This is a genomic window from Actinomyces radicidentis, assembly GCF_001553565.1.
In the GTDB taxonomy this organism is placed as follows: Bacteria; Actinomycetota; Actinomycetes; order Actinomycetales; family Actinomycetaceae; genus Actinomyces; species Actinomyces radicidentis.
Genome location: NZ_CP014228.1, coordinates 2298501 through 2355043 on the forward strand (window position 1 = coordinate 2298501; position 56543 = coordinate 2355043).

Below are 56543 nucleotides of genomic sequence, written 5' to 3' on the forward strand. Positions count from 1 at the left end.
CGCGACGACGCGCCTGAGGTCGAGTCGAGCAACGCCCGCGACGTCGAGACCCTCAACCGGCGCTGGATGCTGCCCACGCTCATCGAGATGCTCGTGTGCGGCGCGATCGGCCTGACCGCCTCCTTCGTCCTGTCGATCGAGGCCTGGGAGGGCACGAGCAACGAGGCGGCCTCCTTCGCCTGTGACATCAACGCGAGCTTCTCCTGCTCGGCGGTGGCGCGCTCCTGGCAGGCGACCCTCCTCGGCTTCCCCAACGCCTTCTTCGGCATCCTCTTCGAGGCGGTCGTCCTCACCGTGACGGTGGCGCTGCTGCTCGGAGCGCGCATGCCGCGCTCCTTCATGCTCCTCATCAACGTCTTCTACACGGTGGCGATCATCTTCGCCCTGTGGCTGTTCAGCCAGTCCTTCTTCGTCATCCACGCGCTGTGCCCCTGGTGCCTCACGATCACCGTGACGACGACGCTCGTCTTCGCCGGGCTGACGCGCATCAACATCCGCACCGGGGCCCTGCCCTCCTCCGACGGCCTGTGGGACTTCGTCTCCACCGGTCGCGACTGGTGGGTCTGGGGCGGGCTGCTCGTCCTCCTCGCGCTCGCGGTCACCTTCAAGTACCTCGTCTGAGCCCGAGCCTGCACCGAGGCGCGATCGCCCGCTCGCGGCCCGTCACCCGGCCCCGCCGGTGGCGGGCCGCATCGCGTCCCGGCACGGCGACGCCCTCCGCCGGGCGGTACTTGGAGCGCGGGCGCTCGCGGCCGGACGCGTGTCAGCGGGCGGCCTCGGCGAGAACCTCGTCCATGGTGACGACGCCGCTGCGCAGCGCCTCGAGGACCAGCTGGACGCGGTCACGGGCGCCGGTCTTGGCGAGCAGGTGCGAGACGTGCGTCTTGACCGTCGGCATCGAGAGCCACAGCCGGTCGCACAGCTCCTGGTTGGTCAGGCCCAGCGCGACGAGGCGGAGAACCTCCAGCTCGCGCTCGGTGAGCTCCGCCGGGGGAGCGGCCGGTCGGGAGGCGGTGTGCGAGCCGGCGGGCCGCGCCCCTGTCCCGGCCCCGGCGCCCGCCCCGGTCCTCACGGCGCTGAGAAGACGGCGCGTCGGCCCGGGCGAGATGACGGAGTCGCCCGCGCTCACGGCCCTGACCGCGGCGAGGAGCTCGGCCGGAGGCGTCGACTTCAGGAGGAAGCCCGCGGCCCCGGCCTCGATCGCTCCGAGGACGTAACCGTCCGTGTCGAAGGTGGTGAGGATGACGACCCGGCACGTCGCGCCCGAGGCCACGAGGCGGCGCGTCACCTCGATCCCGTCCATGCCCGGCATCTGCACGTCGAGGAGGAGGACGTCGACGGGGTCGCTCGCGCAGCGCGCCAGGGCGGTCGGTCCGTCGGGCGCCTCCCAGACGACGTCGACGTCCTCCTGCGCCCCGAGGAGCATCGACAGCCCCGCCGTGAGGAGGGGCTCGTCGTCGGTGAGTGCCACCCTGATCGTCGCGCTCACGCCGGATCCTCCCCAGGCGCTGCAGGAGCGGGGACGCACGCCAGGACGCGCCAGCCGCCGTCAACGGCCGGGCCGGCGTCGAGGGAGCCGCCCAGCGCCCCGACCCGCGCTCGGAGGCCCGCGAGGCCGCTGCCCTCGCGATGGGCTGAGGGCCGACCGTCCACTCCGCCGGCGCTGTTGGAGACCTCGAGGCACGCGCCGTCGCGGTTCACGGTCAGTCGGAGGTGCAGCGCCGCGCCGGCGGCGTGGTGGAGGGCGTTCGTCGTGGCCTCGCGGGCGACCGCCACGAGGCACTCGCCGACCTGCGCGGACGCGTCGGCGTCCTCGGCGAGCTCGAGGGCGAGGGCCACTCGGGCCCCGCCGGAGCGGAGGGCGCCGACGAGGTCGAGGAGCCCGGACACGAGGGCTCCCGGCACAGTTCCCTGGAGCGGCCCGGTGGGCTCGGTGGCGCGGGGCGCCGCGGGCTGCGTGGTGAGGGGCGCCGCGGGCCCGGTGGCGCGGGGCTCGGCCGCCCGGGGAGCCCGGGAGCCGGCGTCGTCGGTGCGCAGGACGTCGACGAGGGCGCGGACCTCGTCGACGGCGGCGCGGCTCGTCCCGCCGATGACGGCCAGCGCCGCGTCCGCCCGCTCGGGGTCGCGGGCGAGGACCGCTCGCGCACCCTCCGCCTGCATCGCGATGACGGCAAGGGAGTGCCCGACGACGTCGTGGACCTCCCGCGCGATCCGGCCGCGCTCCTCGGCCACGGCGAGCCGGGTCTCCATCTCCTGCTGCGCGCGCAGCATCGCGAGCCGCTCGGCCGCCTGCTCGCGGCGCTCGCGCGACCGACGGCGCAGCAGGCCCCCGAGCAGCGCGACCGTCATGAAGAGCCAGCTCAGCACCACCGCCTGCGCGACGACCTCCAGCGGCAGCGGCCCCGTCGCTGCCGCGGCGTCCACCGCGAGCACCGCCAGCGGACCGCCGACGTAGCCGGCGGCGAGGAGCACCCACGCCCAGGGGCGGGCCACGCGGCTGGCCGCCGTCTCGACCGCCACGAGGCAGGCGCCGAGCGCCATGATCGAGAGCGTCGTGAAGACGACTGCGTGGGCCGCGCAGACGAGCCCGAGGAGGACAACGGCGGCACCGGGGCGCGCCCGTCGGGCGAGCACGGCCACGGCGGCCGCCAGGCCCAGGAACGCGAAGACGACGGCGTCGACGACGCCGTCCTGGCGCCCGAGGGCGATGATGCCTCCCATCGTCCCCGGAGCGCTCAGACCGCCCGCGACGAGGAGCAGGGCGGCCGTGATCGACTCGGCGCGACCCGGCAGTCCGGACCCAGCGGTCCTGGCGGGCCCGGCCGGCCTGGCCGGTACCGCGAGCGCGGCGGGCGCGGCAGGCGCGGCTGCCGCCTCCGTTCCCGCCTCCGGGGCGCCCGCGCTCGATCTCATGCCGTCAGGCTATCGACGGTCCGCGAGCGGCTCGTCATACCCCGGTATGAGCCCGCGCGGGCACGGCCCGCACCGAACCCGACCACGGGCTGACGCCCCGGCCGCGAGCGCCCGGCACCGTTGCCCCCATGAACCAGCACGAACACCTCAGCGCACGGTCGGCCGCCCCCGGCGCCGGCCCGGCGGTCCGTACCCACGAGCTGACGCGGACCTTCGGGACCGGGGCACGGGTCCGCACCGTCGTCGACCGCCTCTCCCTCGACGTCCCGCGCGGCTGCGTCTACGGCTTCCTCGGACCCAACGGCGCCGGGAAGTCCACCACCATGAAGATGCTGCTCGGGCTCCTGGCCCCCACGAGCGGCGAGGTGAGCCTCCTCGGCACGCCGCTCACGCCCCGCACCCGCGGTCCCCTCATGGCTCGCACCGGCTCCATGATTGAGCAGCCGCCGGGCTACGGGCACCTCACCGGCGCCGAAAACATGCGGATCATGCAGCGCATGCTCGGACTCTCCGACGCGCAGGTGGACCGGGCCCTCGCCCTCGTCCGCCTCACCGAGCACAAGGACAAGCTCGTCCGCGAGTACTCGCTCGGGATGAAGCAGCGCCTCGGCATCGCGCTCGCCCTGGCCCGCGACCCCGAGCTCCTCGTCCTCGACGAGCCCACCAACGGACTCGATCCCGCCGGCATCGAGGAGGTCCGCCACCTCCTCGTCTCCCTGGCCGGCGAGGGCGTCACCGTCATGGTCTCCAGCCACCTCCTCGACGAGATCGACCGCACGGCCACCGTCCTGGGGATCCTCGCGGCCGGCCGCCTCGTCTTCCAGGGCAGCCGCGCCGAGCTCATGGCACGCTCCCTGCCCGCCGTCGAGCTCGTCACCCCGGCTCCGGAGCGCGTCGACGCCGACCTGCTCGCCGGCCTCGTGCTCCAGCCGGGGCCCGCCCCCGAGCGCATCGGCGACGGACTGCTGCTGCCCGGTCTCACGCCCGACGCCGTCGCCGAGCTGTGCCGGCGGCTCGTCGCCGCCGACGTCCCCGTCCACGAGCTGCGCCGTCGGACGCAGAGCCTCGAGGACGTCTTCATGGACCTCACCGGCGGGGCGGGGGTGCTCTGATGACGACCGCACCCACCGCTCCCGGGCGCGCCGTCACCACGACGACGTCGGTCCGGCTCGAGCTCGCCAAGGCCCGACGCCTGCGCATCCCGCTCATCGCCGCCGCGCTGCTGCTCGTCGCCCTCGGGCTCTCCGCGCCGATCGGGACCTCGGCCCGCGCTGCGCTCACCGGCCCCGCCGACCCGTGGCCGCAGCTCCTCCTGGGGACCTCGATGGCCGCCGCCCTCGTCTCCCCGCTCCTCACCGCCGTCCTCGCCAGCCGACTCACCGACGTCGAGCACACCGGAGGGGGCTGGACCATGGCGGCCGCCTCCGGGCTGACCCCCGGCCGGCTCTGCCGGGCCAAGACCCTCGCCCTGTGCCTCCCCCTGGCGGCCGTCGTAGCCGTCCAGGTCGGAGGCGTCCTCCTCGCCTCCCGCGCGCTCGGCGCCACCGCCCCCATCAGCGCGGGTGACTGGGCCGGCTACGCCATCGCCCTCCTCGCGGTCGACGCCGTCTCCTGCGGCTGGCACGTGCTCCTCGCGGCCCGCGTGGAGAACCAGATCGTCACCGTCGGCGTCGGCTTCCTCGGCTCCTTCGCCTCCCTGTTCTGCCTCCTCATGCCGCCGTGGCTGTGCCGGCTCGTCCCGTGGGGCTACTGGGCGCTCATCGCGCCCGCCGCCCAGGACGGCGGCGCGGGCGGCGCCGCGAGCGTCGCCTACACGACCCCGCCGGTGGTCTGGGTCATGGGCTTCCTCATCATCGCGACCGCGGGCCTGCTCGCGCTCACAGCCCGACTCGACCGGATCGAGAGGTGATCCCCGTGCCCTCCATTCAGCAGCACTCCGCCGCGCAGCCGGCCCGGCACCCCGTTCCGCACCGAGCCGACAGCTCGTCGCCCCGCCCCGCCTCCCTGCGGGCGCTCCTCGCCGCGGAGACGATCAAGCTGCGCCGCTCGATGGTCTGGGTCTTCGCGGTCCTCCTGCCCCTGCTCGCCGTCGTCACCGGCACCGTCAACTACAGCGCGAACCAGGGCGTCCTCTCCAGCGGCTGGGAGGCCTTCATGGGGCAGGTCACCGTGTTCTACGGCCTGTTCTTCTTCTCCGTCGGCGTCGCCCTCGTCTGCGCCGCCGTCTGGCGCCCCGAGCACCGTGGGAGCTCGTGGAACGCGATGCGCACGACGCCGGCCGGCGCCGTCCGCGTCGCCGTCGCCAAGACGCTCGTGAGCGTCCTCCCCGTGGCGGTCATGCAGCTGGTCCTCACGGCCCTGGCCTGGGCGAGCGGCGTCCTCGTCCTCCGTCTCGACGGCGCCCCGCCCGCGTCGGTCCTCATCGACGGAGTCCTCGGCGTCCTCGCCGCGCTGCCGCTCCTCGCGCTCCAGTCCCTCCTCGCGATGCTCCTCGCCTCCTTCGGCGCGCCGGTGGCGCTCGGCCTCCTGGGCACGATGGTCGGCCTCGGCCTGTCCTACGGGGGCGGCCCGCTGGTCACCGTATGGCCCTCCGCCCTCGTCACCCGTGCCCTGACCCTGGGGACCTCGGCACTTTCGAGCGCCGGGGCGCTCGGCTGGGGAGCCATCGGCGAGGTGCTGCGCGGCACCGCTCTGTCCGGCCTCGTGTTCTGGACCCTGCTCGTCCTCGTCGCGAGGCGCAGGGAGCGCCGCTGAGGGAGCGGGGCGCGCGCCCCGCTGGGCTCACCGGTCACCGGTCACCGGGGCGAGGACGCTCCGGTGACCGGCGACGTCGTCGACCGGCCGGACGGCGAGTGGAGGAGCGGGCCGTGGCAGACATCCCGTGGTGGGAGATCATTGGGTGGACGGGCTCGGTGCTCGTCGTGCTCTCGCTCATGGTGCCGAGCGTGCGGCGCTTCCGGCGCCTCAACCTGGCCGGCAGCCTCATCGCCACCGTCTACAACGCCGTCTTCGGCATCTGGCCCTACGCCGCAGGGAACGCCGCGATCACGATCATCGACCTGTACTGGCCCCTGCGCCTGCGGCGGGCGGGGGAGCGGCGCTACAGCGTGTGCCCGGCGCGCCCCGACGACGCCGTCGTCGCCGGCTTCGTCGAGCGGCACCGGTCGGGGATCGAGCAGGCGTACCCGGGCGCGCTCGACCGGCTGGGCCGGAGCAGTGCGCGCACCTGCTTCCTCACCCTGTGCGACGACGAGGTCGTCGGGCTCTTCGCGATGGAGTCCGTCGATGACGGCGCCGCCCAGGGCGCCCCTGCGACGGCCCGCGTGCTCGTCGACTGGGTGACCGACCGGTTCCGCGACCTCAAGCCCGGTCGGGCCCTCTACGCCCACCCCGCGCTCGCGGCCACCGGCGTGAGCGCCCTCGTCGTCGACCCTGCCGCCGTCGCGGACCCGGGCTACTTCGCCAGGATGGGCTTCGTCCCCGGCGACGGCGTGCTCAGCCGGGCGCTCTGAATGCTCGTGGAGCGGGCTGGTCGGGGGACGTCGGAGCGGACGCCGTTGGCTGGCTTCTCAGCGATCCGCCGGGCGCCTCAGGTGGCCGGCAGGCCTGTCCGCAGGACCGCCCACAGCCCGACCGGGTTCTCCTCGGGCGTGAAGTGACCGGCGTCGGGGACGACGGCGGTCCTCACGCTCGTCAGGCCCGCCTCCCGGAACCCGGCCGCGTAGTCCGCGACGTCGCCGCCCTCGTGCTCGCCGCGCGCGTAGAGCACGGGCGTGCCCACGGGCGAGCGGTCGGCCTCGTTGGCCCTCGCGTCCTCCCACAGGGACCGGTAGAGCTCGAAGCCCGCCGTCAGCGCTCCGGGTGCGCGGTAGGCGTCGGCGTGGGCCCGCCTGCTCTCGCGGCCGATCCGCTCGGGGTGGTGGGCGATCGCCTCGTAGAAGTAGTCGAAGTAGGCCTCCTCCCGCCCTGAGACGAGCTCCTCGGGGAGGCCCGGGATGGTGTGGAAGGCGAAGTGCCAGAGCCACGGGTTGGCGAGGACCTCGTGCCAGGGCGCGACGCCGGGGACGACGGTGTCGAGGATCGCGACGGCTCGCAGCCCTGGCACGTGCCGCAGGCAGGAGTACGCGACCATGCCTCCGACGTCGTGGCCCACGACGGCGGGCTGCACGAGCCCCAGTGCGGTGACGAGGTCGCCGACGACGTCCGCGACGTCATCGGTGGTCGAGCACGGCCGCTCGACGCGGGACCCTCCGATCCCGGGCAGGTCGGGCGCGATGAGCTGGACGTCGTCTCCTGCGGCCTCCATGAGCCCCGTCCAGGCCCGTGCGCTCTGCGGCCACCCGTGGAGCAGGACGATGGCGGGAGCGTCGCGGGGCCCGCAGCGCAGGACGTGAAGGCTGCCGTCGGCGCGCTCGATGGTGGTGTCCTCGATCGTGATAGACATGAGGTATGTCTATCACGACGGGGCGCACCCCCGACGACGTCCGGCGCGGGGCCTCCTACCTCCTCGGGGTCCTCGGCACGCGGATCCAGGGCGACTGGACCACGCTCCTGCGGCGCCACGGCCTCACCCAGAACGAGTACCTCCTCCTCATCGCGGCACCGACCGAGGACGGCGCCAGGCAGCGCGAGCTCGCCTCGGCCGCGGGGATCGACCCGCGCAACACCGGAGCCGTCGTCGCCGGGCTCGTGGAGAAGGGGCTGCTCGCGGCGAGCCGCGACCCCGGGGACGGGCGCGTCAAGCGCCTGCGCCGCACGGCCGCGGGCGGCCGGCTCCTCTCGGCCCTGGAGGCCGACCTCGCTCCGGAGCGACTGCGCTACTTCGGTGCGCTGAGCGAGACCGAGTACGTCACCCTGTGCGATCTTCTCGAGCGGGTCGCGGACGCCGGTGGGGTCGGGCACGACGAGCTCAAGGTGTGACCGAGCGTGTGACCGAGGACGTCAGGCCGCGGTGGTCCGCCCGCGGTGGTCGGGCCGCGGCGGTCCGGCCGCGCCCGTCACGCCGCGTCAGGGCCGGGGCGGCTCCACGCCCAGGGCGGACAGGCCGGTGGCGATGACCTCGTGGGACGGCGCCGCGACGGCCTCGGCGGCCGTGAGCCCGGTCGACGCCAGGGAGGCGGCGGCGATCCGCGCGCCGACGGCGTACCCGGCACCCGTCGGGACGCCGACCGGCTCGACGCCGACAGCCCGTGCCGTCGCGTCGCCGAGGACCCACGCGGGGAAGCGCATGGGGTCCGGCTCGGAGAGGCCGCTCACGACCCGCGCGAGCACCGCGTCGTCCTCGAGCAGCGCCGGGTCCACGAAGTGCGTCCGGCCGCGCTCGCCGTAGAGCTCGACGGCGAAGAGGTCGGCGAGCCCCTCGGCCACGACCTGCTCGCCCACCGTCACGCTCCGCGGGTCCCAGACGACGCCGCCGGGGGAGTAGCGCACGTTGTGGTGGAGCTCGTGGGCGACGATCGCCTCGAGACGGTCCCGGACCGTCGGGGTGGGCCAGAGCGTGATCGTGACGTAGCCGCTCATGCCGCCGAAGGCGGAGAGCCCCTGGACCTCGTCCATGAAGTGGGGGTCCCCGGGGTCGCCGAGGAGCAGGAGGATCGTCGGGTCGGGCGCGCTCACTCCGGGCGCCGCCTCCCGCAGGCGTGCCAGTGCCTCGTCGGCGGCGTGTTCCACCCGGTTCCAGGCGTCGGCGTCGGCCAGGGCAGTGATCCCGGCGCGCAGGGCCGCGGGGTCGCCGTCGGGGTCGAAGCCGCTCGAGCGCCGGTGGACCTCAGGCCAGCTGGGTCCGCCCGGGATGAAGGCGTACATGCCGGCGACGGGCGCCCAGAGCTCGTCGAGGAGCCCGGGGCGGTCGGTGGGCGGGGCGGAGAGGATCTGCTCGGTCAGGGTGCGGGTGTCGATGATCGTGCTGCTCATGGCGCCAGCCTCGGGGCTCACGTCGCGTGAGGGTCAAGACGGGGCCAGTAGGCTCCGCCCATGACGACGATCCTGCACCTGGCCCTGCCCGAGGACTGGGAGGCCGCACGGGCCACCGGCACCTACACCGCCTCCACCCGCGGAGCCACCATCGCCCAGCAGGGCTTCATGCACGCCTCCTACGACGCCGACCAGGCGCTGCGCGTGCACGCCTTCGCCTACGCCGGCCGCCCCGACGTCGTCATCACCGAGCTCGACGTCGGCGCGCTCGCCGCCGCCGGACTCACCGTCCGCGCCGAGCCCGGCGACCCGAGCGACCCCGAGTCCGAGCGCTTCCCCCACGTCTACGGCGGTGACGTGCCCATCGCGCTCATGAGCGTGCGCCCCGGGGGCCTGGAGGCGCTGCGCGCCGGGCTCGTCCCCGGCCCGGACGCGGACCCGCTGCCGTGAGTGGGCCCCGGGCCACGACCTGCGCCGTCGACGTCGCGCACGCCTGCGCCTTCGTCATGGTCGTCACGACGCAGGGCGGCCGCCTGCTCCTCAGCCGCCACCGGGACCGGTGCACCTGGGAGACTCAGGGTGGGCACGTTGAACCCGGAGAGGTCCCGGACGCCGCTGCGGCGCGCGAGCTCTACGAGGAGTCCGGCGTCGTTGTCCGCGACCTCGCCCCCGTCTGCGACGTGTGGGTCGACGGCGACCGGCCCGGCGCCTGGGGACGGCTCTACGCGGCCGCGCCCGAGCGCCAGGACGCCCTTCCCGCCTCCGAGATCGCGGAGGCTCGGTGGTTCAGGCAGCTGCCCGCACCCGAGGAGCTCACCTACCCGTGGCGGACTCCGCTGCTCGTCTCACGAGCGTCAGCGCATTCGTCGCACTGAGACGCGGGACGGTGGCGCTGGGGCCGGCTCAGTCGCCCGTGCCTGCAGGTCCGGTGGGCGTCCTCGGTCCGAATCCGAGGCCCGTCCGGGCGAGAGCCTGACGGCTCGAGGCGAGGAGCCCCGCGTCGGCTCCTGCCTCCAGACGGGCCTCGAGCGCGAGCCTCAGCTCGCGGCGGGCAGCGTCGACCTCGCCGGCGGCGAGCAGCGCCTTGCCCAGGTGCTGCCGCAGCACGGGCTCCCAGCGGTCCTCCTCGTGCTCGGCGAGGAGTGACCGCAGCGCCGAGACGGCTGCCCCGGCGTCCCCCGAGCGGCGGTCGCAGTCGGCGAGGAGCGCTCGCGTTCGGACGGAGGGCTGCGCTGCTCCGTGCAGCAGGACGCGAGCCTCGGCGACGCGCCCCGTCCACAGCGCCTCGATCGCGCCCGCGAGCGGGTCCTCCTGGAGGCCCGCGCGGAAGGCCGGGAGATCCGTGATGGCAGGGGCGAGGCTCTCCCCACTCAGCACCCAGCCCGGGACGCCGATGACGTCGGTGACGCGGCGACCCACGGTGCCGCCGGATGGCAGGACCGCCCAGACCTCCCCGTGCTCGCGCGCACCCGGGTCCTGCCGCCGCCGCACCTGCTCGACGATGAGCCCCGCCTCCTCGAGCCGCTCGGTGATCCACTCGGGCGTCCACGTCCACGCCGTCGTCACCGCGTGGTCGAAGGGCGCGACCGCGTCGCCGGCGAAGAAGCCAGCGAGGAGGCGTCCGCCCGGCCGGAGGAGGCGGCGGACCGCGGCGAGCTCCTCGCCGAGGCGCTCCGGAGGGACGTGGATGAGGGAGTACCAGGCCAGGACGCCTGCGGCCCCACCAGGTGGGACGTCGGCGGCGGTGCCGACGGCGAAGCCGACGTTCGGGTGCTCGGCCCGGGCGATCCCGATGAGGGCCTGGCTCGGGTCCACCCCGGAGGCCTTCGCACCGAGTGCGTCCAGATACGCGGTCCAGTGCCCGGGGCCGCAGCCCAGATCGACGACGGGCCCGCCGCAGGCGAGGGCCCAGGCCGCGATCGTGTCCCGGTCGGCCGGTGCCGTCGCCGAGATCCGCCCGAGGGCCTCGGCGTACTCGTGAGCGCGCCGGGAGTACGCGCCGCTCACCGCGTTCTCAGGCATGGACCGAGCGTAGCGAGCCTGAGCTCGTGACGACGGACTAGCCTCGCCACGATCCCGGCAGCGTGAGGAAGGAGCCGGTATGAGACCGACGCTCGCCGCCGCCTCGGTGCTGTGCGCCGTCGCAGGGACCGCGCTCGCGGCCGGCGTCGGGCTTCGCGTCATCGAGCACCGCGCCGCGACCTGGTACCTGCCGCGGGGCGGCGGCCAGGATCCGGCCGGCGCCTCCTCGACGAGCAGCTCCCGCGCCGTCCTCGTCCTCGGCCACGCCGACACCGGCACCACGGCGGGGGAGCAGAACCTCGCGCGGACGCGAGCCGCCCTCGCCGTCGCGCGGCCGGCCGACGTCCTCGTCGTCTCCGGCGGCGGCGTCGCCGGTCCCGTCCCCGAGGCCCGCCTCCTCGCCGACGCCGCCCGCGACCTCGGTTGGAGGGGCGTGGTCCGCGTCGAGGAGGCCTCGCGCTCCACCTGGGAGAACGTCGCCAACTGCGCGCCGCTGCTCGAGGGTGCAGGGCGGATCGTCGTCGTCTCCGAGCCGGTGCACGCCGCCAAGGCCCGCCGCTTCCTCGCCCTCCAACGCCCCGACCTGGCCGACCGGCTCGCCGCGGCGACGACGTCAGATGGTGCGGATCCGCTTCCGGGTGCGGGGACGTGGGGCGTCCTCATGGGGCTCGTCGACCTCTGGCTCTCGGAGCACGTCGACGGCTGGGCGCAGGACTCCGCCCAGGGCCTCGCCGGTGTGCGCCGTCTCCTCGCGTCCCGCGACTGAGCAGCCGCGGCAGGGCACTGACGACGGGGCGCCCGCACCCGGGCCGGGCTGCCCGCCCCCAGCGCCGGCTGCGCCCCGGGGCTCAGCCGCGCAGACCCGCCACGAAGACGCCGAGCCGCTCCAGTCCCTCGGCGAGCTCCTCGCGGCCCGCCGCGTAGGACAGCCGCACGTGCGTCTCACCGGTCGACGGCCCGAAGTCCCGTCCCGGGGTCAGCGCCACGTGAGCCTCCTCCAGCGCCCGCTCGCAGAAGGTCCAGGCGTCCAGGCCCGTGCCCGAGACGTCGAAGTAGGCGTAGAAGGCACCGTCGGGCAGCACCGGTACCGGCAGCCCGATCCGCTCGAGCCCCTCCAGGACGATGCCGCGGCGAACGAGCAGCTCCTCGCGCCGCTCCTCGCACGCGGCCAGGGCCTCGGGCGTGAAGCAGGACAGGGCCGCCACCTGGGTCGGCGTCGAGGCGCACAGGAAGAAGTTCACCGCGAGGTTGTCGGCCGCCTCGAGCAGGGCCTCGGGCAGGATGAGCCAGCCGAGCCGCCAGCCCGTCATCCCGAAGTACTTCGAGAAGGACGACACGATGATCGCCTCCGGGTCGGCCTCGAGGGCCGTGCGCGCCGGCGAGCCATCGGGCGCCGGGTCCGCGAGCGACAGGTAGATCTCGTCGACGATGCGCCACGCCCCGCGCTCCCGGGCGCTCTCGCAGATCGCGGCCAGCTCCTCGAAGGGGATCGTCGTGCCCGTCGGGTTCGACGGCGTCGCGAGCTGGACGGCGACCGTCCGCTCCGTCCACGCCGCCTCCATCGTGGCGCGGTCGAGCTGGTAGTGCGTGGCCGGCGTCGTCGGGGCGAGGACGACGTCGCCGCCGAAGGCGCTCACGAGCTCGCGGTTGCACGGGTAGCAGGGGTCCGCCATGACGACGTCGTCACCGGCCTCGGTGGTGAGCGCCGTCGCGAGGAGCAGGCCCGCCGACGCGCCCGCCGTGATGAGGACGCGGCGCGGGTCCACCTCGACCCCGTGGCGCTCCCGGTACAGGCCCGACACCGCCTCGCGCAGCGCCGGCAGCCCGGCCGCCGGCGTGTAGGGGAGCGGTCGGCCGTCCATGGCCTCGCGCATCGCCTCGTGGACGCCCGGGGGAGCGCCGAAGGAGGGCTCGCCGAGGCTGAGCTTGGCGACGTGCCCGCCCGCCGCCTCGATCTCGCGGGCCCGGGCCCCGATGCTCATGGCGTGGAAGGGCTGGGCGTCGAGCGCCCGCTGCGCGATCTTCATGGCTGGCTCCCCTCGTGGCGGCGCCGCCGCGGGAGCGCGGACCGGCGCGGGGCCAGGCTAGGCGGGCGACGGCGGCGCCGCCGGGGCGTCCGGTGAGCGGCCCGCGCTGAGGTAGTGTCACGGCGTCGGAGCGGCCTCATCGCCGCCTCCGAGCCCCCGTAGCTCAGCGGTTAGAGCAGCGAGCTTATACCTCGTCCGTGCCTGATAAGCACATGGTCCTGGGTTCGAATCCCAGCGGGGGTACCGGGCCCCAGGTCTCCTGGGAGCACCCAGCCCCCAGGTCTCCTGGGAGCACCCAGCCCCCAGGTCTCCTGGGAGCACCCAGCCCCCAGCTCTCTGGGAGCACCCAGCCCCCGGACCATCCGGGAGCACCCAGCCCCCGTGGTGGAATCGGTAGACACAGCGGCCTTAAAAGCTGATGCCCTCGGGCGTACGGGTTCGAGTCCCGTCGGGGGCACCCGTCACGCCTCGAGCAGCAAGAGGCCGACGCCGCCCGATACCCTGCCCGCATGACTGACGCGACCACCACGCCGAGCAACGCGGGCACCGCGGGCGGCACCGAGCCCCTCACCGTCGGCGACGTCGTCGACGTCCTCCGCGAGGCAGCCCCGCCCGAGCTCGCCGAGGACTGGGACTCGAACACCCTCATCTGCGGCGACCCGGCCGACCCCGTCCGCACCGTCCTGCTCGCCATGGACCCCCTCACCGCCGTCGTCGACGAGGCCATCGAGCGCGGCGTCGACATGGTCATCACCCACCACCCCCTGTTCCTGCGCGGCACCGACCACGTCGGCGCCGTCGACCCCAAGGGCCGCAGCGTCCACCGCCTCATCCGCGCCGGCATCGCGCTGGCCAACGCCCACACCACCTGGGACTCCGCCCTCGGGGGCAACGCCGACGCCCTCGCCGAGCTCCTCGGCCTCACCGCCACGGTCCCCCTCGAGCCCTCCGACGCCGACCCCGCTCTCGGCATCGGCCGCGTCGGCATCCTTCCCGAGCCGACGACGCTGCGCGCCCTCGCCGAGCACGTCGCCCGCGCCCTGCCCGACACCGCCCCCGGGCTCCTCGTCGGCGGCGACCCCGAGGCCGCGGTCGAGCGCGTCGCCGTCTCCGGAGGGGCCGGGGACTCGCTCCTCGTCGCCGCCCGCGACGCCGGCGCCGACGTCTTCCTCACCGCCGACCTGCGCCACCACCCCGCCTCCGACCACCTCGAGGGCGGCCGCCCCTACCTCCTGTGCGGCACCCACTGGGCCACCGAGTGGGTCGGCCTGCCGCCGCTCGCCCGCCGTCTCGAGCAGGGCGCCGCGCAGCGGGGACGTACACTGGCCGCGCACGTCTCGACGGTCGTCACCGACCCCTGGACGCTGCGCCTGAGCACCGGCTCCTGAGCCCACCCCACGACGGCGCCCCGGCCGCCGGGCCCGGGCACCGCACAGAACTCGATACCCCGGCCAGCGAAGGACACCCGCAGTGACGAGCGCACCCCTTGCCCAGCAGCGTCTGCTCATCGACCTCCAGCAGCTCGACTCCCGGCTCGCCCGGCTCGCCCACGAGCGCAAGAACCTCCCCGTCCTCGCCCGCATCGAGGCCACCATCGAGCGCCTGCGCACCAACAAGCGCGAGGCCGTCGTCGCCGCCGGCGCTCTCGCGGACGCCAAGGCCGCCGCCACCAAGAGCGAGGACGAGGTCGGCCAGGTGACCCGCCGCGCCGAGGTCCTGCGCGAGCGCCTGTCCTCCGGCGCCGCCGGCGCCCGCGACCTCACTGCCATCCAGGGCGAGATCGACCAGCTCGGCCGCCGCCAGTCCGTCCTCGAGGACGAGCAGCTCGCCGCCATCGAGGCCCTCGAGGCCGCCCAGGCGGAGGTCGACCGCCTCACCGCCGAGGAGGCTGAGATCCGCGCTGCCGGCCGCGAGCTCACCGCTGAGCGCGACTCCGAGTTCGCCCGCATCGACGCCGAGAGCGCCCAGACCGCCAAGGCCCGCGCGGACCTCGCCGCCACGATCAACGACGACCTCCTCGCCGACTACGACGCCGTGCGCGAGGCCACCGGCGGCATCGGCGCCGCCGCCCTCTACGGACGCCGCCTCGAGGGCGCCGCCATCGAGATCAGCCCCCAGGAGCACGCCCGCATCGCCGCCGCCCCGGCCGACGCCGTCATCCACGCCGAGGAGGGCGACGTCATCCTCGTCCGCATGGAGGCCTGACGACGACAGGCACCCTCGGGGACGGCCCGAGCCAGTCCCCGCCCGTCCCGCGCCACCCCGTCGGCGCGGCGCGCAGCCCACGACGCCCTCGAGCACCGCCCAGGTGCTCGAGGGCGTCGCCGTTGGAGCGCCAGGACGGGCGGAGCGCCCGGATCAGGCGAGGCGGAGGACGAGGTCCCGGCGGCCCGCCCGGTCGGCCGGCCGCAGCTCGACGGCGCCGACGGCGTCGAGCCCCGCGGCGAGCTCCGCGACGTCCTCGAGGCCGCGCAGCGACCTCGGCGCCCGAGCCCGACGGTCGACGATCGCGCCGGTGAGCAGCCCTCGCGTGTGCTTCGCCCAGTGGGAGACGCTCGTGAGCGAGCCGTCGGGCGCCTCCTGGACCACCTGGACGCGGGCGAGCGCCACGCCGTCGGCGGCGGCTGGCTGCCAGGCGGGGGAGTAGGAGCCGGAGCGGCAGTCGACGACGACGCCGTCGGCCGTCTCGGCGAGGCCGCTGAGGACCGGCGCGAGGGACGGCTTCCAGAAGGACGTGAGGCGCCCCGCGCCGGGCAGCGTCACCCCCATCGACAGGCGGTGGTCCGGGACGGCGTCGGTGGCCCGCAGCGCGCCCCACAGGCCCGAGAGGATGACAACTTCCTCGGTCAGGACCCGCTTGGCGGCCCTCCTGCGCGCGAGCGCGTGGAGACCGGCCGCCTCGTAGAGGACGCCGGTGTACAGGGCGTGGGCCGGCGCGGCGGGCGCCGTCCGCAGCGTGGTGTTGAGCGTCGCCTCCTCGGCGCTGCGCGGCCCGAGCCCCAGGACGCGGGCCGCCTCGGGGCCCGCGCCGAGCGCCGTCAGGTCCTCGATGAGCCGCTCGCGCGGACCGGTGAGAGCGGGCGCCCCGAGGAGGGAGTCGAGGTGGAGCGGGTCGCCGCGCCGCGGCGCTGTCTTGCCCTCGGAGGGCGGCAGGAGGAGGAGCACGACCGCATCGTAGGGGAGCCGCCGCGCCCCTCCGCACGGCTCCCAGCCGCGGTCGTCGGACCGGGGCGGTCTGTGCCCGGCGCCTCAGGCGGTGGGCTCCCGCCCGGCACGGCGGGGCGCGGTGCCCGGGGTAGAGTGCTCCGCGCGGACGAGCCGACCGGGCGGCCGCGGTACCTCGGGGATCCCTGAGGATCGAGGAACGTCCGGGCTCCACAGAGCAGGGCGGTGGCTAACGGCCACCCGGGGCGACCCGCGGGACAGTGCCACAGAGAACAGACAGCCGACCGGTTCGCCGGCCGGTGATGGTGAAACGGTGGGGTAAGAGCCCACCAGCGCCGCAGGTGACTGCGACGGCTCGGCAAACCCCGCCCGGAGCAAGACCGCACAGCAGGCGCCCGAGGGCTGCTCGCCCGAGCCTGCGGGTAGGTCGCGTGAGACCGCCGGCGACGGCGGTCCAAGATGGATGGTCGCCACCGCCGGACCGGCAACGGACGGCGGCAACAGAACCCGGCGTACAGGTCGGCTCGTCCGCCCCACCACTCCGTCCGCCCCACGGGGCCGGGCACGACGCGGCGGGCGCCCACCTCATCGGTGGACGCCCGCCGCGTCGTCGCCAGTCGGCCCACCGGGCCGACGGCCGAGACCGCCGGTCACTTGGCGGCCATGTACATCTCCTGGTCGTAGTTCGACAGGCCGGAGACCGCGAAGACACCGGACTTCTCGTCGGACTTCGGGATGACGTAGGTGAAGTACCCGGTCACCGTGCCGCCGTCACGGGGCATGTCCTGGTCGTTGAACTCGTCGTCGAGGAGGTACGTGTCGGAGCTCGCCTCGACGGTGTTGCCCTTGTTGACGTAGTCGATCGTGATGTCGTACGGGTTCATCTGGCCCTTGCCGTGGTACGTCACGGTGACGGGGACGCGCATGTAGACCTTGTCCGAGCCGGGGTCCTTGAAGCCCTCGGAGTACTTGTTGTCGTCGTAGACCTTCTTGATCGCGTCCGTGGTGTCCCACTCGACGGCGCCGAACTGGATCTCGACGCTGGCGTCGGGGTCGCTGGCGTACTCGTTCGCCTGGATCTTGATCGTCTGCGTCGTCGGGTCGGCCGGGTTGTCCATGGACATGCCCTGCTCGTCCGAGGAGCTCGACGAGGAGTCGGAGGAACCGGAGTGCGAGGAGCCGGAGCCGGTCGTCGGGTCAGCGGCGGCGGCCGTGCCGACGCCGGAGCCCTTGGAGTCGTCGGAGGAGTCGCCGCCGCCGGCGAGCGCGGCGATGATCCCGATGAGGATGAGGAGGGCGACCAGGCCGATGATGAGCCAGAACCACCACTGCTTCGTCACGGGCTTCTTGCCGCCGTTGCCGGAGCCGCCGTTGACGTCGATCGGCTGCCAGCCGCTCTGCTGCTGCGGGACGCCGGCGCCGGCCTGGCCCTGGTTGTGGTAGGGCGTCGGGGACTGCGCGTAGCTCATGTTCGCGGCGTAGGGGCTGGCCGAGGCGGCGGAGGAGGCCACCGGGGCCGAGCCGGACTGCGGGCCCGCGTACTGGTTCCCGGCGGCGTAGTCGCCCGAGGGCGCCGAGGCCGACTGGCCGGTCGGGCTGGCGACGGGGGCGGACTGGCCGGTCGGGATCGCCTGGGTCGGGGCCCAGGCGGCGTCGTTGGCGGAGCCGGCGACGGGGGCGGACGCGGCCGAGGCGGAGTCGTCGACCCACAGCTCCCAGCCCTCGGGGGCGGGGCCCCAGGCCGGGTCCGGCTGCCATCCGGCCGGAGGGACGAAGCCCTCCGGCGGAGCGGGCCAGTTCGGGGGCGGGTTGAAGCGCAGAGCCATGGGAGATCCTCCGGGACGTGTCGTGCTGGGGTCGCATGAAGGGGGCTGCGGGACGAAGGCCTCATCACCGCGTCGACCTGTGTCCGAATGTACACGGCGAACAGCGCGGAACCGCCGCCGTTACCGAGGTGCGGCCTGGGGAGCGCTCCCCAGGACCCGCCCGGAGACAGCGGCGGTCGGTCCCGTCCGAGGCGCGCGGGGGCGGGCTTCCGACGCGTCGGTTCAGGGCAGGGTGAGGATGTCCGCCCCGTCCTCGGTGACGACCGTCGTGTGCTCGAACTGCGCGGTGCGCGAGCGGTCCTTCGTGACGACCGTCCAGTCGTCGTCCCACTGCTCCCAGTCCTCAGTGCCCAGCGTGAGCATCGGCTCGATGGTGAAGACCATGCCCACCTCCATGACGGTGTCGTACATGGGCGCGGCGTCGTAGTGCGGGACGATGAGGCCCGAGTGGAAGGCCTCGCCGACGCCGTGGCCCGTGTAGTCGCGCACGACGCCGTACTCGAAGCGCTTGGCGTACTTCTCGATGACGCGGCCGATCACGTTGATCTCGCGGCCCGGGCGGACGGCCTTGATGCCGCGCTCCATGGCCAGGCGGGTGCGCTCGATGAGGAGGGCGGACTCCTCGTCGATCTCGCCGACGCCGTAGGTGGCGTTCGTGTCCCCGTGGACGCCGTTCTTGTAGGCGGTCACGTCGAGGTTGATGATGTCGCCCTCGTTGAGGACGGTGGAGTCCGGGATGCCGTGGCAGATGACCTCGTTGATCGAGGTGCAGATCGACTTCGTGAAGCCCATGTAGCCGAGCGTCGAGGGATAGGCGCCGTGGTCGCACATGTACTCGTGGGCGATCCGGTCCAGCTCGTCGGTCGTGACGCCGGGGGCGATCGCCTTGGCGGCCTCGGCCATGGCGCGCGCGGCGATCCGGCCGGACTCGCGGATGCGCTCGATGGTCTCCGCGTCCTTGACGTCCGAGGCGGTCACGACCTCCGGGCCGTCGTGGAACATGTACTCGGGGCGGGCGATGGAGTCGGGAACGTGGCGCATCGGGCCCACGACGCCCTTCGTGAGGGTGCCCCGGGGCGCGCGGTCGGCGAGTGAGGAGGAGTTCGTCATGCCCTCAGCATAGGAGGGGCGGCCGGAGGGATCAGTCGGGCCCGGGACCGCCCGGCGCGGGCGCACCGGCCGACACGGCACCGCGCCGCCCCGCGGGGGCCTGCCCCCGGACCGGCCCGCTCCGCATAGCATGCGGGCCATGGCCAAGATCCACCTCGTGCGCCACGGCCGCACGGTCCTCAACGAGCAGCGACGCACCCAGGGCTCGGCGGACTCGCCGCTCACCCCCGAGGGACGCGCGGGCGCCCGAGCCGCCCGCGACCACATGGCGTCCTGGCCGCTCACCCGCGCCTACCTCAGCCCACAGGGCCGAGTCCAGCAGACCGCCTCGATCCTCCTCGACGGCCACCCGGACGTCACCCCCGTCTACCTCGAGGGCCTGCGCGAGTACGACTACGGCGTCTACGACGGCGGCCCCGACGAGGAGATGATCGCCGCGCTGCCCACGGAGCAGCTCCTCCCGCCCGTCATCGCCGGCACCCACCCGGGCGCCCCCGGCGGCATCGCCGCGGCCGACTACCTCGCCGACATCGACGGCGCCCTCGCCCGCATCCTCGCCGACCTGCGCGACGCGATCGAGGCCGGCGGCGCCGACGAGGAGGAGGTCCTCGTCGTCTCCCACGGCATGACCATCATGACGATCATGAGCCGCTGGACCGACTTCTCCGTCTACGGCATGGCCCCCATGGCCAACTGCTCCGTCACCACCGTCGAGGTCGACCCGACCGTCCCCGGCGGCGACCCGCGCATCGTCAGCTGGGCCGTCGACCCCGGTGGCCAGGGCATCACGTGGGAGACCAAGGACATCACGAGCGCCTTCGACGGCGTCACCGCCGTCCCGATCAACTGGTCCGTCCTGGCGCAGGACGGCGCGCCCTACGCCACCGACTACCCCATCGACCCCGACGAGGTCGCGGACGCCGTCGCCGACGCCGCCCAGGACGCCGAGCCGCAGGACGGCCCCGGGAGCGCACGGGCGTGACGCTCCTGCACGCGCTCGTCGGCTTCGCGCTCGTCGTCGGGGTCCTCACCCTCGTCCCCGGCATCGACACGGCGCTCGTCCTGCGCAGCGCCCTCACGCGTTCGCGCGGCAACGCGCTCGCCACCGTTCTCGGCGTCTCCACGGGCATCGTCGTGTGGGGCGCCGCCGCCGGCGTCGGAGCCACGGCCGTCCTGGCTGCCTCGCGCACCGCGTACCGGCTCCTCACCCTCGCCGGCGCCCTCTACCTCATGGGCATGGGCGCCACGATGCTCTGGCGCTCGTGGCCGGGGCGCGCCCAGGCGGCTGAGCCGGAGCGGGCCGGCGGGACCTCGCACGACGCCGTCGTGGAGGCCGGGGCGCTCGCGGCCGAGGGCGCGCCGGCGGACTCCGCGTGGCGCGGCTGGTGGACCGGGGCCCTCACCAACCTCCTCAACCCCAAGGTCTGCGTCTTCTTCCTCGCCACCATCCCGCAGTTCATGGTGACCGGCGTGCCCCCGCTCGCCATGGGCGTCCTCCTCGCCCTCGTCCACGCCGCCCTGTGCACCGCGTGGCTCGGGCTCATCGCCCTCGGGGCGGGCTGGGCCGGTCCCCGGCCGGGCTCGAGCGCCGTCGTGCGCTGGACCGACCGCGTCACGGGCGGCGTGCTCCTCGCCTTCGGCGGGCGCCTCGCGCTCCAGGCCCGCGCCTGACCGGGGCGCGGGCGCCGCGACCGGCGCAGTCCGTCGCACCGTCGTCGGTCACCGCGCCGGCGGCGACTCAGCGGAGGACCTGAGCGGCAGCGTCGTCGTCCCGGGGACGACGACGCGAGCCGTCACTTCTCGAACCAGTGCTCCTCGGCCGGGAAGCTGCCCTCGCGCACGGCCCGCCCGTAGTCCTCGGCGGCCTCCTGGAGCAGGCGCCCGACCTCGGCGAAGCGGCGGGCGAAGCGCGGCGCCCAGTCCGTCATCCCGGCCATGTCCGACCACACGAGCACCTGCCCGTCGCAGCGGGCCCCGGCGCCGATGCCGATGGTCGGGACCGGGCACACCTCGGTGACGCGGGCGGCGAGGGGCTCGGGCACCATCTCGAGCACGATCGCGACGGCGCCCGCCTCCGCCAGCGCCAGCGCGTCGGCGACGAGCGTCTCGGCGCCCTCCTCGTCCCGGCCCTGGACCCGGAAGCCGCCGAGCGCGTTGACCGACTGCGGCGTGAAGCCGAGGTGCCCGACGACGGGGATCCCCGCCTCCGCGAGCGCCCGGACCGTCGCGACCCGCGGGCGGCCGCCCTCGAGCTTGACGGCGTTGGCGCCCACCCGCACGAGCCGGACGGCGGAGGTGAGGGCCTGCTCGGGGCCGGCCTCGTAGGTGCCGAAGGGCAGGTCCGCGACGACGAGGGCGCGGGTGGTCGCCGAGGCGACGGAGCGGGTCGCCACGACCATCTCGTCGAGGGCGACGGGCAGCGTCGAGTCGTAGCCCAGGGCGACGTTCCCGATGGAGTCGCCCACGAGCAGCATGTCCGTCCCGGCGGCGTCGAGGATCCGGGCGGTCAGGGCGTCGTAGGCGGTGAGCATGACGAGGCGCTCACCGGACGCCTTCGCCTGCGCGAGGCGCGTGACCCGCATCGGTCGACGGGAGGCCGCAGACGGGGCGGGCCGGGCCGACTGGGCGGACGGCGTCGACGCGCCGTCGGACGCGGTGGCAGGGGAGGAGGACGAGGGGCCGTAGGGCGTCTCGGATCGCGACATGGGAGCAGCGTATGCGGCGGAGCCCGGCGCTGCGCAACGCGCCGGACACGTGTGGGCGGCATGATGCGCCTCGTGTACCCGCGCGCCCGCGCGGGCGATCCGCTCACGCGGTGAAGGGAGAGAGCATGGACAAGCAGCAGGAGTACGTCCTCCGGGCCATCGAGGAGCGGGACATCCGCTTCATCCGGCTGTGGTTCACGGACGTGCTCGGGCAGCTCAAGTCCGTCGCCATCGCACCCGCCGAGGTCGAGGGCGCCTTCGAGGAGGGCATCGGCTTCGACGGCTCCGCCATCGAGGGCCTCACCCGCGTCTACGAGTCGGACATGATCCTCTCGCCGGACCCCTCCACCTTCCAGATGCTGCCGTGGCGTGACTCCTCCAACGGCGTCGCCCGCATGTTCTGCGACGTCCTCACACCCGACGGCGAGCCTGCGCGCACGGACCCCCGCGCCGTCCTCGAGCGCCAGATCGCGCGCGTCGCCGACGCCGGCTTCACCTGCTACGTCCACCCCGAGATCGAGTTCTACCTCGTCAACAAGACGGAGGACGGTCGCATCGTCCCCACGGACACCGCCGGCTACTTCGACCACGTCCCCGGCGGCACCGCCCACGAGTTCCGCCGCCGCGCCATCCTCATGCTCGAGCAGATGGGGATCTCCGTCGAGTTCTCCCACCACGAGGGCGGCCCCGGCCAGAACGAGATCGACCTGCGCTTCGCCGACGCCCTGTCCATGGCGGACAACGTCCAGACCTTCCGCGCCGTCGTCGAGGAGGTGGCCCTCCAGGAGGGATGCATCGCCACCTTCATGCCGAAGCCCTTCGTGGGCAAGCCCGGGTCCGGCATGCACACGCACTTCTCCCTCTTCGAGGGGGACCGCAACGCCCTCTTCGACCCGACCGGCGAGTACCAGCTCTCCCAGACCGGCCGCTCCTTCATCGCGGGCATCCTGCGCCACTCGCGCGAGATCTCCGCGATCACGAGCCAGTACGTCAACTCCTACAAGCGCCTCTGGGGCGGGGACGAGGCGCCGAGCTACGTGTGCTGGGGCCACAACAACCGCTCCGCGCTCGTGCGCGTCCCGCTGCACAAGCCGGGCAAGGCGCAGTCCGCCCGGGTCGAGTACCGCGGCATCGACGCCTCGGCGAACCCCTACCTCGCCTACGCCGTCATCCTGGCGGCCGGTCTCAAGGGCATCGAGGAGGGCTACGAGCTCCCGCCCGAGGCCGAGGACGACGTCTGGGCCCTCACCGAGCAGGAGCGCAAGGCCCTCGACATCGCGGCGCTGCCCTCCTCCCTCAAGCGCGCCGTCGCCGCCATGGACGAGTCCGACCTCGTGGCGGAGACCCTCGGCGAGGACGCCTTCGAGTTCTTCGTGCGCAACAAGCGGCGCGAGTACGAGGCCTACGACGCCCAGGTCACCGACTTCGAGCTCGACCAGTTCTTCCCCCGCTCCTGATGCGCACAGGGGAGCGCGGCTCCCCGAGACGGCGGCCCGGCTCCGGGCCGCGGGCCGGTGAGCAGCCACCGGCCCGGCCCACGACGAGGCGAGCAGGAGGACGGCGATGGCGGAGCGCAGCGGGGCGACGGGACCGGTCCTGGGAGGGCCGCGGCGCGAGACGCCCCGCGCCCGCCTCATCCGCGCCGGCTTCGACGAGCTGAGCCGGGCCGCCGGCTGCCTCACCGACCCGGCGCTCACGGCCCTCCTGCCCGACGCGCCGGGCACCGCCCCGGCCGGGGAGGACCCCACGGACCCGACGTCGCCCGGAGGGCCCCTGGGACGCAGCGGACTGTCCTCCCTCGTCCTCGGCCCCGCCCAGGAGGCGCTCGTCACCGAGGTCGGGCGGACCGCTGACCCCGATCTCGCCCTCCTCGCCCTCGTTCGCCTCGCCGAAGCCTGCGCCGGCTGCGAGGCCGAGGCCCTGCTGCGCCGTCTTCTCGAGGGGCTCGTCGCGCTCCCCACCCACGACGGGCCCGGTGCGGAGGCCGACGCCGGTACCCCTCGCGCCGCGGAGGCCTCCGACACCGCCGAGCACCGCGCCCGGCTCCTCGCCGTCCTCGGCTCCTCCAGCGCGCTGGGCGACTTCCTCGTCGCCCACCCCCGCCACCTCGCGGCCCTCGCTCCCGACCAGGCCTTCCGCGCCCCCGACCGACCGAGCGCCCTCGAGACCCTCACCGGCGCCGTCCGCGACGCGCTCGCCGGGACCGGCACGGGGCAGGACGCGGGCGCCGACGCCGGAGCCGACGGCCCCGTGCCTGAGGAGCGCGTCACCGCCGCCACCTCCGCCATGCGCGTCGCCTACCGCGACCGCCTCCTCGCCATCGTCGCGGACGACCTGCGCGCTGAGGAGCCGGTCGCGCACCTCCCCGTCGTCGGGCAGGACATGGCCGAGCTCGCCGACGCCTCCCTCGAGTCCGCTCTCCTCATCGCCCGCGCCGCCGTCGGCCCCGAGGCCGAGGACGTCGCCCTCACCGTCATCGCCATGGGCAAGACGGGCGCCCGCGAGCTCAACTACATCTCTGACGTCGACGTCGTCCACGTCGTCGGCCCCGCCGGGGACCCGACCGCCGCCCCTGAGGACGAGGCAGCCCTCGTCGCGACCGGGACGGCCATCGCCACCGAGCTCGCTCGCGCCACCTCCGCCACCGGCGAGGAGCCGCCGCTGTGGCCGCTGGACACCGCCCTTCGCCCGGAGGGCAAGGACGGCGCCCTCGTGCGCACCCTCGCCTCCCACGTCGCCTACTACGAGCGCTGGGCCTCCTCCTGGGAGTTCCAGGCCCTCCTCAAGGCCCGCGCCGCCGCCGGCGACGCCGAGCTCGGGGCCGCCTACGAGGCCTCCGTCGCGCCCTTCATCTGGGCGGCCTCGGGCCGCGAGAACTTCGTCGACGACGCCCGCGCCATGCGCCGCCGCGTCGAGCGCGAGTCCGAGCGCAAGGGCCAGGAGGACATGCGCATCAAGCTCGGCCCCGGCGGCCTGCGGGACGTCGAGTTCACCGTCCAGCTCCTCCAGCTCGTCCACGGCCGCGCGGACGAGTCCCTCCACGTGCGCCCCACCCTCGGGGCGCTCGACGCCCTGTCCGCCGGCGGCTACGTCTCCCGCGCCGACGCCGCCGCCCTCGGCGACTGCTACAAGGCCCTGCGCCTCCTCGAGCACCGCTCCCAGCTCCACCGCCTGCGCCGCACCCACGAGCTGCCCGCACGTCCCGAGGACCTGCGCCGCATCGGCCGCGGCATTGAGCGGCGCTCCCTCGCCGACCCCGAGGCGCTCCTCACCGTCTTCCGCGCCCTGCGCCGCCAGGTCCGCGCCCTCCACGAGGCCATCTACTACCGGCCCCTGCTCTCTGTCGCGGCGGGCCTGTCCGACGCCGAGATGTCGCTGAGCCCACGCGCCGCGCGCGAGCGCCTCACCGCCATCGGCTACCTCGACCCCGATGGGGCCCTGCGCCACATCCAGGCCCTCACCGAGGGCGTCACCCGCCGCGCCGCTATCCAGCGCCAGCTCCTCCCCGTCATCATCGGCTGGATCGGAGAGGGCCCGGACCCCGACCAGGGCCTCCTCGCCTTCCGGCTGCTCTCGGAGTCCATCGGCTCCTCCCACTGGTACCTCGCGCTCCTGCGCGACTCGCCGGCCGCCGCCCGCCGCCTGTGCCAGGTCCTCTCCGGCGCCCGGTGGACCACCGAGCGCCTGGCCGAGCGGCCCGAGTCCATCGCCTGGCTCGACGACGCCGACGACCTCGCGCCGCGGCCCGACGGCGCCCTCGCCGAGGAGGTCCGCTCCACCCTGCGCCGACGCTCCTTCACCGCGTCCGACGCCGCGGGCCTGGAGAAGCAGGCCGCCGAGGCCGTCCGCGCCCTCATGGGCGTGCGCACCCGCGAGCTCGTCCGCGCTGCCCTCGCCGACTCCCTCGACGGCGTCGACCCCGCCCGCGCCGCCCACGTGCTCACGGACGCCACCGACGCCGTCCTCGCCGGCGTCCTGTCGGTGGCCACCGGTCTCACGGTCGCCCTGCGCGACGGCGCCGACGCCGTGTCCGGGGGACCGGCCCAGGACGGCACCTGGCCCGCGGCCCTCGCCGAGCACGCCGTCATCGCCATGGGACGCCTCGGCGGGCGCGAGATCACCTACGCCTCCGACGCCGACGTCCTCTTCGTCCACGAGGCCCGCTCCGGCGTTGACGAGGAGACCGCCGCCACCGAGGCCGACGCCGTCGCCCGCTGGACCGTCCGCCTCATGGCCGGCGCCCGGCCGCACCCCCTCGAGGTCGACGCCGACCTGCGCCCCGAGGGCCGCCAGGGCCCGATGAGCCGGTCGCTGAGCTCCTACGCCGAGTACTACCAGCGCTGGGCCTCCGTGTGGGAGCGGCAGGCCCTCCTGCGCGCCCGCGCCTGCGCCGGCTCGGCCGCCCTCGGCACCCGCTTCGAGGAGCTCGTCGCGCCCCTGCGCTGGTCCGAGGACGGGCTCGACGCGGCGGGCCTGCGAGAGATCCGCCGCCTCAAGGCCCGGATGGAGGCCGAGCGCCTCCCTCGCGGCACCAACCCCTCGCGCCACCTCAAGCTCGGTCCCGGCGGGCTCTCCGACGTCGAGTGGACCGCTCAGGTCCTCCAGCTCGCCCACGCCGCCGAGGAGCCCGGCCTGCGCACCACCTCGACGACGGAGGCCCTCGCGGCCGCCGTCGACGCCGGCCTCCTCGCCGTCGACGAGGGCGAGGACCTCATCGGTGCGTGGCGCCTCGCCTCACGGGTCCGCGCCGCCAACGTCATCGGCACCGGGCGCGACGCCGGCGCCAAGGTCGACGTCCTGCCCTCCGACACGCGCGACCTGCGCCTCGTCGGGCGCCTCCTCGGGCAGGAGCCCGGGCACGAGCGCGAGGTCGTCGAGGACTACCGCCGCTCAGCCCGCCACGCGCGCACGGTCGTCGAGCGGGTCGTCTTCGGAGACGCCCTCCACGACGAGGACGACGCCGCCGCAGCCCGTGCCCGCGGGGACCAGCGCGCAGCGCCCGGGGAGCGCCGTGGGGCGCCCTCGGGCCGCACCGACGGCGCGCGAGGTTCCGCGACCCGGACCTCACCCTCCACCGGGACCGCGACGTCCGCGCCCGGACGCCCCGAGCAGCCCCGGACCGACGGCGCGCAGAGCGGCGCGCCGCGCCCCGAGCGCGCCGCGGGCGCCCGGCGGCCCACTAGGGCCGAGCAGCGCCGCGGTCCGCGGCGCGGAGGGGGGACCGGCCCCTTCCCCTGGTCCTGAGCGCCCGCCCGCTGAGGGGACGGAGTCCACGCGGTGACGGTCCTCCCTGGCAGGATGGGGGGCGTGATGCTCCTCCTCGTCCGCCACGGCCGCACCATCGCCAACGTCATGGGAGCGCTCGACACCGCGTTCCCCGGCAACCCCCTCGACGAGACCGGTCTCGCCCAGGCCGGGACGCTGCCCGAGCGCCTCGCCGCCGCGGGCCACCTCGAGGGCCTGTCCTCGCTGTGGGTCTCCCCGATCCTCCGCGCCCGCCAGACCATCGCGCCCATCGAGGCCGCCACCGGGATCACCGCCACGATCCGCTCCGGCCTGCGCGAGGTCGTCGCCGGGGACCTCGAGATGAACACCGACGCCGGCTCCGTCGCCGTCTACGCGGACACCACCCGGTCCTGGATGGTGGGCCGCACCGCCTGCCGTCTGCCGGGGTCTCCCGAGGACGGCGCCCAGACCTTCGCCCGCTTCGACGGCGTCGTCGACGAGATCGCCGCTGCCACGCTCGAGTCCCAGGGACCCGGCGGGAGCGCCCTCCTCGTCGCCCACGGCACCGTCCTGCGCCTGTGGACCGCGCTCGCCGCCGCCCGTGCCGGCGGCGCGGACCCCACCTGGATCGCCGAGCACCCCATGACGAATACGGCGATCACCGTCGTCGAGGGCGATCCCGAGGCCGGCTGGCGGCTCCTCGACTGGTGCGAGGGCGCCTGGACGGCCTCCCCGACCGAGCAGCCCGAGGCCCCCGAGCCCGCGGACCCGACCGAGCAGCCCGCGTGAGCGCCGCCCAGAGCGGCACCGGCGACCGCGGCGACCGGGACCGCCGAGCCGCCTCCTTCCAGGAGGGGGCCGAGGACTACGACCGTCTCCGCCCCGGCTACCCGGCCGAGCTCTGGAGCCTCCTCATCGAGGACGTCCGCACCGCGGCGGGGCCGGGGACGGGGGAGCGCCCGCTCCGCGCCGTCGACGTCGGCGCCGGCACCGGGCGCGCGACGCTCCCCCTCGCCGCAGCCGGCCTCGAGGTCCTCGCCGTCGACCCCAGCGCCGCCATGCTCGAGCGGCTGCGCGCCAACGCCGAGCACGCCGGCGTCAGCGCGCGCGTCGCCCCGCGCGAGTCAGCCCTCGAGGACCTCGACCCCGCGGTCGACGGCGGCGCGGACCTCATCGTCCTCGCCCAGTCGCTCCACTGGACCGACCCCGCCACGCGGTGGCGCCGCCTCCACGGCCTGCTCGCGCCGACGGGCGTCGTCGCGATGCTCTGGAACGGCTGGCACCTCGCCCCCGCCCGCCACGACGTCGACGCCGTGGCCGACCTCTTCGAGCGCGTCAACGCCGGTCTGGAGCGCCCCATGACCCCCGACGTCGAGCGCCGCGAGCCGGACGGCTCCGCGTGGACCACCGGCGTCGTCGTCGAGGGCCCCGGGGCCGGGCTGCTCCGCGAGTCGCGCCGCGAGGTCGCCGAGTGGACCTGGGAGCTGCCGACCCCGACCTACATCGAGCTCCTCGGCACGACCTCCCAGTACCGCGTCGCCCAGCCCGCCGTCCGCGCCGAGCTCGAGACCGGCCTCGCGAGGATCCTCGGGGAGACGGTCCTCCTGGACGCGCAGACGCTCCTCGTCGAGGCCGTGCGCGCCTGAAGCCCGGTCGGTCGGGTCCCGGCCCGCCCGGTCGCCGGTCCTGAACGGATCCGGCACGCGCCCGGTCCCGGTCCGAGCACGACGCGACCCGGCGCACCGCGCGGTGCACCGGGCCGGACCGCGCCGCCTGGGGGAGCGGCGTCGGGACGGGGCGGGGAGCCCCCGACCAGGGCCTCCGTCAGAGGACGGAGGACAGGAAGGCCCTCGTTCGCTCCTGGGTCGGGTGGTCGAGGACCTCGACCGGGGCGCCGGCCTCGCAGATGACGCCGCCGTCCATGAAGACGAGCTGGTCGCCGACCTCGCGGGCGAAGCCCATCTCGTGGGTGACGACGACCATCGTCATGCCGGAGGCCGCCAGGTCCTTCATGACCTGGAGGACCTCGCCGACGAGCTCGGGGTCGAGGGCGCTCGTCGGCTCGTCGAAGAGCATGAGCTCAGGGTCCATCGCGAGGGCTCGAGCGATGGCGACGCGCTGCTGCTGGCCGCCGGAGAGCTGCGAGGGGTAGTGGTCGAGACGGTCGGCCAGGCCCACGCGCTCGAGCAGCTCGACGCCTCGCTTGCTGGCCTCGGCCCTGCTCACGCCCTTGACCTGGACCGGGGCCTCCATGACGTTCTGGAGGGCGGTCATGTGGGGGAAGAGGTTGAAGCGCTGGAAGACCATGCCGATGCGGGCGCGCTGGGCGGCGCGCGCCTTGTCCGACAGGGCGTGCAGCTCGACGCTGCCGTCGGGCCTCGTCACCTCGCGCATGCCGATGAGGTCGCCGTCGACGTGGACGCGGCCGGCGTCGATCGACTCGAGCTCGTTGATGCAGCGCAGGAGGGTCGACTTGCCGGAGCCCGAGGGGCCGATGAGGACGGTGACGGAGCCGGAGGGGACCGTCATGTCGATGCCCTTGAGGACGTGGAGGTCCCCGAAGAACTTGTGCAGGCCGCTGACCTGGACCTTCGGCGTCGTCGTGCCGTTCGTGGTGCTCATGGGGTGACCTCCAGGAAGGGATCGTCGGTCGTGGTGCGGGCGTCGAGGATGGCCTGCTGCCTGGCGGACAGACCGCGCTTCGAGCCGGTCGAGGCGGACCGGCCGTCGAAGCCGCGCCCGTAGTAGCGCTCGATGTAGTGCTGACCGACCATGAGGATCGAGGTGATGATGATGTACCACAGGGCCGCGACGATGAGCAGCGGGATCGTCTGGTACGTGCTCGACGCGTAGGAGTTGGTGACGAAGGTGAGGTCCAGCGTGTAGGGCACGGCCAGGACCAGCGAGGTCGTCTTGAGCATGGAGATCGTCTCGTTGCCCGTCGGGGGCACGATGACGCGCATGGCCTGCGGCAGGACGATCCGGCGCAGGATCTTGCCCTTGGACATGCCGAGCGCGCCGGCGGCCTCGGACTGTCCGGGGTCGACGCTCGCCAGGCCGGAGCGGACGATCTCGGAGAGGTAGGCGCCCTCGTTGATGCCGAGTCCGAGGACGGCCGCGATGAAGGGGCTGAAGACCGTCTTCGTCTCGAAGGTGAGCATCTCGGGGCCGAAGGGCACGCCGAGGCTGAGGTGCTGGTAGAGGGCGGAGAGCGCGCCCCAGAAGACCAGCTGGGTGTAGATCGGGGTGCCGCGGAAGAACCAGAGGTAGGCCAGGGCCACCCACCGGAGCACGGGGTTCGAGGACTGGCGCATGACCGCCGTCGTCACCGCCAGGATGATGCCGATGAGCATCGCGAGGAACGTGAGGACGAGGGTGATGCCGACGGCGCGGACCACGTGCACCTCGCGGAAGAAGAACCAGACGGTGTCCCAGTGGAACTTCTCGTTCGTGAGGAGGGCGTGGACGAACATCGCGCCCAGGACGGCGACGATCGCCGCGCTGATCCAGGTGCCGGGCTTGGGGACCGGCTTGGGGTTGTTGAGCTTGACGGGCGCGTCCGACGACGTCCCCGCGCTCGTGGGCTGGGTGCTCATGGGTCACTCCTCCACGTTCGGGTTGATCTCGGCCTTGTCCAGGGCGCCGTCCTCGATGCCCCAGGCCCCGAGGATCTTCTGCCACGTGCCGTCGTCCATGAGCTTCTGGACGGCGGCCTGAACGGCCTTGGTGAGGGTGGGGTCGTCCTTCGAGACGAGGATGCCCTGCGGGAGGGCGTCCTCGACCTCGCCGACCGTCTCGAGCTGGCCGCCGGTCTGCTCGGCGGCGTAGCCGGCGACGGTCGAGTCGGCGTACATCGCGTCGATGGTGCCGCCCGCCAGGGCCGTCGAGGCCTCGGACTGGGTGTTGTACGAACGGACCTGGAGGGTCGCCTCGCCGGCCGCCGAGCACTTCTCGGCGTCCTGCTTCATCGTGTCCTCCTGCGAGGTGCCCACCTGGACGCCGACGGACAGCCCGCACAGCTTGAGGTGGTCGGAGGTGTCGATGCCCTTCGGGTTGCCGGCCTGGACGTCGAAGGAGGAGCCGACGTTGATGTAGGAGATCATGTCGACGCTCTGCTCGCGCTCCGTCGTGATGGTGAAGGAGGAGACGCCGAGGTCGTACTTCGAGCCCATCGCCGCGATGATCGAGTCGAACTCGGCGGTGTGGGTCGTGGAGGGGACGCCGAGGACCTTGCCGATCGCGGTCGTGAGGTCGACGTCGTAGCCGATGGCCTTGCCCGAGGAGCTGAGGAACTCGGCGGGGGCGTAGTCGGTCGAGGCCCCGATGTCGAGGCTGCCGTCGCTGAGGTCGTCCGAGGAGAGCATCGCGGCGATCGTGTCGTCCTTCTGGATGCCGCTCGTGTCGTAGCCCTGGGTGCTGGTGCTCGCGGTCGACGAGCCCGAGGCGTGCCAGTCGGCGGCGTCGGTGCAGGCGGACAGCCCGGCGGCCAGGGCGAGGGCGGAGGCCATTGCCGCGCCGCGGCGCAGGACCCTGGTGTTCCTCATGGGTGCTCCTAGCGGGAGGGGATGATGCGAGAAAGTGTATCTGTATAACGCATAAGTATGCAGTCGGTGCGGGAGTGGCGGCGGCGACGCGCGGGGAGGATCAGCCGTCGACCGAGGGATTGAGCTCCGCCTTGGTCAGCGCCGCGTCCTTGACGCCCCACGAGGCGAGGATGTCGGTCCAGATCCCCTCGTCCATGAGGTACTGGACGGCGGCCTGAACGGCCTTGGTGAGCTGAGGGTCGTCCTTCGAGACCGCGATGCCCTGGGGGAGGGCGTCGACGACCTCGCCGACGGTCTCCACCTGGCCGTCGGTGAGCTGGGCGGCGTAGCCCGCGACGGTGGAGTCCGAGTAGGTCGCGTCGATCGTGCCGCCGACGAGCGCCGTCGCCGCCTCGGACTGCTTGGAGTAGGACCGCACCTGGATGGCGGCCCTCCCCGCGTCCTGGCACTTCTGGGAGTCCGTGCCGAGCTCCGTCTCCTGGCCCGTGCCGGTCTGGACGCCGATCGTGAGCCCGCACAGGTTCATGGTGTCGGAGGGGTCGATGCTCTTCGGGTTCCCGGTCTGGACGTTGAACTGGGAGCCGACGTTGATGTACGAGATCATGTCGACGGCGCTCTCGCGCGCGGTCGTGATCGTCATGGCGGCGACGCCGAGGTCGTACTTCGAGCCGATCGACGAGATGATCGAGTCGAAGGCGGCCGAGTGGGTCGTCGTCTTGACGCCCAGGACCCGGGCGATCGCGTGGGTGAGATCGACCTCGTAGCCGATCGGGGTCCCGTCGGAGTCGAGGAACTCGCCCGGTGGGTACGCCGTGGACGTGCCGATGTCGAGGACGCCGTCGGACAGGGCGTCCTCCGGCAGGAGCGCGGCGATGTCCGCCTGCTCCTCGACCGTGCTCGTGTCGTAGCCCTGGTCTGCGCTCGAGCTCGAGGAGGCGCTGCCCGAGGCGTGCCAGTCGGCGGCGTTGGTGCAGCCGGCGAGACCGACCGCCAGGGTCAGGCCCGTGGCGACGACGATCGCGCGGCGTGCGGTGGGGACTCGCATGAGGGCTCCTCGGTGGGGACGGGAATGACGCCATGGTAGGTATCGTGTGTTGCGTATAGATATACGGGTCGGCCCCGTCCTCCGAGGGGGACGGGGCCGACCCGTGTCCGATCGCCGACGCGCGGGCGCCGGTGAGCCGGTCAGATGTTGTAGTACATCTCGAACTCGTAGGGGTGCGGACGGAGGCGCATCGGGGCGATCTCCTTCTCGCGCTTGTACTCGATCCACGTCTCGATGAGGTCCGGCGTGAAGACGTCGCCCTCGGTGAGGTAGTCGTGGTCGGCCTCGAGGGCGTCGAGCGCCTGGTCGAGGGAGTAGGGGAGCTTGTCGATGTCGAAGTACTCCTCCGGAGCGAGCTCGTAGAGGTCCTTGTCGATGGGCTCGCGGGGCTCGATGCGGTTGCGGATGCCGTCCAGGCCGGCCATGAGGACCGCGGAGAAGCACAGGTACGGGTTGCTCGACGGGTCGGGCACGCGGTACTCGATGCGCTTGGCCTTCGGGGAGGAGCCGGTGACGGGGATGCGGATGCAGGCGGAGCGGTTGCGGGCCGAGTAGACCAGGTTGACCGGGGCCTCGAAGCCCGGGACCAGGCGGCGGAAGGAGTTCACCGAGGGGTTCGTGAAGGCCAGGAGGCTCGGGGCGTGCTTGAGGATGCCGCCGACGTACCAGCGGGCGAGGTCGGAGAGCTGGCCGTAACCGCGCTCGTCGAAGAACAGCGGCTTGCCGTCCTTCCACAGGGAGTGGTGGCAGTGCATGCCGGAGCCGTTGTCGCCGAAGATCGGCTTGGGCATGAAGGTCGCGGTCTTGCCGGACTGCCAGGCCTGGTTCTTGATGATGTACTTGAACTTCATCATGTCGTCGCCGGCGGCGAGGAGCGAGTTGAATCGGTAGTTGATCTCCTGCTGGCCGGCGGTGCCGACCTCGTGGTGGGCGCGCTCGATGGCGAGGCCCGCGTCGATGCAGTCGGAGACCATGCGGTCGCGGACGTCGGCCATCTGGTCGTTGGGGGAGACCGGGAAGTAGCCGCCCTTGAAGGGGGTCTTGTAGCCCTTGTTGCCGCCCTCCTCCTCGCGGCCGGAGTTCCAGGCGGCCTCGTTGGAGTCGACCTCGTAGTGGGTCGAGCCGGGAGTGGTCTCGTAGGAGACGGAGTCGAAGAGGTAGAACTCCGCCTCGGCGCCGATGAAGCAGGTGTCGGCGATGCCGGTGGACTTGAGGTACTCCTCGGCCTTGGCGGCGACGGACCGCGGGTCGCGGGAGTAGACCTCGTCGGTGAAGGGATCGACGATCGAGAAGTTGACGATGAGGATCTTCTGCTCGCGGTACGGGTCGAGGAAGGCCGTGGTGACGTCCGGGATGAGCTTCATGTCGGACTCGTTGATGGCCTGGAAGCCGCGGATCGAGGACCCGTCGAACATGAGGCCGTTCTCGAGGGCGTCGTCGAGCTCGCCGGCGGGAATCGTGAAGTGCTGCATGATGCCGGGCAGGTCGCAGAAGCGGACGTCGACGAACTTGACGCCCTCCTTCTCGATGAAGGCCTGCGCCTCGGAAGCGTCCTTGAACATGTGGTGTTCCTCCAGATGATTCTCCGCACCGGATACCGGTACGCCCAGGTCGTTCCCGCGGGTGCCGAGCCAGGGGTTGCTGTGCGGTTGCCCCGACAGTATGGGCGCGCCGTGACACCGGGGTGCCGCGAGTGTGTCCTCGATGTTTCACGAACGGGGCCCCTCACGGCCCGGAACGTGAGACGGGAGACGCGATGACGCCGCCCGGGACCAAGGTCCGAGGGAGCCGTCCTCCGGCCCGGCGTCACGGGTGCGGGCGCGCGGGCGCTCCTTCCGACCGGTCCGCGGCCCGTCTCGGCCCGGGGACGACGGACGCCGCCACGCGGTGCGTGGCGGCGTCCGGCCAGGAGCGGCGGTGCGGCTCAGCGGCCGCGCATGGCGCGGCGGTCGGGCCGCGCGCGCATCGGGTCGACGCCCTTGGGGATCGGCAGCCCCTTGGAGCCGAGCGACGCGAGGCGCTTGGAGACCTGGGCGATCTCGGCGTCGGTGAGCCTGGTCGGCTTGGTCGGGAGCCGGCGCAGCGTCTTGCTGAGGTCGATGAGCCGGGTCTGGTCCTCGCCGGTGCCGACGTGCACGACGTGCAGCGGGACCGTGGAGAGGATGCGCTTGATCTTCTTCGACTCGTCCTGGACGAGGCGCTGGGTGCGGCCGGTGGGGCCCTCGGCGACGAGGACGATGCCGGGACGGCCCACGAGGCGCCAGACGACGTCCTGGGTCTTGGGGTTGACGGCGGCGGGCTCGGGCTCGACGAACCAGCCGCGGCCCTGCTGGTCGAGGACGGCCTTGGCGGCGCCGGGCATGCCCTCGATCTGCGTGTAGGAGGCGCGGCGCACCGTCCAGGACAGCAGGATCATGTCGAGCATGCCCGCGAGGAGCACGCCCATGAGGACCCAGTACCACAGGGCCTGGTGCGTCGCGGAGGCGAGGACGACCGAGAGGACGACGATGACGACGAGGACGCCGAGGAGCGCCCACCCGATCCACGGGTAGGTCCGCCGCGAGATCGTGTAGGAGTCCTTGAGGTTCTGGAAGTACTGCCCGACGCGGCCCCGCTTCCGGGGACTCGGGCTCGTCGCTGTGCTCACGGTGCCCCACCATAGCGGACGCCGCCCCCTGGGCCGGAACCGGGTTCCGGGAGGGGCGGCGTCGTCGTCGGGGTCGCGCGGCCGGCGCCGCCGCGGCGGCGCCTGGCGGCGCTCACCGGGCGTTGATGACCTGGCGCGCGAGGATGGAGGAGGCCTCCTGGCGCGCCGTCTTCGGGGCGGCGATGTCCTGCATCTGCTCGGGGATCTCCCAGCCCTTGGCGCGCATGGCGCGACCCCAGAGCATGCCGGAGCGGTAGGAGGAGCGCACCATCGGGCCGGACATGACGGCGGAGATGCCGAGCTCCTCGGCCATCCGCCCGAGCTCGACGAACTCCTCGGGCTTGACCCACCGGTCGATGGGGTGGTGCAGCTTGGAGGGGCGCATGTACTGCGTGATCGTCAGGATGTCGACGTGGTTGGCGACGAGGTCCTTGATGGCCTCCTCGATCTCCTCACGGGTCTCGCCCATGCCCAGGATGAGGTTCGACTTGGTGAGCAGGCCGGCCTCGGAGGCCTGGTTGAGGACGGACAGCGAGTTCTCGTAGGAGAAGGCCGGGCGGATGCGGCGGAAGATGCGCGGCACCGTCTCGAGGTTGTGGGCGAAGACCTCGGGGCGCGAGGAGAAGACCTCCTCGAGGGACTCGCGGCGGTTCTTGAAGTCCGGGACGAGGAGCTCGACGCCGCAGCCGGGCAGCATCTGGTGGATCTGGCGGGCGACCTCGGCGTAGAGCCAGGCACCGCCGTCGGGGAGGTCGTCGCGGGAGACGCCGGTGACGGTGGCGTAGCGCAGGTCCATCTCCTTGACGGACTGGGCGACGCGGCGCGGCTCGTCCTCGTCGTACTCGGTGGGGCGGCCGGTGGCGATGTCGCAGAAGTCGCAGCGGCGGGTGCACAGCTCGCCGCCGATGAGGAAGGAGGCCTCGCGGTCGTTCCAGCACTCGTAGATGTTGGGGCAGTTCGCCTCGGCGCAGACGGTGTGGAGGCCCTTCTCGCGCACCATCCCGCGGACCTCCTGGTAGGTCTCGGAGATGACGGCCTTGGTGCGCAGCCACTTGGGCTTCTGCTCGATCGGCACCTCCGCGTTGCGCGCCTCGACGCGCAGCAGCCGGCGGCCCTCAGGGGCGATCGTGTCCGTCATGGCTCTCCTCCGTTGACGCGATGATGAGCGGTCCTCAGCCTATCGTCGAAGGCACCGCGGGTGGGACCTCGGACCCAGCCGACGGCGAAAGGGTCACGTGGTCTGCGCCACGAGCGGGGCGAGGTGCTCCTCGAGCGCCGCGGCGACGGCGTCGGCGGGCTCGGTGACGGGCACCGTGCGGCCCGTCTCAGCCGACAGGGAGGTGACCCCGGCGTCGTCGATGCCGCACGGGATGATGCGGTCCAGGCCGAAGGCCGCCAGGTCCGCGCAGACGTTGAGGCCGATGCCGTGCATCGTCGTGCCGCGCGCCACGCGCACACCGAGCGCGCAGACCTTGCGCTCCTGGCGGCGCCGCGGCTCCGGCGAGTCCGGGACGGCGGGGACCCACACGCCCGAGCGGTCCTCGACCCGGATCGTGTCCACCCCGTAGCCGGCGCAGACCTCCATGACGGCGCCCTCGAGGGCGCGGACGTACTTGATGACGTCGATGGGGGAGGCGAGGCGCACGATCGGGTAGACCGTGAGCTGTCCCGGGCCGTGCCACGTGGTCTTGCCGCCGCGGTCGACGTCGACGACGGGGACGTGCCCGGGCTCCACGAAGTCTCCCTCGGGGCGCTCCCAGGAGTGCGCCCGGCGGCCCACCGTGTACACGGGCTCGTGCTCGAGGAGCAGGAGCGTCGACTCGCGGCGCCCGGCGACGACCTCGTCGTGGATCTCCTGCTGGAGCGCGCGGCCCTCCGCGTAGGGGACGGGGCGGGTGCCGAGGTCGAGGTCGATGCGCTGCACGGGCCCACCCTAGGCCCGGTGCGCCGCGGCGGCCCGGCCGGGTTTTCCACAGGTGGCCGCCGGGGCGTGGCGCGACGGGCGACGCCCTCGCGACGATGGCGCCATGAGGACACGAGCAGGCGGCGCTCGCCGCGACCGGTCTCAGGCGAGCCGCCCCGGACGGGCCGCTGAGCACGCGGATGACGCGACGTGCGTGGACGTCGCGACGCGGGAGGCGCTCGAGGCGGCCGGGCTCACCGTGGGCGAGCCGCTCGCACGCGGACGCCGTGGGCGCCCGGCCGTCCACCGCGGCCTGGACCGCGACGACCGGCACGTCGCCGTGCGCCTCGTCGACCTCCCCGAGGGGCCCGCCGGCGCCGCGCTCCTGCGCCGCCTCGCCGCTCTCAGGGGCCTGCGCCACGAGGGGATCGCGCGGGTGCGCGAGGTCATCGCGGTGCCCGGTGGCCGCGCCGCCGTCACCGCGGACCTCGTCGCCGGCGCCGACCTCGCGGTCGTGCTGGGCGCCCGCGGCGGCCTCACCCGGTCGGAGGCGGCGCGGCTCCTCGACGACCTCGGCTCGGCCCTCGCGCACCTCCACGCAGCCGGGCTCGTGCACGGCGACGTCGCGCCCGGCAACGTCGTCGTGACGACGCAGGGCGGCGCGGTCCTCGTCGACGTCGTGAGCGGCGTCATGGAGACCGGCACGGTCGGCTGCGCCGCCCCGGAGGTCGAGGCGGGCACCCCGCCCACCGCGGCCTCGGACGTCTACGGCCTGGCCCGGCTGCTCGAGCTGTGCGCGGAGGGCTCGGCATCGCTGCGCGAGCGCCTCGGGCCGATCCTGGCCGACGCCCTGAGCGAGGACCCGGCGTCGCGGCCCACGGCCCGTGCCCTGGCGGCGCGGGCCCCCGGGATCGCCCGCCCCGGGGCCATCGAGCTCCCCGACGGCGCACGGCTGGCGGCAGGGGCGCTGAGGGCCGCGGCCCACGCCCCGACGCGCCAGGTGCCGTCGCGCCGCGAAGGCCGCGGTGGGGTCGCCGGGCCCCGCCCGTGGACGCCACGCCGGGCGCCCCGTAGGGCGGGACTGTCGCGGAGGCCGGGTGGGCGCTTCCTGGCCTGCCTCCTGGCGGCCACTGTCCTCCTGGGAGCGGGGGCCGCCCTGACCGACCGTCTTCCGGGTCTCGACCGGGCCGCGAGCCTCGTCGCGGAGCTCCGTGACGACGGCGGGGACGCCACCACTGAACCGGGCGCCACGGAACCACCGCGCTCCGCGGGCGAGGACGCCCGAGCCGCGGCGAGCCCCGCACCGGCGCGCACCGACGCGAGTGAGGACCCGACGGGCGCCTCGCGGCCCCGGCCGTCGGGCGCGGCGCCCGGCACCACCGGGCGCGACGCGGTCCTCCGCGGGACGGACCCGCTCGAGGCCGCCGTCGCCCTCGCCGCCCTACGCGACGAGGCGCTCGCCGGCGGGGACGCCGTGGCGCTCGCCTCGACGACGGTGGCGGGAGGCCCCGCCGCACAGGCCGACGCCGAGCTGCTCGCGGCGCTCACGGGGGCAGGCGAGGAGGTCCGCGGGCTGAGCACGGCGCTCACCGGGGCCCGCGCCGTCGCGGCTCCGGACGCCGCCCTGAAGGAATGGCCGGAGGCGGTGGCGGTCGCGGTCACGCTCTCGCAGTCGGCGTCGACGCGGACGAGCGCCTCGGGGGAGGAGCGCCGGGTGCCCGCGCAGCCCGCCCGCGACGTCCTCCTCGTCCTTGTGCCCGGGCCGTGGCGGGTCGCCGACGTCCTGCCCGCCGCCTGACCCGGGGACGCGACCACGAGCCGGTCAGGTGCGCGAGGAGGCCCCGCACCCATCGGGTGCGGGGCCTCCTGCCTGACGGACGGCTCGGCGCTCAGGCGCCGTGCCGGGTGCCGGCTAGCGGGTCACAGACCGAGCTCGCCGCCGAAGTCGCCCTCCTCGAGGCGCTTCTTGACCGTCATGAGGTAGCGGGCCGCGTCGCCGCCGTCGACCAGGCGGTGGTCGTAGGACAGCGCGAGGTAGCAGACGGAACGGATCGCGATGACCTCGTTGCCGTCGCCGTCCTTGATGACGCGGGGCTGCTTCTGGATGGCGCCCAGGCCGAGGATCGCGACCTCGGGCTGGTTGATGATCGGCGTGTCGAAGAGGGCGCCGCCGGAGCCCGTGTTCGTGATGGTGAAGGTCGAGCCGGACAGCTCGTCCGGGTTGACCTTGTTGTCACGGGTGCGGGCCGCCAGGTCGTTGATCTTCTTGGCCAGGCCCGGGATGTTGAGGTCGCCGGCGTTCTTGACGACGGGCACGAGGAGGCCGCGCGGCGTGTCGACCGCGATGCCGACGTGCTCGACGTCGTGGTAGGTGACCTGCTTGCCGTCGATCGAGGCGTTGATCTTCGGGTGGGCCTTGAGGGCCTCCGTGGCGGCCTGGACGAAGAAGGGCAGGAAGGTGAGCTTCGTGCCGTTCTTGGCGAGGAACTCGTTCTTCGCACGGGCGCGCAGTGCGGCGATGCGGGTGACATCCACCTCGACGACCGTCGTGAGCTGGGCCGAGGTCTCGAGGGACTCGACCATGCGGGTCGCGATGACCTGGCGCAGGCGGCTCATCTTCTGGGTCGTGCCGCGCAGCTCGGTGTCGACCGCCGGCTTGGAGGCGGGCTTCGAGGCGGGGGCGGCGGCCGGGGCGGCGGCGGGGGCCGGAGCGGCGGCGGCCTTGGCGGCCTCCGCCTTCTTCGCGGCCTCCTCGACGTCCTGCTTGCGGATGCGACCGCCGACGCCGGTGCCGGTGACCGTCGTCAGGTCGACGCCCTTGTCGCGGGCGAGCTTGCGCACGATCGGGGTGACGTAGGCGGCGGAGGCGACGGCGGCGGCCGAGGGGGCCTCCTCCTTCGGCTCGGCGGCCTTGGGTGCCTCGGCCTTCGGGGCCTCCGCCTTGGGGGCGGGCTCCTCGGCCTTCTTCTCCTCGGCCTCGGGGGCCTCGGGGGCGGGGGCGGCGGACTGCGCCGACGGGTCGCCGATGACGGCGAGCACGGTGCCGACCTCGACGGTCTCGTCCTCCTCGACGCGGATCTCGAGCAGCGTGCCGGAGACGGGCGCGGGGACCTCGGTGTCGACCTTGTCGGTGGCGACCTCGAGCAGCGGCTCGTCGGCCTCGACCTCGTCGCCCACGGCCTTGAGCCAGGAGGAGACGGTGCCCTCGGTGACGGACTCGCCCAGGGCGGGCATCTTGATCTCGGTGCCGGTCGCGGAGCCGGAGCCCGCGGCGGACTCGGCGGCCTCGGGCGCGGTGGCGTTGGAGCCCTCGGAGGCGGCTGCGGCGTCGCCGTCCTCGGACAACTGGGTGCCGTCGGACTCGGGCGCGTCGGCAGCCTGCTCCAGCGGGGTGGAGCCCTCGTCGGAGGAGGCGGAGGAGCTCGACGAGCCGGCCTCGGAGGGGTCGCCGATGATGGCGAGGACGGTGCCGACCTCGACGGTGTCGTCCTCCTCGACGAGGATCTCGAGGACGGTGCCGGAGACCGGGGAGGGGACCTCGGTGTCGACCTTGTCGGTGGCGACCTCGAGCAGCGGCTCGTCGGCCTCGACGGTGTCGCCCACGGCCTTGAGCCAGGAGGAGACGGTTCCCTCGGTGACGGACTCGCCCAGTGCGGGCATCTTGATGGACTCGGACATTGCTGTCTTCCCTCTGTCTTCCTGGTTCTGGTCAGCCGTGGTTGTGCAGCGGCTTGCCGGCGAGGACCATGGCGGCCTCACCGAGGGTCTCGTTCTGGGTCGGGTGGGCGTGGACCAGGGCGGCGACGTCGTCGGCGTCGGCCTCCCAGTTCACGATGAGCTGGCCCTCGCCGACCTGCTCGCCCATGCGGGCGCCGATGGCGTGGAAGCCGACGATGGGGCCGTCCTTGAGGGCGACGTACTTGACGAAGCCCTGGGTGCCCAGGATCTGGCTCTTGGCGTTGCCGGCCACGTTGAACTCGGCGGTCGTGACGGCGTCGGCGCCGTACTGCTCCTCGGCCTTGGCCTCGGACAGGCCGACGGAGGCGATCTCCGGCTCGCAGAAGGTGACCTTGGGGACCTTGACGTCGTCAACCGGCGTCGGGTCGAGACCGGCGATCTTCTCGGCGACGACGATGCCCTGGGCGAAGCCGCGGTGGGCGAGCTGGACGCCGGGGACGATGTCGCCCACGGCCCACACGCCGTCGACGTTGGTGCGGCCGAACTCGTCGGCGAGGACGAAGCCGCGGTCCATCTCGACGCCGACCTGCTCGTAGCCGACGTCCTTCGTGGCGGGGCCGCGGCCGACGGCGATGAGCATGACCTCGGCGTCGTAGGACTTGCCGTCCTCCGTGTGGACCGTGACGCCCTTGTCGGTGCGGTCGACCGACTTGAACATGGTCTTGGTCTTGAAGGCGATCTTGCGCTTGCGGAAGGAGCGCTCGAGCATCTTGGAGACGGCCTCGTCCTCGTTCGGGACGAGGTGGGGCAGGCCCTCGATGATGGTGACGGCGGAGCCGAGGGAGGCCCAGGCGGAGGCGAACTCGACGCCGATGACGCCGCCGCCGAGGATGACGGCGGAGGAGGGGACGTGATCGAGCTTGAGGGCGCCCTCGGAGGTGAGGACCTTGTCGTCGATCTCCTGACCGATGGTCTTGGAGAAGGAGCCGGAGGCGAGGACGACGTTCCTGCCCTTGTACTGCTTGCCGTCGACCTCGACGGTGTCGGCCGCGACGAGCTTGCCCCAGCCCTCGATGAGGTCGATCCCGCGGGAGCCGACCAGGCCCTGGAGGCCCTTGTACATCTTGGTGATGACGCCGTCCTTGTACTCGTTGACGGCGGCCATGTCGATCCCGTTGAGGGTCGCGTCGATGCCGATCGAACCGGCCTCGCGGATGGCGTCGGCGGTCTCGGCGGCGTGCAGGATGGCCTTCGTGGGGACGCAACCGCGGTGGAGGCAGGTGCCACCGAGCTTGTCGGCCTCGACGAGCGCGACCTTGAGACCGAGCTGGGCTCCACGCAGGGCGGCGGCGTAGCCACCCGAGCCGGCGCCCAGGATGACCATGTCGTAGACGGTGTCTGTCACGGAATAACTCCTCGTTGATGTCCTTCGCCCTCGTGGGGCGGTTCGGCACGGTGGTCATTGTTCCACCCGCGGGTGCCCGTCGCGTGACGATCCGGGGTGCTGAGGGGGACCAGAGTCCCCCGTGGGACGTGATTGCCCTCACGCTACCGGCTGGAGCGCTGGGGCGCCCGTCGGGACCGTCAGGCGGTCCGAGGCGTGCCGCGGGGCACCGGCCGCGCTCGTCGCGACCGGTGCCCCGCAGGACCGGGGTCCTCGCCCCGGCGCGCGATCTCAGGCGCGACGCCGGATGAGCTCGAGGAGGGTGGCGACGCCCGCACCGGTGCCGCCGGTGGGGGTCCCGCCCCAGGGCGAGTGCTCGTTGTAGGCCGGGCCGGCGACGTCGAGGTGCGCCCACGCCGTGCTCCCGACGAACTCGCGCAGGAAGAGGCCGGCGACGAGCATCCCGCCGGCGCGATTGCCAACGGCGGCGTTGCGCAAGTCGGCGAAGGGGCTGTCGAGGCTCGCGCGCAGGTGCCGCGGCAGCGGCATGGGCCAGAAGGCCTCGCCGGCGGCGACGGCGCTCGCGACGACCTGGTCGCGCAGGGCGGGGGTGCCCATGACACCGGAGACGCGCTCGCCCAGCGCCACGATCTGGGCGCCGGTGAGCGTGGCGACGTCGAGGACGGCGTCCGGCTCCTCCTCGACGGCCCGCGCGAGGGCGTCGGCCATGACGAGGCGGCCCTCGGCGTCGGTGTTCGTGATCTCGACGGTCGTGCCGCCGTACATGGTGACGACGTCGCTCGGGCGCTGGGCGTCGGCCCCCGGCATGTTCTCGGCGAGGGCCAGCCAGCCGGTGACGCGGACGGGGACTCGCTCGAGGGCCGCGGCCAGGACCGTGGCGAGGACGGTCGCGGCGCCCGCCATGTCCGACTTCATCTCGGGCATCGAGGCCGGGGGCTTGAGTGAGAGGCCGCCGGAGTCGAAGGTGATGCCCTTGCCGATGAGGGCGACGCTCGGCGCGTCGGGGGCCTCGGGCGCCCACTCGACGCGCACGAGGCGGGGCGGGTGGGCCGAGCCCTGGCCGACGCCGACGATGCCGCCGAAGCCCTGCTCGGCGAGGGCCTTCTCGTCGAGGACCTCGTAGGCGATGCCGGCCCCCTGCGCGACCTCGCGGGCGCGCTCGGCGAGGAGCTCGGGCGTGAGCAGGTTCGGCGGGTCGTTGACGAGGTCGCGGGTGAGGGCGGTGGCGGTGGCGAGGGCGCGGGCGCGGGTGACGGCGGCCTCGCCCTCCTCGGTGCCCGCCAGCGGCGTGAGGACCGTGATCGAGCCGACCGGCGCGGTGCCGGCCGGGACGCGGCCGGACCAGGCGTAGGCGGCGGTGAGGGCGCCCTCGGCCACGGCGGTGAGCTCCTCGGCGGTGCCCGCGGGAAGTCCGAGGACGACCGCGCCGGTCCCGGCCAGGCCGCGGACGGCACGGCCGGCGAGACGGGCGAGGACGCCGGCGCGGGTGCCGCCGAGCGCCTCCTCGTCGTCGTGCTGCGCGTCCGTGTCCAGGGCTGCGCCGGCGCCGACGACGGCGACGACGGGCGCGTCCGCGCCCCCGACCGCCGTGGCCGGGACGCGGATGAGCTCGTCGAGCGCGCCCTTCGCGCCCAGGGACGGCAGGAGCGCGGCGAGGGCGTCGGAGTCGGCGACGCCGCTCTGCCCGTCGAGGAGGACGGGGCCCTTCGCGGCTCCGAGGACGAGGACCTCGGCCTCGGGCGCGGAGCCGGACGCGAGGAGGGTGATGTCTGCGGGTACGGGAGTTCGAGTCACGGCGCTGATGGTAGTGTCCGGAGTCGCCCCCGGGACGAGTGGGCCGCGGCTGGTGCGCGCTGAGCGCACGGGCCGTCGGCCCCGGTAGGCCGGGGAGCGCGCGCCCCGGGCGCGCGAGGCCGCCCGGGCTCCCGCCCGACGGCGCACCGGACCACGACAGGCCAGGAGAGCGCGAGCCGCATGACGCCCACGGAGCACGGGGACGACCGGATCGTCGTCCGCACGGTCGAGGACCGTCGGCGCCCCGCCCACGGTCTCAGCCGCGTCCTCGTCGTCGTCCTCCTCGCCCTCGGCGCGGTCATCCTCCTGCCCGCCCTCGTGGCCCTGGTCCGCGAGCCCTCCTCCGACACCGTCGTCGAGTCCATCAACGTCGTCGCCGGTGCGCTGAGCGTCATGCTCGGCGTCTGCGTCGCCCACAACGGCCGACGGATGCGGATGATCGGCTGGATGAGTGACACCGCCCTCGTCACGGGGGCCGTGCTCGTCTCGGTGCTCACGCACACGGGGACGGCCCCGCTGCTCGAGGGCTGCGTCTGGGCCGGCGGCGGGCGCTCCCTCCTCTACCTCCCGCTCCTCGTCCCCCTCATCACGGCCTGGTGGCTGTGGATGAGCGACCCGAGGCGCATCGTCGTCGCGGCGGAGCGGATGGACGGGCTCGGCGCCTCCTGGAACGAGCGGCACCGGCCCGAGCGCTGACCGTCGTCCGCCGGCGCGGCCCGACGGGACCGGTGCCGGTCCCTGCGGGCGTGCGGTCGACGGGGTGCGAGGCCCTGCCTCTCAGCGGCGCGGCCGCCGCCTGCTCGTGCGCGGCCGTGGTCCGGCGGGCCGCTGCGGGGCCGTCGCCCTGCGGCGTCGCCACCGCGCCTGCGCGCGCGCCCCGAAGGAGGTCCGCGCCTGCGCCGCCTCGAGCGCCCGGCGCTGGTGGCGGTAGAGCCGCCTCACCATCTCCTCCTGCCCGACCCAGCCGACCAGGACGTCCGGGGGCGCCTGCGGGCCCCCGCTCGGCGACTCGTCGAGGCCGGGGGCGGAGGCGACCGCGGCGTCACCGTCGGACCGGGAGGCCTCGTCCCACAGGTCCAGCGGCGGGGCGACGACCGGGAGGCCGTCCGCGCGGGAGTCGACGAGCGCCCCGAGGACGGTGGTCGCGCCGTCACCCACGCCGACGTGCTCGTGCGTGAGGGGCAGACCGCCCACCGTGGTCGGCCCGTCCTCGGCGAGACCCGCCTCGGCGACCGCGACCGCGCTCACGCACCCGAGCAGGCGCCCGAGCGACGGGGTCCCGTCAGCGGCGCGGGGCGCGGGGTCCTCGACCGCGACCACGGGGAGGACGGCGCTCCCGGACGCGCGCAGGACCGAGGCCGCCCGCCGCAGCGTCATGTCCGCCGTGAGGACGGCGGGCGGCTCGCCCATGAGGGCGCGGGCGGTCGTCCGGCCCACGATCGTGGAGCGGACCGGGTCGTCGACGTCCTCGCCGCGGCGGCGCAGCTCCTCGGTGTAGATCGTCGTGCGCGTGAGGAAGCGGCTGGCGAAGGTGGCGAGCACGGTCGCCAGCATGAGGGGCATGAGGAGGGAGTACTGGCCGGTCATCTCGATGATGAGGATGACGCCGGTGATCGGCGCGCGCGCCGACCCGGAGAAGACGGCGCACATGCCGATGACGCCGAAGACGGCCGCGGCGTCCGGGTGCTCCGGGACCGCGAGCTCGCCGAAGAGGGCGCCGAGCGTCCCGCCGATGAAGAGGGACGGGGCGAAGACGCCGCCGGTGAAGCCCAGGCCGAGCGTCACCGAGGTGGCGACGATCTTCGCGACCGTGAGGACGAGCAGCGCGAGGACCGTGTAGCGGCCGTCGAGCGCCCGGTTGAGGACGGCGTCGGACTCGCCGTAGGTCTCGGGGACGACGAGGAGCATCGCCCCGACGACGAGACCGCCGACCCCCGGCAGCGCCCAGGAGGGCAGGTGGAGGAGGCCCCGCACCGCCTGGGCGGCGTCCGTGGCGAGGAAGCGCAGCCGCGAGAAGGCCACGCCCACGATCCCGCCCAGGAGGCCCAGCGCCGCGACCCAGCCGAGCGCCGCGTCGCCGGCGAGGTTGAGGGACGGGAGCTGCACCGACAGCGTCGTGCCGAGCAGGTGGTGCGAGAGCACCGTCGAGGAGACCGAGGCGAGGACGACGAAGGTGAAGGCGTCCATCGAGAAGTCGAGGAGGACGACCTCCATGGCGAAGAAGGCGCCCGCGAGCGGCGCGTTGAAGGCCGCCGCGATGCCGGCCGCCGTCCCGGCCGCGGCGAGCATGCGCACCGAGCGCGTCGGCAGGCCCAGGCGCCGGCCGAAGACCGTCGCCGCGCTCGCGCCGACCTCGGCGATGGGTCCCTCGGGGCCGACGGAGCCGCCGCCCCCGATGGTGAGGGCGGAGGCGATCATCGAGGCGGTGGCGGGCACGGGCGCCATGGCGCCGTCGGAACGGCGCGCGGACCAGATGACGCCGCCGACGCCGTGACCGGTGGGGGTCCGTCCGAGCCGGGTCATGAGGGGCCCGACGAGCAGACCGGACAGGACCGGCGCGAGAAGGACGAACCAGCGGCCCGCGAAGGCCAGGACCCCCGTCGAGGGCCCGTAGTCGATCGTGTAGTCCTCCGCCCCCGTGAGGACCCGGGTCCACGCGTCGATCCCGAGGCGGAAGACGACCGAGGCCAGTCCGGAGAGCACCCCGACGACGACCGCGAGGGAGAAGAGCCCGGTGCGGTGGTGCCGCAGGAGGGCGAGGACGTCGTCGTGCGCACGCGCGCGCAGCGCCGGCGCGTGCCAGGGGCGCGCCGGCGCTGCGCTCCGTGAGGAGCGTCCTGAGTCCCCGCCGGTCACCGGGCGAGGTTCTCCACGGTCAGCTCGTAGCCCTCCTCGTCGGCCTCCAGGCCCCAGACCTGGCGGTAGAAGGAGAGCTCGGACTCGAGGGCGCGCCGGATGTTGGCGGCGATGCGGAAGCCGTGCCCCTCGCCGTGGAAGACCTCGAGCGCGACCGGGAGGCCCTGGGCCCGGACCGCCTCGTAGAGCTCGGTCGCCTGGTCGGCGGGGACGATCGGGTCCTCGGAGCCCTGCAGGAGGAGGAGCGGGGCGTGGATGTCGCTGATCGCGTTGATGGGGGAGCGCTCGGCCATGAGCGGGTCGTCGACCCCGTCGGCCCCGACGAGGGTCTCGATGTACCGGGACTCGAACTTGTGGGTCGTGCGCGCCATCTGCGCGAGGTCGGTGACGCCGTAGGAGGAGGTCGCGGCGCTGAACACGTCCGAGCGCTCGAGGGCGCGCAGGACGGTGAAGCCTCCGGCGCTGGCGCCGCGGACCGCGACGCGCCCGGGGTCGACCTTGCCGGCGTCGATGAGGCTCTGGGCGCCGGTGACGACGTCGTCGGGGTCGGAGACGCCCCAGTGCCCGTTGAGGAGGCGGCGGTAGCGGGTGCCGTAGCCGAAGGAGCCGCGGTAGTTGACGTCGAGGACGGCGAAGCCGCGGCTCGTCCAGTACTGGGTCGACAGGTTGTAGCCGGGCAGGCTCAGCGAGGTGGGGCCGCCGTGGACGTTGACGATGAGCGGCGGGAGCTCGCCGTCGGGCCCGGTGCAGGCGGCGGAGGCCGGCGGGTAGAAGAAGCCGTGCGCCGTCTCCCCGTCGGTGGTCTCCCAGGAGACCGGGTCCGGGAACGAGACGCCGATGGCCTCGGGCTCGAACTCGCCGGAGCCGCGCAGGACCTCGACCCTGCCGGCGCGCACCTCGATGATGCTGGGGAGCTCGAGCTCGTTGCCGGCGAGCATGACGACGCGCCCGGAGGCGGCGGCGACGTTCCCGATGGGCTGCCAGCCGACGTTCCACTCCTCGAGCTCGCCGTTGGACAGGCGGACGGTGCCCAGGTGCCAGACGCCGTTGCGGGCCCAGGAGGCGATGAGGTGCTCGTTGTCGAGGACGTCGAAGTGGTGCGGGCCGAGCTGCCAGGACGGGTAGGTGAAGGTGGCGTCGGCGGGGTGGAGGGCGCGGGTGCGCAGGTGCTCGGTCCAGCCGGCGCGGTTGGTGCCGCGGGCCGGGAAGCCCTCGGTGCGGTAGAGGTTCCAGAAGCCGGTCTCGTTGGAGACGTGGATGAGGTCGCACTCCTCGGTCCAGCGGGGCTCGGCGACGGAGTGGCCCTGGCCGCCGTCGACGACGGTCTGCTCCCCGATGGTGCCGTCGGGGTTGAGGTCGCCGACGTGGAGGGAGGCGTTGTCCCACGGCATCGAGGGGTGGTCCCAGGTGATCCAGGCGAGGTGCTCGCCGTCGGGGGAGAGCGTGGGGGAGGAGACGAAGTCCGTGCCGGAGACGATGGTGCGCACGGGGGCGTCGTCGCGGGCGGCGGAGCCGTCCAGGGGGATGGCGACGAGGGAGCTGACCGGCTCGCCCTCGCCGCGGTGGTCCTCGCGGACGGCGTAGACGAGGCCGCGGGCGGTGTCGATCTCGAGGTCGCCGTGGCGGACGTCGCCGTAGATGGTGAGCGGGACGAGGCCGCGCATGCGGTGGGCGACCTCGTACCGGTAGAGGCGGCCGTCCCCGGCGTGGGAGACGACGATGACGCCGGAGTCGACGGCGTAGGCGCGGCCGCCGTACTCGTGGACGCGGGTGCGGGCGTCGACGAGCTCGTCGGAGGGGGTGAGGGGGAGGACCTCGCCGGTCTGGCCCGCGGCGTCCCGCCGGAGGAGGACCTGGCGGCCGGCCTGGGAGGCGCGCTGCTCGACCCAGTAGGTGTCCCCGCCGTCGACCCGGACCTGCGAGAGGCGCACGGTGCGCGTCGTGATCGTGCCCGGGGTGATGGGCGAGGGCCAGGTGCCGAAGGGGGCGGTGGTGCTCATGGATCCTCCTGAGACGTCGTCGTCGGTCGGCCGCGCCTCCGGAGACGGTTCCGGCGGTGCCGCGCGGGCGACCCTGGTCACACCCTATCCCGCTCGGAGTGACCCCCGTGACACGCGCCGGGGCGCCCTGGGACGCCGGCCCGCGGGCCGCGCTCGGGGGTCCGCGGCGCAGGGGGCGCCGGCGCCGCCCGGGCCGGCCGTCGGGCGCTCCGGACGAGTGGCCCGAGGCATAGGACGCCGGTCCCACTCCCGGGCAGCCCCCGGCGCGGTCGGGGCGGCGCGCGAGGACGGACCTGGCCGGATCGGGTCCGTGGATGTTCGACGTCTGCCCTTCCGGCCGGGGACTTACGTCCCTGAGGCGATCCCGATATGGTCGTCGTGTGAGTCAGAACACCGGGTCCTTCGGGGCCCGTCCCCCGCTGGGCTGAGCGAGCCGCCTACGCTTATTTCGACGGCGCAAGGAAGTACCGCCACGTCCCCACGAGGGACTTCCCCAACAGGGTGACCTGATCGGCACCCACACACAGGAGGGCACGGATGACCACCGAGGTCACAGCAACCGCCACGGCGGAGGAGTCCAACAGCCGCAACGCCTGGGAGGGCTTCGTCCAGGGCCCGTGGACCGAGGGCATCGACGTTCGCGACTTCATCCAGCGCAACTACACCCCCTACGAGGGCGACGCCTCGTTCCTCGCCGGCGCCACCGACAAGACGCTGCGACTGTGGGACACCCTCGAGGAGAAGTTCCTCAAGGAGGAGCGCAAGGTCCGCATCCTCGACGTCGACACGCACATCCCGTCGGACATCGACGCCTTCCCGGCCGGCTACATCTCCGAGGACGACGACGTCGTCGTCGGCCTCCAGACCGACTCCCCGCTCAAGCGCGCCATGATGCCGAACGGCGGCTGGCGCATGGTCGCCCAGGCGATCAAGGAGGCCGGCAAGGAGGTCGACCCCGAGGTCCAGAAGATCTTCACCAAGTACCGCAAGACCCACAACGACGCGGTCTTCGACATCTACACGCCGCGCATCCGCGCCGCGCGCTCCAGCCACATCATCACCGGTCTGCCGGACGCCTACGGCCGCGGTCGCATCATCGGCGACTACCGCCGCGTCGCCCTCTACGGCGTCGACCGCCTCATCGAGCTCAAGCAGGTCGCGAAGGACGCCGTCGCGGACAAGCCCTTCTCCGAGCACTGGGCCCGCTACCGCGAGGAGCACTCCGAGCAGATCAAGGCGCTCAAGAAGCTCAAGAACATGGCCGCCTCGTACGGCTTCGACATCTCCGGCCCGGCCACGAACGCCCACGAGGCCGTCCAGTGGACGTACTTCGCCTACCTGGCCTCCGTGAAGTCCCAGGACGGCGCCGCCATGTCGATCGGCCGCCTCTCGGCCTTCCTCGACGTCTTCTTCACCCGCGACCTTGCCAACGGCACGATCACGGAGACGGACGCGCAGGAGATCATCGACAGCTTCGTGATGAAGCTGCGCATCACCCGCTTCCTGCGCACCACCGACTACGACCAGATCTTCTCCGGCGACCCGTACTGGGCCACCTGGTCCGACGCCGGCTTCGGCGAGGACGGCCGCCCGCTCGTCACGAAGACCTCGTTCCGCCTCCTGCAGACCCTGCGCAACCTGGGGCCCGCCCCGGAGCCGAACATCACGATCTTCTGGGACGAGAAGCTCCCGCAGGGCTACAAGGACTTCTGCGCCCTCATCTCCATCACGACCTCCTCCATCCAGTACGAGGCCGACGAGCAGATCCGCGAGCACTGGGGCGACGACGCGGCCATCGCGTGCTGCGTCTCCCCGATGCGCGTGGGCAAGCAGATGCAGTTCTTCGGCGCCCGCGTCAACTCCGCCAAGGCGCTCCTGTACGCCATCAACGGCGGCCGCGACGAGATGACCGGCAAGCAGATCGTCAACGGCCTGCCCGGCGTCGAGGGTGACGGCCCGCTCGACTTCGACGACGTCTGGGCCCGCTACGAGAAGATGCTGGACTGGGTCGTCGGCACCTACGTCGAGGCCCTCAACATCATCCACTACTGCCACGACCGCTACGCCTACGAGGCCATCGAGATGGCGCTCCACGACTCCGACATCGTCCGCACCATGGGCTGCGGCATCGCCGGCCTGTCGATCGTCGCCGACTCCCTGAGCGCCATCAAGTACGCGAAGGTGACCCCCGTCCGCGACGAGACCGGCCTCGTGGTCGACTACGTCACCGAGGGCGACTTCCCGATCTACGGCAACGACGACGACCGCGCCGACGACATCGCCGCCACCGTGGTCCACACGATCATGTCGAAGATCAAGGAGCAGCCCTTCTACCGCGACGCGATCCCGACCCAGTCGGTCCTCACGATCACGTCCAACGTGGTCTACGGCAAGGCCACCGGCTCGTTCCCGTCCGGCCACCAGAAGGGCACGCCCTTCGCCCCCGGCGCCAACCCGGAGAACGGCATGGACACGCACGGCATGGTCGCCTCCATGATGAGCGTCGGCAAGCTCGACTACAACGACGCCCTCGACGGCATCTCGCTCACCAACACCATCACCCCGCAGGGCCTCGGACGCACGCTCGACGAGCGCGTCGAGAACCTCGTGGGCATCCTCGACGCCGGCTTCGTCCCGGACGACTGCGCCGAGGTCTGATCCCCCTCGCGTCCCCGGCCGGCCGCCCCACCGGCGGCCGGCCGGAGGGACACCCATTCGGCCTCACGGCCGACCACAACACACCACACCGAAAGGGGCCATCATGGCCACGTACGAAGAGCGCCTTGAGTCGATGAAGGCTCAGCGTCAGGACAACGGCGGCGTCAAGGGCCTGTACCACGCCAACATCAACGTCCTCGACCGCTCCACCCTCGAGGACGCCATGGAGCACCCGGAGAACTACCCGAACCTCACGGTCCGCGTCTCCGGCTACGCCGTCAACTTCGTCAAGCTGACCCGCGAGCAGCAGCTCGACGTCCTCAACCGCACCTTCCACGCGGGCGCCTGAGCGCCTCGGGTGAGGGACTCACGACTGGCATCATCCACGTATGACAGACACTGACACCATCACCCCCGCGACTGAGGGCGGCCGGGACCAGGACTTCCTGGCCCCGGCCGCCCGCTTGCGCGGTGCGGGCATCGGCGGCATCGAGGAGCTGAGCGACCTCCAGCGCTCGGAGCGCCTCGCGCGCATGCGCGACGGCTCCCTTGGCTCCATCCACTCCTGGGAGCTCGTGACGGCCGTCGACGGACCGGGCACCCGCATGACCGTCTTCCTCAACGGCTGCCCGCTCCGCTGCCTCTACTGCCACAACCCCGACACCTTCCTCATGAAGGACGGCGAGCCCGTCGAGGCCGACGAGCTCCTGCGCCGCATGAAGCGCTACCGCAACGTCTTCCGAGCCTCCAAGGGCGGCATCACGCTCTCCGGCGGCGAGGTCCTCATGCAGCCGGCCTTCGCCGGGCGGATCCTCGCGGGCGCCAAGTCCATGGGCATCCACACCTGCATCGACACCTCCGGATACCTCGGCCGCAACGCGAGCGACAAGATGCTCGAGAACGTCGACCTCGTCCTCCTCGACGTCAAGAGCGGCGACGAGGAGACCTACAAGAAGGTCACCGGGCGCGAGCTCGCCCCGACCATCGCCTTCGGCGACCGCCTCGCCGCCAAGGGCATCGAGATCTGGGCCCGCTTCGTCCTCGTCCCCGGGCTCACCGACGACCCTGAGAACGTCGAGAACGTCGCGCGCATCATCGAGCGCTGGGGCTCCTCGGTCTCCCGCGTCGAGGTCCTGCCCTTCCACCAGATGGGCACCGACAAGTGGGACGCCCTCAAGCTCGAGTACAAGCTCCGCGACGCGCTTCCGCCGGAGCCCGAGCTCGTCGAGTCGACCCGCGCGATCTTCCGCTCCCACGGCTTCACCGTGCACTGAGTCGGAGGGCGCGCTCGCGTCGTCGGGCCGCCGCAGCGTGAGGACGGCCCGTCCGCTCCGCGGGACGGGCCCTCCTGCTGCCTCGGGCGTGCCGGCGGCGCTCCTGGCCGGCCCGGAACTGGCGGGGTCCCGGCCAGCAGGCGAGTCAGAACCGTGCCGTGAGCGCGTCGGCGAGGGCCGGCGCCGCCTGCTCGACCTGCCAGGCGCGGGCGTCCAGGTCCTCCAGACGACGGGCCACGGACGTGGCGTCCGTCGTCGGCCGGCGACCGGAGGCGCGCTCCTCACCGAGGTTCCAGGCCAGGTGGCGCTGGGAGTCGGGGCTGAGGAGGAGCTCCTGGGGGACGCGGATCTCCTCGGCGCGGTCCCGCACGGCCGGGCGGACGACCTCGAGGGCCTCCGCGGCGTCTCGGTGGTGCCGGGCCCAGGAGCGCGGCTGCGGCAGCTCGCCCGGCGGCAGCGGCGCGTGGGGCGGCGGGAGCTGGTCCTCGGGAAGCGCCAGGGCGCGCTCGACGGCCTCCCACCACAGCTCGTGGTGCTGGCGCGCCTGACGCGACGAGAACTCGCGCAGCGCCGCGAGCTTGCGCCGCGACGTCGGGCGCGCGACGGCGGCGGCGACGAGCGCGTGGTGCGAGAGGATCTTCGAGGGCGTGCGGTCCAGCTCGGCGGCGAGCTCCTCGCGCGCCGTCCACAGCTCGCGCAGGATCGCGAGCGAGCGCGGCGAGCGCACGGCGCGCCCGGCCCGCGGAGTCTTGCGCCACGGGTCGACCTTGGCCGGACGCGGCGGGCGCGTGCGCACGTACTCGAACTCCTGAGCGGCCCACTCGGCCTTCCCGGCGGAGGCGAGCTCGGCGGCCAGCGCCTCGCGCAGCGGGGCGAGCAGCTCGACGTCGAGGGCCGCGTAGACGAGCCAGGACTCGGGCAGCGGGCGAGTCGACCAGTCGGCTGCGGCGTGGTCCTTGGCGAGGCGCAGCCCGAGGGTCTCCTCGACGACGGCGCCGAGGCCGACGTGCTCACGACCGAGGAGACGGGCCGCGAGCTCGGTGTCGAAGAGGGAGCGCGGGGCGAGACCGAGGTCTCGCAGGCAGGGGAGGTCCTGGTCGGCGGCGTGGAGGATCCACTCGGGCCCGTCCAGGACGTCGGCGAGGGAGGTGAGGTCGCCCGCGTCGACCGGGTCGACGAGCACGGTGCCCGCGCCCTCTCGACGCAGCTGGACGAGGTAGGCGTCCTGCCCGTAGCGGAAGCCGGAGGCGCGCTCGGCGTCCACGGCCACCGGTCCCGTGCCGCCCGCGAGGGCCTCGACGGCGGCGCGCAGGGCCTCGGGCGAGTCGGTGACCGGCGGGAGGCCGTCGACCGGCGCAGGGTAGTCGAGGAGCTCCTCGGCGGGGACGGGCTCGTCCGTCGTGCCGGGGACCGGGACCGGACGGGGCGCGCGGGCCGGGCCCCGCGAGGCGGCGATCACCGGGCGGCGCCCGCGCCGGCGACGGAGAGCGCGGCCGCCTGCTCGGGCTCGTGCCCGGCGGCGACGTGGAGGAGCTCGTACCAGGCCGCGAGGTGCGGGGCCAGGTCCGGTGTCGTCGGCGACCACGAGGCGCGGATCTCGACGTGGCCGCAGGAGTCCGTGAGCTCGAGGCCGCCGAAGGTCTCCGACAGGACCCGCGTCACGGTCCCGACGAGCGCCCGGTGACCGGCGCCCGCGGAGTCGAGGGACTCCTGGAGCCAGGACCAGGCGGCGGAGCCGAGGAGCGGGTCCGTGCCGACCTCGTCGTCGAGGCGCGCACGGGCCTGGACGACAACGCGGAAGTCGCCGTCCCAGGCGTCCTGGCCCTCGGGGTCGTGGAGGACGACGAAGCGCCCCGACGCGATCGGCGTGCCCATCTCGGTCTCGACGGTCTCCGCGGAGAGAGCGGCGGTGAAGGGCGCGAGCCGCCGCGGGGCGGGCACCTCCTCGAGGACGAGGCCGCGGGGACGGGCGGCGTCGCGCATGCTCAGGAGCGCCTCGTGGAAGCGCTCGGGGACGGCGGCCCCCGTGTCCTGGTTCGAGCTCGAGGTGGAGGTGGTGGTCACGTCCGCGAGGCTACCGGCGCTGCGGCCGTACAAGCGCTGCCACGCCGCGGACGAGGGGCAGACCCTGCCGTGACCTGGGCTAACCTGGCGAGCGCGCCCCGATGACCGGCGGGGTGGCAGCAAGGAGCAGCAATGACCGACACCCAGCACGGGACCGCCCCCTCCGCAGGAGCTCCGCACGGCTCCATGAGGCAGGTCGACTGGGAGACCTTCCGTCGGATCGCCGCGGCCGCGGGGACGACGCTGCCGATCGAGCAGACCTCCGCGTGGGACTCCTTCGACGCCGCCATGGAGGGCCGCGAGCCCTGGGGACGCGTCGTCTACGACGGTCCCGACGGCGAGCCCCGCGCGCTCGTCTCCCTCACCCGCATGGAAGTGCGCGGCTTCCCCTACCTCTGGGCCCGCCACGCGCCCGTCTGGCTCGGTTCCGAGCCGACCGCCGAGGAGGAGGCCGACCTGCGCCGCCTCGTCGTCGCCGGCGTCCGCTTCCACGAGCCGAGCGTCGTCTTCGTCCGCCTCCACTTCACCCACGAGGCCCCCGAGCTCCACGAGCTCCTCCAGACGATGACCTACGACCGCACGGTCATCCTCGACCTGGACCGTGAGGACGACGACGCGATCCTCGCCTCCTTCAAGTCGCGCGGGCGCCGCGACGTCCGCAAGGCCCTGCGCAACGAGTCGCTCACCTTCCACGACGAGACCGCCGAGGCCGACGAGGTCTTCGGCGAGCTCTACGAGATCCTCACCGAGACCGGTGAACGCGACGGCTTCCGCGCCGCCTCCGAGGACACCTACCGCGCGATGCTGCGCGCCCTCGGCCCGGAGCACGCCCGCCTCTACGTCGTGCGCCGCGAGGGCCAGGAGGCCCTCGTGTGGTCCCTCGTCACCGTGTGGGGCGACGACGCGCTGCGCTACTACGCCGGCTCCTCGGCCGAGGGCCGCCGCATGCGCGCCGCCGACGCCCTCGTCTACAAGGAGGCCTGCTGGCTGCGCGCCGAGGGCGTGCGCCGCTACGACCTCATGGGCGTCGACTCCGAGCGCGTCCCCGAGCTCGCCGGCGTGCGCGAGTTCAAGAACAAGTTCGTCACGGACGGCCCGGTCGACATCCCGGGCGCCTGGGACGTGCCGGTCCGCCCCCGCGTCTACGAGGGCCTCGTCCAGGTCCTCGAGCTCAAGCACCGCGCCCACGGCGCACTCGACTCCGTGCGCGAGCGCGCCGGCGAGATCCGCGGCTCGCTCCGCGAGGCGCGCCCGCACGGCGCCCCGAGCGACGCCGCCGCCGAGGGGGCCGGCTCGGAGGACCCGGTCGCGAAGGGCTGAGCCGTCCGCGGGTGGGCGATGCCTCCGCCCTCGACGTGAGGAGCCGCCCGGCCGACGCGTCAGCGTCGGCCGGGCGGCCCCGTCGTCGCGGTGCGGTCCTCGCCGGGCACCTCCGACCCGTCCGGCCCCGGCGAGCCCCGCGCGGTCCGGCCGGCGCGGGGCTCGCCGGCTCCGCCCGGGCTCAGTGGCGGCGCAGGAGCACGAGCACGTCCTCGCCCTCGAGGCTCTCCGGCGCGGAGCCCGGTCCGGCGGACCATGACGCCACCGGGAGCAGCTCGCCGACGGCGCCCTCGTCGCCGACGGCTCCCCCGGGAGCGGCGTCGTGGACCAGGGCCCGTTCGAGGACGGCGTCGAGGGTCGTCGTCCTCGAGCGCCCGGGCGCCACCGGGCCGAGCCCGACGACGAGGACGAGCTCGTCGCCCCTGCGCGCGCCCGCCAGCGCCGCGTC

The 56543-nt window shown here is 73.9% G+C and carries 49 protein-coding genes, 2 tRNA genes and 1 other RNA gene (2 of these 52 cut by a window edge); 26 read left to right on the forward strand and 26 right to left on the reverse strand.

All coding sequences use genetic code 11. The features are described from left to right. Positions 1-621, forward strand: the 3' portion of a protein-coding gene (locus tag AXF14_RS09810) for a vitamin K epoxide reductase family protein (RefSeq protein WP_236755480.1). It extends 24 nt beyond the left edge of the window; the window shows 621 of its 645 coding nt (coding positions 25-645); the start codon falls outside the window, past its left edge; its stop codon occupies positions 619-621. A 142-nt stretch (positions 622-763) separates the two neighbouring features. On the opposite strand, the gene AXF14_RS09815 is transcribed toward AXF14_RS09810, so the two are convergent. Together AXF14_RS09815 and AXF14_RS09820 are read right to left on the reverse strand one after the other, a co-directional pair. Then, entirely contained in the window at positions 764-1426 is a 663-nt protein-coding gene (locus tag AXF14_RS09815) for a response regulator (protein WP_236756283.1), read from the reverse strand. A 59-nt stretch (positions 1427-1485) separates the two neighbouring features. Further along, positions 1486-2913, reverse strand: a complete 1428-nt coding sequence (locus AXF14_RS09820; protein WP_150118466.1) for a sensor histidine kinase — start codon at positions 2911-2913, stop codon at positions 1486-1488. 128 nt (positions 2914-3041) lie between these two features. Here AXF14_RS09820 and AXF14_RS09825 point away from each other — a divergent pair, with 128 nt between their 5' ends. The 4 genes from AXF14_RS09825 (at position 3042) to AXF14_RS09840 (ending at position 6425) form a co-directional block, all read left to right on the forward strand. Next, positions 3042-4025, forward strand: coding sequence for an ABC transporter ATP-binding protein (locus AXF14_RS09825; protein ID WP_067942879.1), 984 nt, complete (start codon positions 3042-3044; stop codon positions 4023-4025). Continuing rightward, positions 4025-4822 (forward strand): ABC-2 family transporter permease, encoded by a 798-nt coding sequence (locus tag AXF14_RS09830; RefSeq protein WP_067942881.1) that lies wholly within the window; start codon positions 4025-4027, stop codon positions 4820-4822. The genes AXF14_RS09825 and AXF14_RS09830 overlap by 1 nt, the downstream gene beginning before the upstream one ends. Positions 4823-4827: 5 nt before the next feature. Then, complete coding sequence (locus AXF14_RS09835) at positions 4828-5667, forward strand: ABC transporter permease (protein WP_236755499.1); 840 nt, start codon at positions 4828-4830, stop codon at positions 5665-5667. 113 nt (positions 5668-5780) lie between these two features. Beyond that, the gene (locus AXF14_RS09840; RefSeq protein WP_067942884.1) at positions 5781-6425 is read left to right on the forward strand and encodes a hypothetical protein; all 645 of its coding nucleotides are present in this window, start codon (positions 5781-5783) and stop codon (positions 6423-6425) included. Between the two features lie 77 nt (positions 6426-6502). Here AXF14_RS09840 and AXF14_RS09845 read toward each other — a convergent pair whose 3' ends face one another. Further along, a complete protein-coding gene (locus tag AXF14_RS09845) occupies positions 6503-7357 on the reverse strand; it encodes an alpha/beta fold hydrolase (RefSeq protein ID WP_067942886.1) in 855 nt (284 codons plus the stop codon). A 5-nt stretch (positions 7358-7362) separates the two neighbouring features. Between AXF14_RS09845 and AXF14_RS09850 the strand changes: the two genes are divergently transcribed. After that, entirely contained in the window at positions 7363-7833 is a 471-nt protein-coding gene (locus tag AXF14_RS09850) for a MarR family winged helix-turn-helix transcriptional regulator (protein ID WP_067942888.1), read from the forward strand. A gap of 87 nt (positions 7834-7920) precedes the next feature. Here the strand turns inward: AXF14_RS09850 and AXF14_RS09855 are convergent, their stop codons facing one another. Next, a complete protein-coding gene (locus AXF14_RS09855) occupies positions 7921-8826 on the reverse strand; it encodes a DUF2268 domain-containing putative Zn-dependent protease (protein ID WP_067942890.1) in 906 nt (301 codons plus the stop codon). A 60-nt stretch (positions 8827-8886) separates the two neighbouring features. On the opposite strand from AXF14_RS09855, the gene AXF14_RS09860 reads away from it, so the two are divergent. Both AXF14_RS09860 and AXF14_RS09865 read left to right on the forward strand, forming a co-directional pair. After that, positions 8887-9276 (forward strand): DUF952 domain-containing protein, encoded by a 390-nt coding sequence (locus AXF14_RS09860; protein WP_067942892.1) that lies wholly within the window; start codon positions 8887-8889, stop codon positions 9274-9276. Further along, a complete protein-coding gene (locus AXF14_RS09865) occupies positions 9273-9701 on the forward strand; it encodes an NUDIX hydrolase (RefSeq protein ID WP_067942895.1) in 429 nt (142 codons plus the stop codon). Before AXF14_RS09860 ends, AXF14_RS09865 begins: the two co-directional genes overlap by 4 nt. Positions 9702-9729: 28 nt before the next feature. Here AXF14_RS09865 and AXF14_RS14190 read toward each other — a convergent pair whose 3' ends face one another. Next, positions 9730-10848 (reverse strand): class I SAM-dependent methyltransferase, encoded by a 1119-nt coding sequence (locus tag AXF14_RS14190; RefSeq protein WP_150118467.1) that lies wholly within the window; start codon positions 10846-10848, stop codon positions 9730-9732. A gap of 79 nt (positions 10849-10927) precedes the next feature. Here AXF14_RS14190 and AXF14_RS09875 point away from each other — a divergent pair, with 79 nt between their 5' ends. After that, positions 10928-11614: a YdcF family protein gene (locus AXF14_RS09875; protein WP_067942897.1), complete on the forward strand. Its 687-nt coding sequence runs from the start codon at positions 10928-10930 to the stop codon at positions 11612-11614. An 82-nt stretch (positions 11615-11696) separates the two neighbouring features. Here the strand turns inward: AXF14_RS09875 and AXF14_RS09880 are convergent, their stop codons facing one another. Further along, positions 11697-12875 (reverse strand): aminotransferase class I/II-fold pyridoxal phosphate-dependent enzyme, encoded by a 1179-nt coding sequence (locus AXF14_RS09880; RefSeq protein ID WP_067942899.1) that lies wholly within the window; start codon positions 12873-12875, stop codon positions 11697-11699. 152 nt (positions 12876-13027) lie between these two features. Between AXF14_RS09880 and AXF14_RS09885 the strand changes: the two genes are divergently transcribed. The 4 genes from AXF14_RS09885 (at position 13028) to AXF14_RS09900 (ending at position 15080) form a co-directional block, all read left to right on the forward strand. Beyond that, positions 13028-13118 (forward strand) — tRNA-Ile (locus AXF14_RS09885). 132 nt (positions 13119-13250) lie between these two features. Then, a tRNA-Leu gene (locus tag AXF14_RS09890) sits at positions 13251-13332 on the forward strand. A gap of 52 nt (positions 13333-13384) precedes the next feature. After that, positions 13385-14263: a Nif3-like dinuclear metal center hexameric protein gene (locus AXF14_RS09895; protein ID WP_067942901.1), complete on the forward strand. Its 879-nt coding sequence runs from the start codon at positions 13385-13387 to the stop codon at positions 14261-14263. Positions 14264-14345: 82 nt separating this feature from the next. Further along, positions 14346-15080, forward strand: a complete 735-nt coding sequence (locus AXF14_RS09900; protein WP_067942903.1) for a zinc ribbon domain-containing protein — start codon at positions 14346-14348, stop codon at positions 15078-15080. Between the two features lie 153 nt (positions 15081-15233). On the opposite strand, the gene AXF14_RS09905 is transcribed toward AXF14_RS09900, so the two are convergent. Continuing rightward, complete coding sequence (locus tag AXF14_RS09905; protein ID WP_067942904.1) at positions 15234-16040, reverse strand: YaaA family protein; 807 nt, start codon at positions 16038-16040, stop codon at positions 15234-15236. Positions 16041-16189: 149 nt separating this feature from the next. Between AXF14_RS09905 and rnpB the strand changes: the two genes are divergently transcribed. Next, an RNA gene (gene rnpB, locus AXF14_RS09910) (RNase P RNA component class A) lies at positions 16190-16571 on the forward strand. A 119-nt stretch (positions 16572-16690) separates the two neighbouring features. Here rnpB and AXF14_RS09915 read toward each other — a convergent pair. Beyond that, a complete protein-coding gene (locus AXF14_RS09915; protein WP_067942906.1) occupies positions 16691-17866 on the reverse strand; it encodes a hypothetical protein in 1176 nt (391 codons plus the stop codon). Between the two features lie 222 nt (positions 17867-18088). Further along, positions 18089-18976 (reverse strand): type I methionyl aminopeptidase, encoded by an 888-nt coding sequence (gene map, locus AXF14_RS09920; protein ID WP_067942908.1) that lies wholly within the window; start codon positions 18974-18976, stop codon positions 18089-18091. Between the two features lie 139 nt (positions 18977-19115). Here map and AXF14_RS09925 point away from each other — a divergent pair, with 139 nt between their 5' ends. Further along, on the forward strand, positions 19116-19958 hold the full coding sequence (locus tag AXF14_RS09925) for a histidine phosphatase family protein (RefSeq protein ID WP_084355500.1): 843 nt from the start codon (positions 19116-19118) through the stop codon (positions 19956-19958). Continuing rightward, a complete protein-coding gene (locus tag AXF14_RS09930; protein WP_067942912.1) occupies positions 19955-20647 on the forward strand; it encodes a LysE family translocator in 693 nt (230 codons plus the stop codon). Before AXF14_RS09925 ends, AXF14_RS09930 begins: the two co-directional genes overlap by 4 nt. Before the next feature lie 122 nt (positions 20648-20769). Here the strand turns inward: AXF14_RS09930 and panB are convergent, their stop codons facing one another. After that, positions 20770-21558, reverse strand: coding sequence for a 3-methyl-2-oxobutanoate hydroxymethyltransferase (gene panB, locus AXF14_RS09935; protein WP_067942914.1), 789 nt, complete (start codon positions 21556-21558; stop codon positions 20770-20772). A gap of 248 nt (positions 21559-21806) precedes the next feature. Here panB and AXF14_RS09940 point away from each other — a divergent pair, with 248 nt between their 5' ends. The 4 genes from AXF14_RS09940 (at position 21807) to AXF14_RS09955 (ending at position 28553) form a co-directional block, all read left to right on the forward strand. Next, a complete protein-coding gene (locus tag AXF14_RS09940) occupies positions 21807-23138 on the forward strand; it encodes a glutamine synthetase family protein (protein ID WP_067942916.1) in 1332 nt (443 codons plus the stop codon). A 106-nt stretch (positions 23139-23244) separates the two neighbouring features. Beyond that, positions 23245-26925 (forward strand): bifunctional [glutamine synthetase] adenylyltransferase/[glutamine synthetase]-adenylyl-L-tyrosine phosphorylase, encoded by a 3681-nt coding sequence (locus AXF14_RS09945; protein WP_067942919.1) that lies wholly within the window; start codon positions 23245-23247, stop codon positions 26923-26925. Between the two features lie 63 nt (positions 26926-26988). Then, the gene (locus tag AXF14_RS09950) at positions 26989-27696 is read left to right on the forward strand and encodes a histidine phosphatase family protein (protein WP_067942921.1); all 708 of its coding nucleotides are present in this window, start codon (positions 26989-26991) and stop codon (positions 27694-27696) included. Beyond that, positions 27693-28553 carry a class I SAM-dependent methyltransferase gene (locus AXF14_RS09955; RefSeq protein ID WP_067942923.1) on the forward strand — a complete coding sequence of 287 codons (861 nt, stop codon included), beginning with the start codon at positions 27693-27695 and terminating at the stop codon, positions 28551-28553. Before AXF14_RS09950 ends, AXF14_RS09955 begins: the two co-directional genes overlap by 4 nt. A gap of 178 nt (positions 28554-28731) precedes the next feature. Here the strand turns inward: AXF14_RS09955 and AXF14_RS09960 are convergent, their stop codons facing one another. The 8 genes from AXF14_RS09960 to lipB all read right to left on the reverse strand — a co-directional run bounded on the left by AXF14_RS09960 (position 28732) and on the right by lipB (position 37067). Further along, positions 28732-29529 (reverse strand): amino acid ABC transporter ATP-binding protein, encoded by a 798-nt coding sequence (locus tag AXF14_RS09960; protein WP_067942925.1) that lies wholly within the window; start codon positions 29527-29529, stop codon positions 28732-28734. Continuing rightward, positions 29526-30503 (reverse strand): amino acid ABC transporter permease, encoded by a 978-nt coding sequence (locus AXF14_RS09965; RefSeq protein ID WP_067942927.1) that lies wholly within the window; start codon positions 30501-30503, stop codon positions 29526-29528. The genes AXF14_RS09960 and AXF14_RS09965 overlap by 4 nt, the downstream gene beginning before the upstream one ends. A 3-nt stretch (positions 30504-30506) precedes the next feature. Beyond that, complete coding sequence (locus AXF14_RS09970; protein ID WP_084355503.1) at positions 30507-31451, reverse strand: ABC transporter substrate-binding protein; 945 nt, start codon at positions 31449-31451, stop codon at positions 30507-30509. 100 nt (positions 31452-31551) lie between these two features. Continuing rightward, positions 31552-32496 (reverse strand): ABC transporter substrate-binding protein, encoded by a 945-nt coding sequence (locus tag AXF14_RS09975; protein ID WP_067942930.1) that lies wholly within the window; start codon positions 32494-32496, stop codon positions 31552-31554. Positions 32497-32636: 140 nt separating this feature from the next. Then, positions 32637-34058, reverse strand: coding sequence for a type I glutamate--ammonia ligase (gene glnA, locus AXF14_RS09980; protein ID WP_067942932.1), 1422 nt, complete (start codon positions 34056-34058; stop codon positions 32637-32639). Positions 34059-34420: 362 nt separating this feature from the next. Next, on the reverse strand, positions 34421-35143 hold the full coding sequence (locus AXF14_RS09985; protein ID WP_067942933.1) for a DUF4191 domain-containing protein: 723 nt from the start codon (positions 35141-35143) through the stop codon (positions 34421-34423). A 112-nt stretch (positions 35144-35255) separates the two neighbouring features. Next, positions 35256-36281 (reverse strand): lipoyl synthase, encoded by a 1026-nt coding sequence (gene lipA / locus AXF14_RS09990; RefSeq protein ID WP_067942935.1) that lies wholly within the window; start codon positions 36279-36281, stop codon positions 35256-35258. A gap of 93 nt (positions 36282-36374) precedes the next feature. Then, positions 36375-37067: a lipoyl(octanoyl) transferase LipB gene (lipB, locus tag AXF14_RS09995; protein ID WP_067942937.1), complete on the reverse strand. Its 693-nt coding sequence runs from the start codon at positions 37065-37067 to the stop codon at positions 36375-36377. A 193-nt stretch (positions 37068-37260) separates the two neighbouring features. Between lipB and AXF14_RS10000 the strand changes: the two genes are divergently transcribed. Continuing rightward, positions 37261-38844 (forward strand): protein kinase domain-containing protein, encoded by a 1584-nt coding sequence (locus AXF14_RS10000; protein ID WP_236755511.1) that lies wholly within the window; start codon positions 37261-37263, stop codon positions 38842-38844. 122 nt (positions 38845-38966) lie between these two features. Here the strand turns inward: AXF14_RS10000 and sucB are convergent, their stop codons facing one another. The 3 genes from sucB to AXF14_RS10015 form a co-directional block, all read right to left on the reverse strand. Continuing rightward, entirely contained in the window at positions 38967-40724 is a 1758-nt protein-coding gene (gene sucB / locus AXF14_RS10005; protein ID WP_067942941.1) for a 2-oxoglutarate dehydrogenase, E2 component, dihydrolipoamide succinyltransferase, read from the reverse strand. A 31-nt stretch (positions 40725-40755) separates the two neighbouring features. After that, on the reverse strand, positions 40756-42129 hold the full coding sequence (gene lpdA, locus AXF14_RS10010) for a dihydrolipoyl dehydrogenase (protein ID WP_067942943.1): 1374 nt from the start codon (positions 42127-42129) through the stop codon (positions 40756-40758). A 270-nt stretch (positions 42130-42399) separates the two neighbouring features. Further along, positions 42400-43923, reverse strand: a complete 1524-nt coding sequence (locus AXF14_RS10015) for a leucyl aminopeptidase (RefSeq protein WP_417861959.1) — start codon at positions 43921-43923, stop codon at positions 42400-42402. Between the two features lie 180 nt (positions 43924-44103). Between AXF14_RS10015 and AXF14_RS10020 the strand changes: the two genes are divergently transcribed. Beyond that, on the forward strand, positions 44104-44619 hold the full coding sequence (locus AXF14_RS10020) for a hypothetical protein (RefSeq protein ID WP_067942945.1): 516 nt from the start codon (positions 44104-44106) through the stop codon (positions 44617-44619). A gap of 81 nt (positions 44620-44700) precedes the next feature. On the opposite strand, the gene AXF14_RS10025 is transcribed toward AXF14_RS10020, so the two are convergent. Then, positions 44701-46779 carry a chloride channel protein gene (locus tag AXF14_RS10025; RefSeq protein ID WP_084355504.1) on the reverse strand — a complete coding sequence of 693 codons (2079 nt, stop codon included), beginning with the start codon at positions 46777-46779 and terminating at the stop codon, positions 44701-44703. Continuing rightward, positions 46776-48779 carry an alpha/beta hydrolase family protein gene (locus tag AXF14_RS10030; protein WP_067942947.1) on the reverse strand — a complete coding sequence of 668 codons (2004 nt, stop codon included), beginning with the start codon at positions 48777-48779 and terminating at the stop codon, positions 46776-46778. The genes AXF14_RS10025 and AXF14_RS10030 overlap by 4 nt, the downstream gene beginning before the upstream one ends. A gap of 537 nt (positions 48780-49316) precedes the next feature. On the opposite strand from AXF14_RS10030, the gene pflB reads away from it, so the two are divergent. The 3 genes from pflB (at position 49317) to pflA (ending at position 52711) form a co-directional block, all read left to right on the forward strand. After that, positions 49317-51437 (forward strand): formate C-acetyltransferase, encoded by a 2121-nt coding sequence (gene pflB, locus AXF14_RS10035; protein WP_067942949.1) that lies wholly within the window; start codon positions 49317-49319, stop codon positions 51435-51437. 103 nt (positions 51438-51540) lie between these two features. Then, on the forward strand, positions 51541-51786 hold the full coding sequence (gene grcA2, locus AXF14_RS10040; protein WP_067942950.1) for an autonomous glycyl radical cofactor GrcA2: 246 nt from the start codon (positions 51541-51543) through the stop codon (positions 51784-51786). Between the two features lie 40 nt (positions 51787-51826). Then, positions 51827-52711, forward strand: coding sequence for a pyruvate formate-lyase-activating protein (pflA, locus tag AXF14_RS10045; RefSeq protein ID WP_067942952.1), 885 nt, complete (start codon positions 51827-51829; stop codon positions 52709-52711). Positions 52712-52856: 145 nt separating this feature from the next. Here the strand turns inward: pflA and AXF14_RS10050 are convergent, their stop codons facing one another. Together AXF14_RS10050 and AXF14_RS10055 are read right to left on the reverse strand one after the other, a co-directional pair. Then, positions 52857-54170: an HRDC domain-containing protein gene (locus AXF14_RS10050; protein WP_236755524.1), complete on the reverse strand. Its 1314-nt coding sequence runs from the start codon at positions 54168-54170 to the stop codon at positions 52857-52859. Next, positions 54167-54775 carry a DUF3000 domain-containing protein gene (locus tag AXF14_RS10055; RefSeq protein ID WP_067942953.1) on the reverse strand — a complete coding sequence of 203 codons (609 nt, stop codon included), beginning with the start codon at positions 54773-54775 and terminating at the stop codon, positions 54167-54169. The genes AXF14_RS10050 and AXF14_RS10055 overlap by 4 nt, the downstream gene beginning before the upstream one ends. A 132-nt stretch (positions 54776-54907) precedes the next feature. On the opposite strand from AXF14_RS10055, the gene AXF14_RS10060 reads away from it, so the two are divergent. Beyond that, positions 54908-56095 (forward strand): lipid II:glycine glycyltransferase FemX, encoded by a 1188-nt coding sequence (locus AXF14_RS10060; protein WP_150118468.1) that lies wholly within the window; start codon positions 54908-54910, stop codon positions 56093-56095. Positions 56096-56276: 181 nt separating this feature from the next. Here AXF14_RS10060 and treZ read toward each other — a convergent pair whose 3' ends face one another. Next, positions 56277-56543 carry the 3' end of a malto-oligosyltrehalose trehalohydrolase gene (gene treZ, locus AXF14_RS10065; protein ID WP_211260082.1) on the reverse strand. 1707 nt of this gene lie beyond the right edge of the window, so the window shows 267 of its 1974 coding nt (coding positions 1708-1974); its start codon lies off the right edge, out of view; its stop codon occupies positions 56277-56279.

Excerpts from the sequence above, each read along its gene's own strand:
- AXF14_RS09815 (WP_236756283.1), bottom strand. The coding sequence starts at position 1,426 with ATGCTCCTCGGGGCGCAGGAGGACGTCGACGTCGTCTGGGAGGCGCCC.
- AXF14_RS09820 (WP_150118466.1), bottom strand. The coding sequence starts at position 2,913 with ATGAGATCGAGCGCGGGCGCCCCGGAGGCGGGAACGGAGGCGGCAGCC.
- AXF14_RS09825 (WP_067942879.1), top strand. The coding sequence starts at position 3,042 with ATGAACCAGCACGAACACCTCAGCGCACGGTCGGCCGCCCCCGGCGCC.
- AXF14_RS09830 (WP_067942881.1), top strand. The coding sequence starts at position 4,025 with ATGACGACCGCACCCACCGCTCCCGGGCGCGCCGTCACCACGACGACG.
- AXF14_RS09845 (WP_067942886.1), bottom strand. The coding sequence starts at position 7,357 with ATGTCTATCACGATCGAGGACACCACCATCGAGCGCGCCGACGGCAGC.
- AXF14_RS09850 (WP_067942888.1), top strand. The coding sequence starts at position 7,363 with ATGTCTATCACGACGGGGCGCACCCCCGACGACGTCCGGCGCGGGGCC.
- AXF14_RS09855 (WP_067942890.1), bottom strand. The coding sequence starts at position 8,826 with ATGAGCAGCACGATCATCGACACCCGCACCCTGACCGAGCAGATCCTC.
- AXF14_RS09860 (WP_067942892.1), top strand. The coding sequence starts at position 8,887 with ATGACGACGATCCTGCACCTGGCCCTGCCCGAGGACTGGGAGGCCGCA.
- AXF14_RS14190 (WP_150118467.1), bottom strand. The coding sequence starts at position 10,848 with ATGCCTGAGAACGCGGTGAGCGGCGCGTACTCCCGGCGCGCTCACGAG.
- AXF14_RS09875 (WP_067942897.1), top strand. The coding sequence starts at position 10,928 with ATGAGACCGACGCTCGCCGCCGCCTCGGTGCTGTGCGCCGTCGCAGGG.
- AXF14_RS09880 (WP_067942899.1), bottom strand. The coding sequence starts at position 12,875 with ATGAAGATCGCGCAGCGGGCGCTCGACGCCCAGCCCTTCCACGCCATG.
- AXF14_RS09895 (WP_067942901.1), top strand. The coding sequence starts at position 13,385 with ATGACTGACGCGACCACCACGCCGAGCAACGCGGGCACCGCGGGCGGC.
- AXF14_RS09915 (WP_067942906.1), bottom strand. The coding sequence starts at position 17,866 with ATGGCTCTGCGCTTCAACCCGCCCCCGAACTGGCCCGCTCCGCCGGAG.
- map (WP_067942908.1), bottom strand. The coding sequence starts at position 18,976 with ATGACGAACTCCTCCTCACTCGCCGACCGCGCGCCCCGGGGCACCCTC.
- AXF14_RS09925 (WP_084355500.1), top strand. The coding sequence starts at position 19,116 with ATGGCCAAGATCCACCTCGTGCGCCACGGCCGCACGGTCCTCAACGAG.
- panB (WP_067942914.1), bottom strand. The coding sequence starts at position 21,558 with ATGCGGGTCACGCGCCTCGCGCAGGCGAAGGCGTCCGGTGAGCGCCTC.
- AXF14_RS09940 (WP_067942916.1), top strand. The coding sequence starts at position 21,807 with ATGGACAAGCAGCAGGAGTACGTCCTCCGGGCCATCGAGGAGCGGGAC.
- AXF14_RS09945 (WP_067942919.1), top strand. The coding sequence starts at position 23,245 with ATGGCGGAGCGCAGCGGGGCGACGGGACCGGTCCTGGGAGGGCCGCGG.
- AXF14_RS09960 (WP_067942925.1), bottom strand. The coding sequence starts at position 29,529 with ATGAGCACCACGAACGGCACGACGACGCCGAAGGTCCAGGTCAGCGGC.
- AXF14_RS09965 (WP_067942927.1), bottom strand. The coding sequence starts at position 30,503 with ATGAGCACCCAGCCCACGAGCGCGGGGACGTCGTCGGACGCGCCCGTC.
- AXF14_RS09970 (WP_084355503.1), bottom strand. The coding sequence starts at position 31,451 with ATGAGGAACACCAGGGTCCTGCGCCGCGGCGCGGCAATGGCCTCCGCC.
- AXF14_RS09975 (WP_067942930.1), bottom strand. The coding sequence starts at position 32,496 with ATGCGAGTCCCCACCGCACGCCGCGCGATCGTCGTCGCCACGGGCCTG.
- glnA (WP_067942932.1), bottom strand. The coding sequence starts at position 34,058 with ATGTTCAAGGACGCTTCCGAGGCGCAGGCCTTCATCGAGAAGGAGGGC.
- lipA (WP_067942935.1), bottom strand. The coding sequence starts at position 36,281 with ATGACGGACACGATCGCCCCTGAGGGCCGCCGGCTGCTGCGCGTCGAG.
- sucB (WP_067942941.1), bottom strand. The coding sequence starts at position 40,724 with ATGTCCGAGTCCATCAAGATGCCCGCACTGGGCGAGTCCGTCACCGAG.
- AXF14_RS10020 (WP_067942945.1), top strand. The coding sequence starts at position 44,104 with ATGACGCCCACGGAGCACGGGGACGACCGGATCGTCGTCCGCACGGTC.
- AXF14_RS10030 (WP_067942947.1), bottom strand. The coding sequence starts at position 48,779 with ATGAGCACCACCGCCCCCTTCGGCACCTGGCCCTCGCCCATCACCCCG.
- pflB (WP_067942949.1), top strand. The coding sequence starts at position 49,317 with ATGACCACCGAGGTCACAGCAACCGCCACGGCGGAGGAGTCCAACAGC.
- grcA2 (WP_067942950.1), top strand. The coding sequence starts at position 51,541 with ATGGCCACGTACGAAGAGCGCCTTGAGTCGATGAAGGCTCAGCGTCAG.
- pflA (WP_067942952.1), top strand. The coding sequence starts at position 51,827 with ATGACAGACACTGACACCATCACCCCCGCGACTGAGGGCGGCCGGGAC.
- AXF14_RS10060 (WP_150118468.1), top strand. The coding sequence starts at position 54,908 with ATGACCGACACCCAGCACGGGACCGCCCCCTCCGCAGGAGCTCCGCAC.